Below are 57671 nucleotides of genomic sequence, written 5' to 3'. Positions count from 1 at the left end.
GTGTTACTAAACCTTTAGCGCGTAATGCAGGTTTAACTTCTGGGTTAAGCTCAACCAAAGCTTTTGCGATCGCTAGGCGAACAGCTTCTGCTTGACCTTTAACACCACCTCCGTTAACGTTTACTTTTACATCAAAGTTTGCTAATTCACCAGCTACGCTCAATGATTGTGTAGCGATATATTGCAAAGGTAATGTTGGGAAATACTCTTTGTAGTCTTTACCGTTTATGATAATGTTTCCGCTACCAGCAGTTAAGTAAATGCGGGCAACAGCAGTTTTTCTTCTTCCTGAAGTGTTAGTTGTTGACATGTCGATGCTCCTTAAAATTTAACTGGTTTTGGACTTTGTGCTTCATGTTTGTGCTCAGTACCAGCATAAACGTAAAGGTTCTTAAACAATTGACGACCTAAACGGTTTTTAGGAAGCATACCACGAACAGCTTTCTCAATGATGCGCTCAGGGAATTTAGCCATTAACTCTTTAGGAGAAACGAAACGTTGACCACCTGGGTATCCAGTGTAGCGTACGTAAACTTTGTCGCCTAATTTGTTTCCTGTCAATCTAATTTTGTCTGCATTGATAACAATAACGTTATCTCCACAGTCTACGTGTGGGGTGAATGTAGGCTTGTGCTTACCACGAATTACTTTCGCGATGTTGCTCGCCAAACGCCCCAAAATCTCTCCTTCAGCGTCAACAACGATCCACTCTTTGTTAACGGTGTTCTTGTTGGCAGAGACAGTTTTGTAACTTAACGTATTCACTTGCTTTTGTTTAAATAATTTGTAAATTTTTATTTATCTTCCCTTTATCACAAGGGTCTGCAAAGGTACATCTATTATTCTATATTTTAAAATCTATTTCACTTATTTTATTGAAAACGAGCTAAGTTTCTAACTGGATGGGCCAATCTCAATATTTTTACAACTTCCTCGAATGAATATTGTTACATTAGTTAGTATATTGCAGGAAGAATTTTTAATTATTTAGTGGAAGTAGATGAGATTGGATTTTTTAGATAAACGAGTTGTTCTAAGTTTTGTTGGATTTCTTTTTGGTACAGTCAGCCTAGTGCAGGCTCAGTCAGTGGAGAAGAAGAGCAAGCCCTATGACGCGCGGCTCAAAAATGTACAAGAAATATTAAAGCAAGGGAAAATCGGTCCTGGTGTAGATTCTTTAGATGCCATATTAGCGGATTACCCAAAAGCAGATGAGATCTATTTCACGAAGGCTATCCTTTTCGCTCAAATGCGAAATCAAGATGCCGCAATAGATGCCATAAAGGCAGCCCTAGAAATCCAACAGAAGCCTGAGTATCTAAGTTTCGCAGTCGATGCTTTTAAAAGTAAAAATGATGCGGATAGTGCACTGATCTATCTGGATAAATTGATCAACATAGATGAAAATAACACAGCTTCATTGAAACGTGAACGTATCATGTTGCTTTTTAATGGGGGATATAAAGACATAGCGCTCGAATATTTTCTTAAAACAAAAGAAATCGAAACTCCTTCCGATACGCTTGATATGGTGGGTAGTGTGCTGTTGAATGACGCTGGCGACTATAATGCTGTAATCGGTCTCCTGAAACCTTGGGCTGATAAAGGTACTAAATTGGCTCAGGTATACGGACAATTGGCACAGGCTTATAATCTTTCTAAAAACTCAAAACTTGCATTGGAATATATAAATAAGGGTATTCAAACTTCGCAGGAGGACTTCCTTTATTTTGATTTAGCCGACCTGTACCGGATAGATAAGAAAAGCAAATTATCATTTGATGCATTAAAAAAAGGATTTCAATCTAAAAAAATTGATTTCGGAGACAAAAATAGAATTATCATGACCTTGTTGGGACCTAAGAGTCCCTATTCCAATGCGCAGCTTTTGGAATTAGCCAATATTTTAGTTGAGGTGCACCCGCGCATTGCAGAAAGCCATATGGCCAAAGGGCAGGTATTGTGGCTGAACGAAGATAAAACAGCAGCACAAAGCTCGCTGGCAGTAGCAGTAAGTATGAATCCTTATCAGATCGATGCGTGGCGGATGTTGATGAGCCTGGATATGGATAAAGGAGAATTTGATCAAGCTATAGCCCATGGGGGAGAAGCCCTACATTATGTGGCCAATAATTCTACCATACTCTATTTCACAAGTATGGCCTACCTGATGAAAAAAGATACAGTGAATAGCCGTAAGTTTATGGAGGCAGCCTTGAATAATGCGCAGGACGAAACTCCTTTTTTACAAGCGAATATCTATGGAGGACTGGGTGATATCTACAATACATTAAAGATGTATAAAGAATCGGATGCTGCCTATATGGAGGCGATTAGATTGGACAGCACAAATGTGACCGCCATGAACAATTTAGCGTACTATTTATCGTTAAGAAAAGAGCGGCTGGATGAAGCGACGAAATATGCAGCAATGGCTACTAAATTGCAGCCCAACAACGGAACATTTGAAGATACCTATGCTTGGGTTTTATTTGCCGACGGTAAATATGAAGATGCGCTGGTTTGGATTCAAAAAGCGATGAAAAATACAAATCCACCGACAGCAGTCTTACTTGAGCATTATGGTGATATTTTGGTCAAATTGGGTAAGACCGGTGAAGCGCTCAAACAATGGAATCTAGCACTGGAAAAAGGTCTGGATTCTGATGAAAGTAAACAGAAAATAAAAAAGAAGATTGAGACAAAAAGCTATGTGGAATAAAATTCTTTGGGTAGGTATTCTGGTGATTCTGCTTTCTTCTTGTAGCTCCAAAAAGAAACTATTGAAAGGAGCAGATCTCAAATCAGAAAATGAACTGGTCATCAAAGATAATACACGTGAAGCAAAGAAAACCTCGCTGCGTAATCTTTTTTTGACCAATTTAAGCTATTCGACGTTTTCGGGAAAGGCGAAAATGCGTCTCGATCTGGGTAAGGATAAGTTTGACGTTACTTCTAATATCCGGATCGAAAAAGATAAAAGGATCTGGATTTCGATTTCGGCGACCCTTGGGATCGAAGTTGCTCGCGTTTTAATTACGCCGGATAGCGTACAGATTCTGAATAAGTTTCAGAATGAGTATATGGTCAAACCATTTGACTATCTCTATCGTTTCGCAAGCCCTGATCTTACTTTTTCTAACCTGCAGGATTTACTTTTGGCGAATATATCCGTTAATCTTCTGTCAGATATCGATGCGGTGAATTTGAAACAGGATCCAAATTCTGTGCAGTTGGATGGAAAACTGAATGAACTTGATTTCTTATATAAATTGAACAACAATAATCGCCCCTACCAGTTCAGGCTGTCACAGTTGTCAAAAAAACAACTATTGGAAGCGAATTATGGGGAATATGCAATGGCTTCTGGTCAGGAATTTCCGATGCTGCTAAAAATGATTATTTCAGATGGACGTCAGGAGATAAAAACAGAGATTAATTTTAACAAAGTGACATTTAATGAACCTGTTGAAATGCCTTTTTCAGTGTCATCGCGATATAAAGTAATCCGATAAGAAGTTATCTATTTCCATTAGATTTATTACTTTCGCATTTAGTTTGCTATTGTAAATGAAAAAAATGGGGTTAGGAAAGTAGCAAACACTAAATAAATAGTACTGTAAATGAACTTTAAAAAGACGATATTTGGTATAGTAGCATTCATTTTGATGATTGGTATTTCTGCTGCTCAGACGAGAGCCGAGCTGGAAAAACAGCGGGAGAAACTTACTCGTGAAATTGCTGAATTGCAGAATACTGTGAAAGAAATAGCCAAGGAAAAATCGTTGACACAGCAACAGGTAACAGCCTTAAGTAAGCAGATCAACTTACGTGAACAAAAAATAAATACAATCACTTCTGAGGTAGCAGTCATCAATAAACATATTAATGCGAATACGACGGCAGTAAATAAATTGAAGGCTGAACTGGAAAAAATGAAACGTGATTATGAAAAGATGGTCATGTTTGCTTTTCGTAATCGCAATGCCTACAATAAATTGATGTTTATTTTTGCTTCGAAGGATTTTAATCAAGGATTTAGACGCGTAAAATATTTACAGCAATTTAATGATTCAAGGAAATTAAAGGCTGCGGATATCGAGAATACGAAGAAACAGATCGAGCAAAAAATTGCGCAATTGCAAGCCGATCGAAATAAGCAGGTGGCACTGATGAAAGAGCAAGAAACGGAGAAGAGAACGATCTCTCAACAACGCTCTGTTTACTCTGGGCAATTGAGTGACCTCATTGTTACAGAACGTGGTGTGAAGAAAGATATCACGCAAAAACAAAAAGAAGAGCGTCGCATCAATGCTGCCATCAAAGAAATCATTAGAAGAGAGATTGAAGCTGAGAGAAGACGTGCAGAAGCTGCTCGTCGTGCTGCCGAAGCAGCCGCAGAACGTAATCGGAAAGCAAATGAGTCTGCAAATGCTTCGAAAGGTAAAAGCAATACGACTACAAAAAGTAGTAATACCGCACGGAAATCAGATTCTGAGGTTTTACGTAGCACACCAGAAGCGATCAAACTTTCAAATGATTTTAGGTCTAATCGTGGTAGTTTGCCTTGGCCAGTTTCGAATGCGAAAGTTATGCAAGGTTTTGGTGGTGAAAGCGTCGGTAGAAATGTGAACTGGGATCATGAGTCTGTGAAAATACAAACGTCTAGTGGTGCCGCAGTTAAAGCTGTTTTTGCAGGCGAGGTAAGTAGCGTGTTGACGATGTATGGGCAACGTATTGTGATGATTAAACACGGGGAGTACTTTACAGTATATAATAACTTAGGTAGTGTAAGTGTTTCTAAGGGACAGAAGGTAAGTACAGGTCAAACAATCGGTACGGCAGATGTGGATTCAGATACAGGTGTACCAATGGTCGACTTCTCTGTTTATCAGGGATCAACACCATTGAATCCGATGTCATGGTTGGCTAGATAAGAAATAATTACTATATTTAATAATTATCACTACATTTGTAAAGAGGGAGAATAGATTTAGTTTAAAAGAATTGAAAAACAAGAAATTATAGATATGTCAACATCATTTTTAATCATGGGTTTGGGAGCGAATGAGATTATCCTCATTGTAATAGCATTGTTACTATTATTCGGAGGTAAGAAGATTCCTGAGTTGATGCGCGGATTGGGTAAGGGGGTGAAAGAATTCAAAGAAGGTCAAAAAGAAGATTCTTCGGCTGAAAAGAAATCTGAAGTAGAAGATAACAAATAAGGATAATTTTATCCCATATAGCATAAATACGATTTTGTGAGGAACAAAATCGTATTTTGTTTTATCCTGGACCTATAGCTGAATAGGCCAAACCATTTTTATACTAAAATCCATTTCTAAGCGTTTAGATTATTGTTGATTTTTTAAGAAGGAAAATCAGACCTGGATTTAACAGTAAATTTATGATCAGAAAACAGACGTTAATTTCAATACTAGGAGGGCTATGCTACGTGCTGCCTATCATGGCTCATGAAAGCGCTGTAGAAGGCATGAGAGAGGCCACACATCGGGTTATTCAAGGAAGGATTGACAGAGAAAAGCAGGAGATTTATCAATATCTGGACAGTGTCAAATCTTCGGGAAATAATCGACAAGATGATTCCACCATTACCGAAGAAGAAATACAGCTCGTTCGCAAACTCAAAGCAATCGAACGAGAAGTGCCCTTAAATTACTCTCCACAGGTGAAAAACCTGATCTCCAAATACACCTCCAACAATTACAATCCTTATATGTGTAGAATGATGGGACTTGGACAGTATTACTTTCCAATGTTTGATCGCATCATGGATGAGGTGGGGGTGCCTAGAGAACTGAAATATCTGAGTGTGGTCGAATCGTCTTTGAATCCGCGTGATATTTCAAGTGCTGGTGCTACCGGATTATGGCAGCTTATGTATTATGAGGCAAAGACTTACAACCTGACCGTAGATAGTTATACCGATCAGCGTATGGATCCCATCGCTTCCAGCTACGCGATCGCGAAAATCTTGAAAGAAGCTTATGACGAATATGGTGACTGGCTTTTGGCAATCGCATCATATAATGGCGGAAAAGGTGCTGTTGGACGGGCGATTCAACGTTCGGGTAAAGATAAACCTACTTTTTGGGATATCGCTCCCTATCTGACACAACAAACACAAAACTATATTCCCAAATTCATTGCTATGACTTATGCGATGAAGTATGCCGAGGAAAACGATATAAATGCAGCTGATACAGAGCTCTCTCTGAGAACCCAAGCATTAGACATCAATAAACGGATCTCGTTAAATCAGATAGCAGCAGCTTTAGATGTATCTAAAGAAACCCTCCGCGCACTAAATCCTAGCTTTAAGAAGAATATTTTAAATGGTACAGAGGAAGCTCCACTAAGATTAGTTTTGCCTGTATTGGATAAGAGAATAGCTACCGAGGAGCTATATGCTGCCCTTAATACACCTATACCCACTTCAGTGATGGCTAGTTCGGGTACTAACGAACCTACCGAACTTTTAAAAGATGGAAAATATAAGGTGAAAGTCGGAGAAACATTTGCTTCAGTAGCTGAGAAATTTGAGGTTACTGTTCAGGATATAAAGTCTTGGAATAACCTACGCGGAAATAAAATCGTACCGGGGCAAAATCTATTGATCAAGAAGGAAGATAATTTTGTCAATGCGAAATTAGCGCATAATGCTGAAAAATCGGTTAAGAAGAGTCAACAACGAGCTGCTAGCCGTACAGCGTATTATGTGGTTAAAAGGGGTGATACCTTATCCCAAATTGCTGATAAAAATGGTGTATCTGTTAGCCGGTTAAAAAGTGATAATGATCTGAATGGAAGCCGGATCAAACCGGGAATGAAATTGAAAGTATCAAAGAAATAGCAACATGGTTATACTAACCATGCTGCATCTTCTTCGTTATCAAATTCCTCTAGGGTAACAGTAACATGCTCTTTTAGGATAGTAGACAATTTGGTGCCATAGTAGTCACTAAAGATTGGGAACTTGTGATGGCTCCGATCAATCAATACTGCTGTTCTCATCTTCCTTAATGGAACATTGAGAAACACACCCAAACCATAGGCCAGTGCTCGACCACTATTTAATACATCATCAACTAGGATGATTGTTTTGTCTTTTGCAATATCAACAGGTAAATCTGTACCAGCACTCAAAGACCGGCTTGTTTTCTTCATGGTAACTTTAATCAAAAGAATTTCCTTGTCTGAGATATCCTTTAATATCGCCTGCAGGCGTTGCGCAAATACATAACCCCGATCTGCAATCCCCACTAAAACAAGTGTTTCGTCTTCAAAATTGTCTTCTAGAATCTGATAGGCAATACGGATAGACTTCTGTTTTATTTGTTCTTTATTTAAGATGAGCGTTTTCTTTGAAGACATAATAGTATTTCAATGATTATAGGGTAAAAATAGGATATTAAATTGTATAAAAAAAGTCCAAAGCCGTTTAAAGCTTTGGACTTTTTTATGTCGATAACTGAACCCCTAGTTCAGTTTATTATCTTTTTCTGCTTTCAATATTTCGGCAGTAAGCGATTTATTGTCTTCTGGTAAACGTCCACCATTATAATAATAGCGTCTCCAGTAAGGTTCGTCTAAATTACTGATCATAACACCCTTGCTGGAAGAAGCATGAGCAAATTTATTATCACCAATATAAACACCCACATGCGTAATGCTTCTACTTCTGATTTTGAAGAATACCAAATCCCCCGCTTTCAACTCATTCTTCTCTACAGTCTTTACTTGCGAATACTGGTTACGACTATTGTAACCCAATGACGTGTTAAATACTTTGTCATATAATTCGTAAGAAAATTTAGAACAATCAATGCCTCGTTTTGAATCCCCACCCAAACGGTATGGAGTACCTAGCCATTCGTAAACAAATTGATAAAGTTTTGTGTTTGTTGTTGCTGAGACTGCAACACCCATAATTTGTGAGAAGTATTCTTTGGCAAGGTTATCAGGATCTGATTCAGGTTTGGAGTTTCTGTTGGTTTGTGCCTGCGACACTAGACATAAGCCGATAAATAGCATTGACGCTATAAATTTCTTTGTTTTCATTAAATCGCTTTTTTGTACAACATTTAACTTTTAAAATTCAATACTGTCATCTATTTTGGACAGCACTGTTGCGAATATAATACAATATCAGTTTAAGGTCAAATTTTTTTAAAGCTATTTAACGAAATTTTAACAATTTTAACATCTTCCTTAACGCTTTTTGGAGATATCGAAATTTAATCGGCCTGTCGAACTTTACTACAAGCAGGTGGTGGTTTCAGGCTCTCAAAAATAGCGGTGTTATGCTAGAATACTATTCTTTAAGGCTCGTTTTTGTGAAACTGAAAAAAAATATTAATTTTCTTTAGGAATGTGATAATATTTGTTCTATATTTACAATACATAAGCAAAAACAATGAACACAAACACAATTATTACAACAATTATTATTACCACCGGGATAAAACTCAGGAGGAAGTAGTTTCATTGTATATAATTGTAGACACAATATTTCGAAGCGCTTTCCTCAAAAGGGAAAGCGCTTTTTTTTGTCACATAAATCAAACTAAACAAACAGTATAGATCAGTATGAAAGTTTTAAAATTTGGAGGAACTTCAGTCGGAACAGTAGAAAGTCTCAAAGCAGTCTTAAGTATTGTTAAGAAATCCTACGACGCTAAGGAAAAGCCCCTTGTGGTATTATCCGCGATGTCGGGTGTAACAAATTTACTAACCCAATTGGCAGAAGACGCAGCTGAAGGGAAGTCCTTTTCGGATGGACTTAAATCTTTGGAAGATAAACATTTTGCAGTCGTGAAAGAACTTCTCGCAGTGAAGTTTCAAAATCCTGTTTTCACGAAACTTAAGTTATTTTTCAATGAGATCGAGGATCTTCTCCAGGGGATTTTTGCACTGAGAGAATTGAGCAATCAAAGCAAAGACTTAATTCTCAGCTATGGTGAGCGTTGCTCCAATTATATGGTTTCTAAAGTCATGGAACAGTACATACCGGAAGCTTTATTTATAGATGCCTCACACTATGTAAAGACTGATTCTAATTTCGGTAATGCCCATTTAAATGAGGCATTGACCGAGCAGCTTGTGAAATCGATGTATATCACCCATGGTGACAAACTGCTGTTTGTGACCGGCTTTATCGGTAGCAACGAGAATGGCCGCATTACCACCTTAGGACGAGGCGGATCGGACTATACAGCCGCTATCTTTGGGTCGATATTGGATGCTACGGCGATCGAAATATGGACTGATGTTAACGGAATGCTGACCGCTGATCCGAGGATCGTGAAAAAAGCATTCTCACTCCCCGTGCTTTCCTATACTGAAGCAATGGAGCTATCTTATTTTGGTGCTAAAGTCATCTACCCGCCCACCATGATCCCTGCATTTTTGAAAAAAATCCCAATTGTCATTCGTAATACTTTTGAACCTGATTTCTCAGGTACGGTGATCCAATTTGATAGTGGAAAGACCGCGCTACCAATCAAAGGAATTTCTTCTATTTCGGATATCTCTGTGATCAATCTAAGTGGATCAGGAATGATCGGCAAGTCAGGGTTTAGCGGACGTCTTTTTACACTGCTGGCTAGGGAGCAAATCAATGTTGTATTGATTACACAATCTTCTTCCGAACACAGTATCACCTTTGCAGTCAACCCATCGGATGCGAAACGCGCGATCCAGCTGATCGAAATGGAATTTGAATTAGAAATTCAGGCGAATAAATTAGTCATCCCCGCTATCGAGGAAAATCTATCTGTATTGGCCATTGTCGGTGAAAATATGAAACGTACTCCGGGAATGTCCGGTAGGTTATTTTCTGCACTTGGAAGGAATGGTATCAATGTCCGAGCAATAGCACAAGGCTCATCCGAATACAATATTTCGGTCATCATCGGCAAAGAAGATTTAGCTAAAGCACTTAATGCTGTTCATGATGCTTTTTTTGCGGAGTTGAAAAAGACTTTGCATGTGTTTAATATCGGTACAGGTAACATCGGTGCGACGCTATTTAAACAATTAGAGGATCAGCATGATTTTCTGCTCGATAAAAATGATATTGAGATCAAAGTTGTTGGAATTTCCAATAGCCGTAAAATGTTGTTCAATACCGAAGGTGTGGAACTAGATAATTGGTCAGCTGAACTCGAGAAAAATGGTTCCGAGGCAGATCTGGCTTTATTTATCGAAAAAATGAAAGCCCTGAACTTGCCAAACTGTGTTTTCATTGATAATACGGCTAGTAAATTGCCCGCAACATATTATGAAGATATCTTTAAATCCAATATCTCCATCGTAACCTGTAACAAAATCGCAAATTCTGGAAAATATGCGCAATATAAGACGCTTCGCGATACTGCACATAAACATGGAGTGGATTTCTTCTATGAAACAAATGTTGGGGCCGGATTGCCTATCGTAAGGGTTCTTAAAGACTTGATGCTCAGTGGTGACCGTATCTTAAAGATCGAGGCTATTCTTTCAGGTACTATATCTTACATCTTCAATAATTTCAAAGACGATGCTACTTTTTTCAATGTTGTAAAGCAAGCACAAGAATTGGGCTATACCGAACCGGATCCAAGGGACGATCTGGGGGGAATAGACTTTATGCGTAAAATGTTGATTTTAGCCAGAGACGCTGGTTATCCTGTTGAAGCGGAAGATGTAGATCTCGGGCCAATTCTTCCGGAAGCCTGCCTGAAAGCCGAGACTGTAGATTCCTTCTACACTGAACTACAAAAGGAGAATACCTATTTTGAAGAGATGAAAGCGCGCGCTGCCCGCGAGAACAAAGTAATCCGATATATCGGAAAACTGGAGAATGGAAAGGTTTCCATTGCGATCCAATTTGTGGATGAAAATCATCCTTTTTATGCGCTGTCTGGTAGCGATAATATTATTTCATTTACGACAGAACGGTATAAAGAGCGTCCTTTGGTTGTAAAAGGCCCAGGTGCTGGAGCGGAAGTGACTGCTGCAGGTGTTTTTGCAGATTTAGTTAACGTAGGTGCATAAAACTATTTTAGAGGAAATAACGACTGAAGTAATGGCCAATAATTTAAATGTAGAATATCTAAAAGGTAAAGTAATCGATTTAGAAAAGATGTTACCCGAAGTTCGGGTATTTGCTCCCGCAACTGTAGCGAATATGATCTGTGGTTTTGATATACTGGGCTTTGCTGTGGAGCAGCCAGGAGATGAGGTGATCATGCGACGCAAGCAGCAACCCGGCGTGACTATAAAGCAAATTACAGGAGATGACGGTAGACTCCCGCTCGATCCGAGCAAAAATACCGTTTCGGCTTGTGTTCAGTACCTGTTGCAGGCGCTAAATATTGCTTCGAAAGTAGGTGTTGAAATTGAATTGCACAAGCACATGCCAATCGGATCTGGCTTGGGATCCAGTGCCGCGAGTACGGTGGCTGGGCTCTTTGCGATTAATGTTATGCTTGGTAATCCATTGACAAAAGAAGAACTTTTACCATTTTGTGTCGAGGGGGAACGGTTGGCCTGTGGCACCGGACATGCTGATAACGTTGCACCAGCGCTTTATGGTGGTATTACGTTGATCAGAGGAAACGAACCTTTAGATGTTATTTCAATTCCTTCACCGAAGGAGTTAGTGGCAGCCGTCGTATTTCCACAAGTAGATGTCCCTACACGTGATGCCCGACAATTAATTAAAGATAAAGTGCTATTAAAAGATGCTGTAACACAATGGGGCAATATTGCTGGGTTGGTCGCAGCATTATTTATGGAAGATTATGATTTGATTGCCCGAAGTATGAAAGATATCCTAATTGAGCCTACGCGCGCGATCCTGATTCCACAGTTTTATGAAATGAAGGAAATCGCTCTACAACATGGTGCCTTGAGTTTCGGGATATCCGGTTCAGGTCCCTCGGTAGTCGCGATCACACGGGATGAGCAGATCGCAAAAAGTATTGCAGACAGAATTCAGGCTCATCTCAAAGAAAATGAAATCGACAGCTTCGGTTATGTGTCAAAGGTAAATATCGAAGGACCAAGGGTGTTAAATTAGAGATTTTACTGTACCATGCGTGTAAAAACTAAGCAAGGTGCAAAGTATCTTACTGATTGCATAAAAATCGTATAATGTGCTCTTTTTGATTAATCAGAATAAATGTACATCAAATAAGTATTAAAAGATGAAATTTTACAGTACAAATAATAAGACATTAGCTGTTTCTTTTAAAGATGCAGTGTTTAATTCGCTGCCAGCGGATAAAGGGTTGTATATGCCCGAGCAAATTCCGCAATTGGATCCATTGTTTATCAAAAATATACAACAATATTCCCTACAGGAAATTGCTTTGGAGGTTGCTTCAACTCTTTTGGGCAATGATATTCCTAAACCAGATCTAAAGAAGATTGTTGATGAAGCGATTAATTTTGAGGCACCCGTAAAATTCCTGAACAACAGTACAGCTGTTTTGGAGCTATTTCACGGGCCTTCTTATGCCTTTAAGGATTTTGGAGCCCGGTTTATGAGCCGTATCATGGGGTATTTTTCTAAAGCCGACGATAAGTTGCTGGACGTACTTGTCGCAACTTCTGGTGATACAGGAGGGGCTGTAGCCTTAGGTTTCTTAGGGGTAGAGGGAACTCGCGTTACAATATTATACCCCAAAGGCAAAGTCTCCGAGGTGCAGGAGCTTCAGTTGACTACAAATGGGCAAAATATACGCGCATTAGAGGTAGATGGTACATTTGACGACTGTCAGGCACTTGTGAAGCAGGCTTTTAATGATGGGGAACTCAATCAGACTTTGCGGTTAACATCGGCCAATTCAATTAATATTGCCCGATTGATCCCACAGACCTTTTATTACTTTTATGCTTACGCGCAACTAAGATCCCAAGGGATCAATGAAGTCGTATTTACTGTGCCAAGTGGTAATTTTGGGAATATTGGGGCAGGTTTATTGGCTTACAAAATGGGGCTTCCTGTCAAACATTTTGTGGCAGCGACAAATGTCAACGATACAGTACCACGATTCCTTTCTTCGGGACAATATGAGCCTAAACCTTCTGTTCAGACATTGAGTAATGCTATGGATGTTGGAGACCCAAGCAACTGGGTACGGATTCAGGATCTTTTTGCAGCTAATCCAGCGGAGTTAAAAGCTATGCTCTCTTCTTATACCTTTACTGACGAGGAAACAAAAGTTGGGATGGATAAGCTTGTTAAAGATGCAAATTATATCGCCTGTCCTCATACTGCCATTGCTTGGTTGGGAGCACAAGCCTATGCGAAGGAATATCCAGGTACTTACGCTTCGGTATTCTTATCGACGGCACATCCTTGTAAATTTCCGGATGCAATAGATGCTGATGTATTTGCAAAAATTGTATTGCCGGACGGTGCAGAAGCGTTGCAGGGAAAAGAAAAATTAGCGGAACCTTTGGCGGTAAACTTCGAAGCGTTCAAAAGATATCTAATCAACCATAACTAAACCCGAAGGGGGCGATCTTTTTGAACGTCCCCCTTTTTCTCTATTCGTAACTTCTCCCATAATCTCTTTTCAAATCTTTAATTCTTTGAGGGGCTTTCACTTTTTGGATAGTGTTTTTATAAACTAGCTTTTATCGATGATGGCTTAGGTATTAGCTGTTTTTGTTGCTTATGCTATTTATATCGTATGTTTCATTTGGATGTCGAAATAATAAGTTAATTTTGCAGTAATGAAATCAGTTTATTTGAATAAGGGTAAGGATAAAGCTGCCTGGCAATTGCATCCTTGGGTATTTTCTGGAGCAATTAAATCATTGTCCGATAAGATTGAAGATGGCGAAATTGTAGGGGTTTACAATGCCGAGCGTGAGTTTATTGCGTATGGATTGTTTCACAATAGTTCGCGGGTGGCCATCCGTTTACTGGAATGGAATCCACAAGCTCAGATTGATGCGGATTGGTGGCGCACCCGTATTCAAAAGGCGGTGGCAGCTAGACAACATTTGCTGCAGGAAGGCATTACCAATACCGTTCGTTTGATTTTTGCCGAGGCAGACTTTCTTCCTGGATTAATTGCGGATAAGTATGCTGATTTTATTTCTATTCAGGTCCATTCTGTAGGAGTAGAAAAAGTTAAAGATATCATTATTGCGGAGCTAAATACGCTGCTAAATCCTACTGGAATTTATGAGCGGAGTGATCTGAAATCTCGTGAGCATGAGGGCCTACCAGATACAAATGGTCTTTTGTCGGGAGAGGTACCACCTGAATTTGTGGACGTCATCGAAAATGGCCTTCATTATAAGGTAAATATCATTGATGGGCAAAAATCAGGTTTCTATTGCGACCAACGTGAGAATAGGTTATTGACAGCGCAGTATGTTATCAATAAAAAGGTATTGGATTGTTTCTGTTATTCTGGTGGATTTACACTGAACAGCTTAAAAGCTGGTGCAAGTGAAGTTGTGTCCGTAGATAGCTCTGCGTTGGCGATTGAAACTCTTGAAAAAAATGTAGCCGAAAACGGATTTGAGCCAAGTCGGCATAAAGCGATATTGTCTGACGTCAATAAGCAATTGCGTAAGTTTGTAGATGAGGGTGAAAAATTCGATTTGATCGTCTTGGATCCTCCAAAGTATGCACCTTCCCGTTCAGCTTTGGAAAGAGCGTCACGGGCTTATAAAGATTTAAATCGTCGGGGTTTAATGCTGTTGAATAGCGGTGGGTTATTGGCGACATTCTCATGTTCTGGAGCGATGGATATGGACACCTTTAAACAGGTGCTTGCCTGGGCCGCATTGGACGCAGGTAAAGAGATACAGTTTATTCGACAATTCCATCAACCCGAAGATCATCCTGTTAGGGCCTCCTTTCCAGAGGGAGAATACCTCAAAGGACTGTTGGTACGCGTATTATAAATAAATGCAGATATATAGGTTGATTTGAATAAATCGACCTTTTTAATTTAAAGCGAAATCATGATCAAAGAAAAAGAAACTAGACCTATTTTTTCTATTTTGTTTGCCGTGAGTATGGTGCACCTGCTGAATGATCTTATTCAGGCTGTAATTCCTGCTACATACCCTTTATTAAAAGAAGAGCATCACTTGAGTTTTTCTCAGGTGGGGATGATTACATTAGTATATCAGATTGCCGCTTCAATTTTTCAGCCTGTTGTCGGCTCATTTACAGACAAACATCCTGTTCCATATTCACAGATTATCGGTATGTCCTTTTCGCTTGTGGGCATGTTGTTGTTTTCCCAGGCACATAGCTATGCATGGATATTGTTCTCCGTTTTTCTCGTTGGGATCGGATCCTCAATTTTCCATCCGGAGTCCTCACGTGTGGCTTACATGGCCTCCGGTGGCAGAAGGAGTATGGCACAGTCCATTTTTCAGATCGGTGGGAATGCAGGGACAGCTCTAGCACCTATTATAGTTGCTTTTCTGGTCTTACCTCGAGGGCAGCAGGCTATTGCTTGGATGTGCTTATTTACAATTGTTGGCCAGTTTATTTCCTATTATATCGGCACTTGGTATAAGCGTCGTCTTGCAAATGTTTCGAGATCAACAAAAAGGAATATTCGTGTTCCAGATCTTCCCAATTCACGTATTGTCGCAACTGTCATTATCCTATTGTTGTTAATCGTTTCTAAATATTTCTATATCGCAAGTATTACTAATTATTTTCAGTTTTACACGATGAAAAAATTTGGCATCAATGAGGTGGAGGCACAGGTTTACTTGTTTTATTTTCTGATCGCCGTTGCGGTTGGCACCTTATTAGGGGGAGCATTTGGGGATCGTTTTGGAAGGAAATATGTGATTTGGTTCTCCGTTTTAGGCGTAGCTCCCTTCGCTTTGGCCTTACCCTATGTTGGTCTTACAATGACCGGGATACTGATTGTGATCATCGGATTAATATTGTCATCCGCTTTTCCTGCAATTATTGTATATGCACAGGAGTTATTGCCTAAGAAGTTGGGTATGGTCTCTGGTTTGTTTTATGGATTTGCATTTGGCATGGGAGGGATCGGGTCTGCCGTACTCGGATGGCAGGCAGATCATACATCCATCGAATTTATTTACCATCTGTGTTCGTATTTACCCTTAATCGGTGTCGTCGCCTATTTTCTTCCTAATCTACAGAAAACGCCCTATAAAGAGATTTAGAATATGATATATTAAAAAGCGGGAGTGTCCAAAAAGGTTGGATACTCCCGCTTTTCTTTAGTATTATTCGTATCCCCTTAAAACCTCTTTTGAAGTAATCAATTCTCAGGGGGCTTTTACTTTTTGGGCAATTTTCTCTTTTATACTATTTGATACAGTCCATCCAGGCTGCTGCCATTAATTGTGCTCCAGCTAGAGTAGGGTGCACACCATCCGCTGCCCAATAGGCTCCTGGGGCAGTCTTTTGGGCATTATCAAAGATTTTTTGATAGGGAAGGAGTATCGCGTTGAATTCTTTCGCAACATTACGTGCAGTCTCTTGATAGGCTAAAAATTTGGGGTACCAAGCATCCGTGATATGGCCTACACCTTTTATAGCAAAAGGTTCTCCAATAATCAGTTTAACATTCGGAAGTTTTTGTAGTGTCTCATGCAACAATTGCTGGTACTGCGATTTATATTCTTCAACGGTCGTTTTGGCGCCGCGGTCTATCGTTCGCCAAAAATCATTTACGCCGATCAAGATACTTAATACTGTTGGTTTGAATGCCAATGTATCCTCCGCCCAACGTTTTTGAAGGTCGGGAACACGATTGCCACTAATCCCAGTATTATAGACCTTCAGTTTCTTTGCGGCATATTTATTCAATAATTCGCTTGTGGCCAACAAGGCATAACCCTGACCTAGGGCTTTGGTGTCATTGGGATTTCTGTTATTCCTATCGCGGCCTACATCCGTAATGGAATCCCCCTGAAATAGGATGACATCTCCGTCATTCAAACTTATTTTTGAAGATTTGAAACTATCTTCATGGGCATAAGCTTCGTTGCCCAATAAATTGGCTCCAGTCAAAAGACCGGCGCCAATGATACTTTTTTTGATAAATGATCTGCGGTTTGTGCTCATTATTAGGTTTTTGTTATGCTTAAAGTTACATACTTTAAGCATACTTTTCCAAACCTTTTATAATGATGTTACAGGCTTTTTCAATTTCAGCTTCCGTAATGGTCAATGGTGGAGCCACGCGAAGTGCTGTTTCACAGTGAAGATACCAGTCAATCATAACACCATGCTCTGCACAGTATTTACTGACGTTATAAACCTGCTCAAAGTTGTCCAATTGTAAGCACATCATAAGGCCTTGGCCCCGGATTTCTTTAATTGCTGGATGACTGAGCTTTTCCCTAAATAAGTTGGCCTTATGGGCTACCTGTTCAACCAGTTTTTCGGATTTGATCACTGCGAGCGATGCACGTGCGGCAGCACAGCTCACAGGATGTCCTCCGAATGTGGTGATATGACCCAACATTGGATTGTCTTTAATGACATCCATTACTTCTTTAGCGGCAACAAAGGCGCCCAATGGCATACCGCCACCAATGCCTTTGGCCAACATCAGTATATCAGGTACAATACCGAAATGTTCGAAGGCAAACAGTTTTCCTGTACGACCAAAACCAGTCTGGATTTCATCGAAAATTAAAAGAGTGCCAGTTTCGTCACAACGTTTTCTTACCGCTTGCATATAGGCTATATCTGGGACCCTGACACCAGCCTCTCCTTGAATAGCCTCTAGGATCACAGCGGCTGTTTCAGTTGTAATTTTCGTTAAGTCTTGCGGGTCATTAAACGTAATAAAGTCTATTTCTGGAAGGAGTGGGGCATAAGCCTGACGATAATCATCGTTTCCAATAAGGCTAAGTGCACCCTGTGTACTTCCATGGTAGGCCTTTTTTGCAGCGATAATCTGTCTCCGTCCAGTATATTTCTTGGCTATTTTCATAGACCCTTCGACAGCTTCCGCACCACTGTTGGTCAGGTATACTGATTGAAAATTTGTAGGTAATTCCGCAAGTAATTCTGTTGCAAACTGGACTTGAGGGGCTTGTACAAATTCACCATAAACAGTGACATGCAAATACTGATCGAGCTGAGCCTTTATTGCTTCGAGTACCTTGGGATGACGATGTCCGATATTACTCACATTAAAACCGGAGACAAGATCCATATATTCTTCCCCATTTGGCCCATAAAGATAGACCCCCTCGGCCTTAACCACTTCAACCAACCTAGGTGAGCTAGAGGTTTGAGCAGTGTTCATCAAAAATAATTCTCTATTGCTTAGCATGATTTTACAAATGTCCGAAAATAAAAAAGAAGTCTTCAAGACTTCTTTTTTATTTTTGAGATTATTTCCGCCTATTTTGTAAAGATTTGTAGAGATGCTCCCTGAACTCCTGTTCTACTTCAAAAAACTGTGAAGCTCGGGCGTTGCCTATCACCTTGGCAAATTTTGCGCGGTACTCCTTTTTTATCTGTACTTCTTTGGCATCATATTGCAATACATCCCTCGATCCACCTCTAAAACTGTTTTTAGGGGCTCCATTCAGTTTCTCTTTCCGGATATCCCATAATGTTTGGCTATATTCATTATAGAGTGGAAAGAATTGCTGTGCTTCTTTGGGTGTTAAATCTAGTTCCTTAGTAATATAAGCTATCTTTTCATTTTCAATAGCTTGAAATCGATTTTTGTCTTGCGCAAAGCCCAAGGCAATAGAAAATATACTAAAGAACAATGTTATCCATATGTTTTTTTTGTTGAACATCATTATAAGGTATAGTTTAGATAATCTTCTATCTCTTGTTTAGATATGTTAGTACCAAATCCTTTCGTTGGAAGATTTGTTTCATCCGTATATTGGGACATATATATTATGTCATCACCTGAAGCCGATGCCGAAAGGTAATTAATAATTTCCTGCTTGGGTATTTCAGATAAATGTTGACTGAGCTGTTCTTCGGCTACATTATCTTGTACAATCGTATTTTGCTGCTGGAATTGATAGCCCCAATATCCACCTAGACCTAACATGGCTGTGAACGAAGCTGCTACTGCATATCGGGTATACCATTTTTTTGGTTTTCCTAAGCGACGGATCGGAGTTGAATCTCTTTCTTCTTTTATGTCCTGAATAGCCCCTATAATTTTGTCCGAAAGCGTATCAAAATAATGTGGTGGCAGGCCAAAACCTGTGACAGGAACCGTATCTTTTAATTTTTCTTCTGCAACACGAGCGAAAATAGCATCTTCAAGATCTGCATGATAATTTACAGGAAGAGCGAAACCATCCGTTGAGATAGCTTCCTTCAATTCTGCTTCTGCAATACGAGAAAAAATAGCATCTTCAAGATCTGCATGATAATTTACAGGAAGAGCGAAACCATCCGTTGAGATAACTTCCTTCAATTCTGCTTCTGCAATACGAGAGAAAATAGCATCTTCAAGATCCGCATGATAATCTACAGGAACAGCAAAGCCATCCGATTTGATTTTTTCTTTTAAGTTTTCTTCCGAAATTCGATGAAAAATGTCTCCTGTCAATTTATCCGAATACTGTTCAGGAATAGCGAAGCCATCTACAGTGACTTGAGCTTTGAGAGAGTCTGCTGCTATTTTGCTCAACACAACATCAGGGAGCGAATCAAAGTATCCTTCAGGAACCTCAAATACAGATTCATCTTTGCATTCTATCCATTTGACTTGCGCTATTATTTTAGATTCTAAATCACTGAAATAATTTTCAGGCACGCCAAAAGGATTTCCACGCAATGATTCTGGAAGATGATTAGATTCCAGCCCATCATGATATGTGCTATTTTCCTTCATAGTATTTGTTAGAACCGAATTTCGCTAAAAGGTTTAATCGTGGTTGTTAAAAAAAGCCTCTATTTTTTTTACTGCCAAATGATAAGATGCTTTTAATGCACCAACACTTGTGCCTAATACATTAGAAATCTCTTCATACTTCATATCTTCAAAATATTTCATATTGAAAACTAATTTCTGTTTCTCTGGCAATGTTAATAAAGCCTGTTGCAATTTCATTTGAGCTTTGTCGCCATTAAAGTAATTGCCATCCGCAAGTGTTTCTGCTAAGTAAGCAGTCGTGTCGTCATCCAACGACACGTTCTGCTTTTGCTTTTTTTTATTTAAGAATGTAATACATTCGTTTGTTGCAATTCGATATAGCCAAGTATACAATTGTGAGTCTTCACGGAAGTTCCCGAGATTCTTCCATACTTTGACGAAAATATCCTGAACGACATCATCTGCATCATCATGATCGATTACCATTCTTCGCACATGCCAATAAATCTTTTGTTGATACTTTTTCAACAATAAACGGAAAGCTTCTTCTCGCGTACCTTCTTCGGCGAATTTTGCTATAATTAAAGCGTCATCCATATATTGACCTGTGTAGTTTTGTTATTTTCTTTTGATTACTTTTTGAGCCGCAGCAACGATAGCGTCAGCGTTCAAACCGTATTTTTCCATGAGTTGTGCTGGAGTACCTGATTCGCCAAAACTATCGTTTACCGCTACATATTCTTGCGGACTAGGCAATTCTTTGGCTAATACCTGTGCAACGCTGTCGCCCAATCCTCCAAGACGGTTGTGCTCCTCAGCAGTCACGACACATTTCGTTTTAGCAACTGATTTCAAGATCGCTTCTTCGTCCAACGGTTTGATCGTATGGATATTGATGATTTCGGCGTTGATACCCAATTCTGCTAATTTTTCACCCGCTTGGATGGCTTCCCATACCAAGTGGCCCGTAGCGATGATGGTTACATCTGTACCTTCATTCAATAAGATTGCCTTTCCGATGACAAATTCTTGATCAGCTGGAGTAAAGTTAGGAACTACCGGACGACCAAAACGTAAATAAACCGGACCTTCAAATTTCGCTGCCGCAATAGTTGCGGCTTTTGTTTGGTTGAAGTCACAAGGGTTAATTACAGTCATTCCAGGTAACATTTTCATCAATCCGATATCTTCCAAAATTTGGTGTGTAGCACCATCTTCACCCAAGGTTAATCCTGCATGAGAAGCAGCAATTTTTACATTTTTACCCGAGTACGCGACAGATTGACGGATTTGGTCATAAACACGACCTGTAGAGAAGTTGGCAAATGTACCTGTGAAAGGAACTTTACCACCAATAGTAAGTCCTGCCGCGATGCCCATCATGTTTGCTTCAGCAATACCGATTTGGAAAAAGCGTTCTGGGAATTCTTTGATAAAATCGTTCATTTTCAATGAACCGATTAAATCAGCACATAATGCTACTACATTTTCATTTTGTTTTCCAGCTTCCAATAAGCCAGCTCCGAAACCTGAACGTGTATCTTTTGACTCTGTGTAAGTATATTTTTTCATTTCTAGTAATCTCCTAAAGTTTCAGTAAGTTGATTCAATGCCGACGCCAATTGTTCGTCATTTGGAGCAACACCGTGCCATTTATGAGAACCCATCATGAAATCAACACCTTTTCCCATCTCTGTGTGCAATAAGATAACCACTGGTTTACCTTTTCCGGTACGTGATTTTGCTTCTTCTAAGCCCGCAACTACTGAAGCCATATCATTTCCTTTAGTCACTTCCATCACATCCCAGCCAAAAGCTTCCCATTTTGCACGAAGATCGCCTAATGACAGCACCTGATCTGTCGATCCGTCTATCTGTGCATTATTATAATCAACAGTCGCAATCAAGTTGTCAATCTTGTTGTGTGGCGCATACATTGCAGCTTCCCAAACCTGGCCTTCCTGCAATTCACCATCACCCATTAATACATAAACTAGATTATTGTCTTTATTCAATCTTTTTGCCTGTGCGGCACCGATAGCAACGGATAATCCCTGACCCAAAGATCCTGACGCAATACGGATGCCTGGAAGACCTTCGTGTGTCGTTGGGTGACCCTGTAGTCTGGAATTGATTTTTCTGAATGTCGCCAATTCGCTTACTTCAAAATAACCCGCATGTGCCAATGTACTGTAAAATACAGGTGAAATGTGTCCGTTTGACAAGAAGAATAAATCCTCTCCTTTTCCATCCATATCAAAGGAAGGATTACGTTTCATTGCATTGAAATAAAGCGCCACAAAGTAATCTGTACAACCTAAAGAACCACCTGGGTGTCCTGATTGACAAGCGTGTACCATACGTACGATATCACGTCTTACTTGTGATGCAATTTGTTCTAGTTTGTTAATATCTGCACTCATTTTTTTTGTTGGTTTCACAATTGGTCGTAAAGTTAACTATTTTTAAGCTAGATGCTTGTTAAAAAGTGAATTTCTTTATTTAGTATGGCGTATGTGACGATTTCAGCGCTATTTTTTCGAATAAGTCCCTGGTTTGTGAATGGACGCCATTGCAATTTTAGACCTTTTAATGTTGACTTTTTTTGTACCTTGCTTTTAATTATAAAACCCACAATTTTCAAGACGATGCCTAATCAATCTAAACGTTTTCTGTTTGTTGCGACATTTTCCGTAATACACTTCTATTCTTTTGCTCAGGATAAATCCGTTTACCATAAAGATTGGATTGACTTCAACAAAAATGGTAAAAAGGATATTTATGAAGATCCCAAACAATCCATAGTAAGTCGGGTGGAAGATCTGTTGAGTCAGATGACAACGCAGGAAAAGGCCAATCAGACCGTTACACTCTATGGTTATGGGAGAGTATTGAAAGATGAACAGCCTACCGCAGCTTGGGACAACGACATTTGGAAACATGGATTGGCTAATATAGACGAAATGTTAAATAGTCTTGCCTATAATAAGTCCGCAAAAAGTTCTTTTTCTTATCCATTCAGCCGCCATGCTGTTGCATTGAATAATGTACAAAAGTGGTTTATCGAACATACCCGGTTGGGCATTCCAGTTGATTTTACCAATGAGGGAATACACGGTCTCAACCATGATCGGGCGACGCCATTACCGGCTCCGATTAATATTGGAAGCACCTGGAATACTAGATTGGTGAGAGATGCCGGTGAAATAGTGGGGAGAGAAGCGAAATATTTAGGATATACCAATGTCTATGCCCCGATTCTGGATGTCTCCCGAGATCCAAGATGGGGACGTGTTGTGGAAACTTATGGTGAAAATCCCTTTCATATCGCAGAAATGGGTAAACAGGCTGTATTGGGTATTCAGCAAAATGGTGTTGCGTCAACGTTGAAACATTATGCCGTCTATTCTGTACCTAAAGGAGGGCGAGATGGAAATGCGCGGACAGATCCGCATGTTGGTTTTCGTGAAATGCATGAACTTCATTTATACCCATTTAAACGGGTTGTCAAAGAGGCCAAACCAATGGGTATCATGAGTAGCTACAATGACTATGATGGTGTACCAGTCTCGTCAAGTAAATATTTTCTGCAAGATTTGCTACGGAAGGATTACGGGTTTGAAGGATATATCGTTTCGGATAGTGAGGCGTTGGAGTTTATCAGCAGTAAACATCATGTTGCTGCAGACTATAAAGATGCAATACGGCAAGCTTTAGAGGGTGGACTCAATGTCCGGACGAATTTCGATCCACCGAGTACGTACCTGACACCATTGATGGAACTTATCAACCAAGGCGGGCTTGATATGAACGTATTGGATCAATGTGTTCGAGAGGTATTGACTGTTAAGTTTAAATTAGGATTATTTGATCATCCGCTTGTCGATAACACAACATTGGCTGACAAGAAAATCCATACACAGGCAGATGAAGATATTTCCCTACAAGTGAATAGAGAATCCATTGTTTTGCTTAAGAATGAGCAGCAGTTATTACCTATAGATGTCAGTAAGTATAAGCGGATTTTGGTGACAGGCCCTATGGCCGAAGCAACGAATTATACAACAAGTCGCTATGGTCCATCCAATAACCCAATTACAACCATTAAGGATGGTATTATCGAATATGCTAAAGGGAAAGCAGTTCAAGTAAACTACACAAAAGGGGTGGATGTTGTCGATAAGAACTGGCCCGAAAGTGAGATTATTCCAACAGACCTTTCTAAAGAGGAAATCGAAAACATGACTGCAGGTGTACGCCTAGGGAACGAGTCTGATTTGATTATTGCTGTCATGGGAGAGTCGGAACGTGAAGTTGGAGAAAGCCGGTCTCGCTCAGATCTCAATCTACCGGGTAAACAACGTGATTACCTAATGAAGTTAAAAGAAACAGGAAAGCCTATCGTTCTGGTACTCGTTAATGGACGTCCATTGTCTGTCAATTGGGAAAATAAACACTTGCCTGCCATTGTAGAAACTTGGTTTCTAAGTGGTCAATCTGGACATGTTGTAGCAGATATGTTATTTGGTGAGTATAATCCGAGCGGAAAGCTTTCGATTTCATTTCCTAAATCTGTTGGACAGATCGAAATGAATTTCCCGACCAAGCCTGCGGCACAAGCGGGGCAACCCGGTGTTGGTCCCAATGGCTGGGGAAATAGTCGGGTTGTTGGATTTCTTTACCCTTTTGGTTATGGCTTAAGTTATACCGATTTTCAATTTTCAAATTTGCGTCTGAATAAAAAGCAGATTCGACCAACAGACTCGCTGACAGTTACCGTGGATGTACAGAATATCGGAAAAAGAAAAGGAGCAGAGGTCGTTCAACTTTATGTCAAGGATGTTGTTTCATCTGTAACAACTTACGAGATGGATCTGCGCGGTTTCGAAAAAATCGAATTAAATCCCGGTGAGAAAAAGTCTGTCCAGTTTTCAATTTTACCGGCTCACCTTGAGTTGTTGGATCAATACAATAGATGGACTGTAGAGCCTGGGGAATTTGAAATCTTTATTGGAAATTCATCCGCTAACCTACCATTGAAAGATTCATTTGATGTGACTAAAGAGTAATGCTCATAGCGTCTGTTTGTGCAAAAGATATATCCCTTATGGGGCATACTAAATACAAATAGCTATAAAAAGAAAAAGGATTCAGCAAAATTTCATATTGCTGAATCCTTTTAAAAATTCTTATCGTATCTCTATGATTACATTGCTTCGGCAACAACTTCTGTCACACCTGGAACCATGCGTTTCAATAAACCTTCGATACCAGCTTTTAATGTGATCGTTGATGAAGGGCAGCCACTACAAGAGCCTTTTAGCTCAACAGTTACAATACCTTCGTTGAAAGATTTGTAATGAATAGCACCACCATCTTGTTCAACAGCAGGTCTTACATAATCATGTAATACTTGTTGTATTTTCACTTCTGTTTCTGTTCCCTCGAAGTTTACTTCCGTATCATGATGTACAGCTTTCACCGCAAGCTCAGATTCTACAGCACCTTTTACGAAGTCTTTCAATAAAGCTTCGATATCTTCCCATTCCGCATCTTCTGTTTTGGTAATGGTAACAAAATTGCTTGCAAAAAATACACCGTTTACGAAATTGAATTTGAACAATTCCAGCGCGAAAGGTGAATCTTGTGCAGCTTCTTTATTTGGGAAATCCACACTACCATTGATCAATAACTTATTGACCAAAAACTTCATAGTTGAAGGATTGGGAGTAGATTCTGTATATACGTTGATAGTAGCCATTTAAATTTTATTTTTATTCCAAACAAAGATAGATCAAAACAAGCGTTGTTAAGGTCATCTATAAGTCAAAGCTTATAAAGTGACACCTGTGTAATTAGAAGGGCTGATTGCCTTCAATTCCGCTTTTACCTCTTCAGATATGTTGAGATTATCTACAAACGTTGCAATGGTCTCTTTGGTCACATGCGTATTGGTACGTGTTAGATCTTTTAATGCTTCGTAAGGTTTTGGATAGCCTTCTCTGCGTAAGATCGTTTGTAACGCTTCGGCAACAACCGCCCAATTATTTTCAAGATCATTTGCAAGCGCCTGTTCATTTAAGATCAACTTACGTAAACCTCGCAATGTCGATTTGAAAGCAATTAGGGTATGTGCAAATGGAACCCCAATATTACGTAATACGGTCGAATCTGTAAGATCCCTCTGAAGACGTGAAATAGGTAATTTAGCTGCTAAATGTTCGAATATCGCATTGGCAATACCTAAATTTCCTTCTGCATTTTCAAAATCAATAGGATTGACTTTGTGTGGCATTGCAGAAGATCCGATCTGACCAGCAGTGATTTTCTGCTTAAAGTATTCCATGGAGATATAAGTCCATACATCACGGCATAGGTCAATGATAATGTTATTGATTCGTTTTAATGCATCACAGCTTGCAGCAAAGTTGTCATAATGTTCAATTTGGGTCGTAGTTTGGGAACGATCCAATCCTAGAATATTATTAACGAAGTTATTACCGAAGGCAACCCAGTTGGTCTCTGGATAGGCCACGTGATGGGCATTGAAATTACCTGTTGCCCCACCAAACTTAGCTGAATAAGGTACGGTATGTAAAAGTTGTAACTGACGTTCAATACGCTCGATAAAGACATAGAGTTCTTTACCTAGACGAGTCGGAGATGCTGGTTGTCCGTGTGTACGGGCAAGCATTGGAATGTCCGACCAAGAGGTTGCCAAAGACTTAAGCTCATGCAGCAATTCTTCAATGATCGGTGTATAGCTTTCTTTGATTGCCTCTTTCCATGAAAGAGGAATAGCGGTGTTGTTGATGTCCTGAGAAGTCAGACCAAAGTGAATAAATTCAAGATGATCTTGTAGTCCTAGTTTTTCAAATTGATCTTTTAAAAAATATTCAACGGCTTTAACATCATGATTGGTAACTTTTTCGGTGTTTTTGATCCAGATTGCATCTTCTTCGGAAAAGTTACGGTAGATATCTCGCAATTTTTCGTTCAATGTATTGTCAAAATGCTGCAATTGAGCTATACCCGATTCACTTAATGCAATAAAATATTCAACTTCAACACGAACTCGATATTTTATTAAAGCAAATTCGGAGAAAAAAGCCGAAAGTTCATTGGTGTTATTGTAATAGCGTCCGTCAATAGGCGTGACTGCTGTTAAGGATGATAAAGCCATAGATTGAATGATTTTTGGCAAAGGTAAAAAAATGCTTGGAGCTTAGCAATTTAATTGGGTGAGATATAAAAAAATGCCTCCCTATTGAGGAGGCATTTCTATACTGGTTGAAATTCTGTTTCGAAGAATTATTTTTGAGCAGCTGAATCAACTTTTTGAGCAGCTGAATCAATTTTGTTAGCAGCTGAATCCAAAGTGTTAGCAGCTGAATCAACTAAAGCAGATGCAGAATCAACTGCATCAGTTGATTTTTTACCAGTTTCACCACATGAAGCGAAGGCTACAGTTAAAGCCAATCCTAAGAAACCTAATTTGAATGCGTTTTTCATTTTATTAAAATTAAAAGTAATTTCTAAATCTTGTTATTTAAGACTTAATACGGGGAAATTGAAAAGGTAACCCTGCTGCCCAATTTTTTTTAAAAAAAGAGAGGCTTCTCTTACGAAAAGCCTCTCCAAATACGTTATTCAGTTTCTAAAATTATTTTTTAGTAGCAGCTGAATCAACTTTAGTAGCAGCAGAATCAACTTTTTGAGCAGCAGAATCAACTTTATTAGCAGCTGAATCCAAAGTGTTAGCAGCAGAATCAACTAAAGCAGATGCTGAATCAGTAGCACCTTCAGCTTTTTTCTCTGTGTTGTTACAAGATGCGAAAGCTACAGTTAAAGCTAAACCTAAGAAACCGAATTTTAATGCGTTTTTCATTTTCTAATTTTCTAATTTAAATTGAAATATTTTCTTTTTCATCTCTTAATACACGGAACCCCAAAAGGTAACCCAAAAAAAATATATTTTTTTTAATTATGTATAATATGTTTTAAATCAGCTGTTTATTTTGTTTGCTTGCTGCCATTGTATTGAGCGAGATAGTTCATTTAATAGAAGAAATTAAAAAATAGGTGCAAACGATTTGATAGATAAAACTGTTTAGATAGCTATAGTATGGGGGAAACAGGCTTGAATAAATTGGCGTATCGGGGGTACACAAACAATTTTCAAATATTTTTATTATTTTAAGAGGAAACCCTGTAAAAAAGAAATTGCGATTATGTTTGATAAAGTTAAGAATATAATGGATTTGGCAAAATCAATTGACTTTGGCAAATTGGAGGAAATCTCCAAAAAAGTGGACCTAGGTGCTGTCATGGACGCGGTCTCAAAAATGGATGATAAACAGCTTCATGGTTTAATGAAAATGCTAAACCCAGGGAAAGAAAAAAAGGAATTACCGCCTATCAATGGGGATTTCTATGATATGGATAGCAAATTGAATGGATCAGATCGCGAACTCCAGTTGAAGGTGCGTGAGTTTATGGAGGTCGAAGTGAAGCCTATCGTCAATAAATATTGGTTAAGAGATGAATTCCCTTTTGAAATAGTACCCAAGCTAGCTGCTTTGAATATATGCGGATATACCTATGAGGGCTACGGATGTATGGGAGGAAGTTCGCTGATGGAAGGTATCATTGCTGCAGAGATTGCTCGGGTAGATGCATCCGTTGCTACTTTTTTTGGTGTACAGAGTGGTTTGGCCATGGGGTCGATTTATATCTGTGGATCGGAGGAACAAAAACAAGAATGGTTGCCAAGGATGCAGCAGATGGAGGTGATCGGTGCTTTTGGTCTAACCGAACCGGAAGTTGGTTCCGGAGCAGCAGGCGGATTGACAACCACCTGTAAGAAGGCTGATGAAGGCTGGATTTTAAATGGTCAGAAGAAATGGATCGGAAACTCCACCTTTTCTGATATTACAATTGTCTGGGCCAGGGATCTTGATGATGGAGAAGTAAAAGGTTTTATTGTGCGTAAAGATAATCCTGGATTTTCGGTCGAAAAGATCAAAGATAAAATGGCTTTACGGATTGTGCAAAATGGATTGATTACATTAGACAACTGTATCATTCCCGAAACAGATCGTTTGCAAAACGCGAATTCTTTCAAAGATACAGGTAAAGTCCTTCAAATGACACGCGCAGGTGTTGCATGGATGGCTGTGGGCTGCGCACGAGGAGCCTATGAAAATGCCTTGGATTATACACGCAAAAGAAAACAGTTCGGCAAGCCTATTGCATCTTTTCAGTTGATTCAAAACCATTTGGTTGAAATGCTTTCGAATCTAACAGCAATGCAAACGCTAGTTTTTCGATTATCTGAACTGCAAGATGCTGGACAACTACGGGATGAACATGCTTCACTGGCAAAAGTGTTTTGTTCTTTACGGACAAGAGATATTGTGTCCAAGGCGAGGGAAGTCATGGGGGGAAATGGTATCTTGCTGGAGTATAATGTCGCCAGATTCCTTGCAGATGCTGAGGCGATTTATTCTTATGAAGGCACCAAGGAAATCAATTCGTTGATCGTTGGAAGAAGTATTACAGGATTTAGTGCCTTTGTCTAAAGCTTTTTTCCGAAATTCATTTAGTACGGACTATTGATAAAAAAGGATAGGATTTTGGTATCACTAAAATCCTATCCTTTTTTGTTTTACTTGCGCTGAAATCTCATCATGGCAATATCGCCCATGATAAAAGTGAGTGTATTCCCATTGACATCATAGCTGTTCACTTTTTCTAATGTGGAAAAGAACGTTGCTTCACCATTGCCTTCACAAGCCATTTTCGTAGACATGATAGGGCCGAAGCTAATTTGTTGATCGTTTGTCTTAAATGTAGCATTGTAATTGTTGCAACTGCTATTACCATTCACTTTTCCATCCTGTATGTTGAATGTTATCGTTGGTTTGCGGTTGGGATACAGACCATCAAAAGCAATACGTGGTCCAGAGATGTAATCGAGTTCCCAAGTTCCGCTTAAATTTTGCTTTTCCTCCATTAACTTAAATTTTGCCAAAGGAGCCATCTTTGCTTTATTTAAACTTAGAATACCATTATTTAGGCTGTAGTTGTCTGCTGTGATTAATGCCTTAGATAATGCTTGCTCAATCGACATGTCAGGGCAAGCCATCATCGTTGACATCCCTTGTGCAAACTTAATTTTTCCATTGGTTGAAAAAATAAGTTCGCCACCTATTCCGTTGCAACCCCCATTGGCGCTATAACTTTTTTCTTCCAGTTTGAGAAAAGGAACCCGACCGTTGACCTGTCCGGAGACAGCCTTTCCACCGATTTCAATTAATTGCCATTTTTTTCCAACAATGGTAGCGGATGCATTATCCGAATCCCGTTTGCCTGAATTATTTTTTAGTGCTGAACAGCTCGCCAAAGCAAGGGCGGCCATCATCAATACCACAATGTTTCTAAATCTCATCTTTTAAATTTTTATATAAAACATCATTTCTAACGTTTGGTTTTACAAAGTGCTACAAAAGGCTATTAACAAAAGAAGGCTTCCCATTGGGAAGCCTTCTTTATCAGTTATATAAATAATACTATTTATTTTTGTTTTGTTGAGCTTGTTGTTGAGCACGCATCATTTCTTCCATTTTAGACTGGAAGCTTGATTTTTTCTCAACTTTTGGATTCTTTTTATTTTCTTCCAGTTTAGCTAAGATTTTATCATCATTTACCATCGTACGAATAACTAATTGCGTCAAAAATGTAAACAACGCACTTAGGAAGTAGTAATAGTTCAGACCAGCAGGGAAACTGTTTAGGACAAAGAAGAAAATCAAAGGCATAATATAACCCATGTATTTCATTTGACCCGTTGCGCCCGAAGTCGCATTGTTATACCAAGTGGTCAACAACGTTGTTAGCGTCATCAAAATACACATCAAAGAGATGTGGTTGAATGATCCAAAAATAGGTGCAAATGTAAACAAGGTGTCATAGGTAGACATATCCTTCATAAACAAGAAGCTCTGTCCTCTCAATTCAAATAAATTTGGAAAGAAATAGAAGAAAGCAATTGTAAATGGCATTTGCAGCACAAGAGGTAGACAGCCTCCAAGTGGATTCACTCCGACCTGTTTATACAACTTCATCTGCTCCTGTTGCATCAACATCTGATTGTCTTCACCGACTTTCGCTTTGATCTCATCCAACTGCGGTTTCAATACCCGCATTTTAGCCATAGATACGTATGACTTGTAAGTCATTGGCGAAAGAACCAGTTTTAACAATAATGTAAGTAACAAGATGACAATACCATAGCTCATATGGAAACCATCCAAGAAGTTAAATGCAGGCACGGTGATCCATTGATTGATCCAGCGCATAGGCCCCCAGCCCATATTGATGATGGATTGGTAATCATTGCCTTCTGCTTTCAGTACATTGTATTGGTTTGGCCCGAAAAAGAAATTCAACGAATAATTGTTGTCTTTATGGTTGTCAAAAGCCAATTCAGCATTGGTGTTGTAAAATTTCACCACATCACCTTCCGTTGCATGCTTTACATCGATTTTCGCATTAACGAATCCATTTTTAGCATTTAGGATATTTGAAAAATAATGTTGTTTGAAAGCAATCCATTGCACTTTCTTTTCCAGTGCTTCGTCATCGTCCTTCGATTCAGATAAATGGTCTACTTTATTATCTTCTTGGTAATAAAGGGTAGATTTTTGTCTTTCAGATTCAATATTCTGCTCTTTTTGTCTTAGAACAGTATTCCAGTTCAATGTCAATGTTTTTTGACTCTGTGGGATCAGGTTTTGAATACCTTTTGTATTAACATCTAGAGCTACGTTGTAACCTTTTCCAGCGATAGAATATACATATTCAATATATTGATCGGCACTGTAATTCAATTTGAATTTTACCGATTGTTTACCTTCACCCGAAACTTGGATATCAGAAGATTCTGTGTTAAAGAATAAATCGTTGGTGGAGATGTTTTGTCCCGCAGCATTGAATTGGAAACCAAACTTATTATCCTCACCTTCGAAAAGCATCAAAGGTTTTCCATTGAAATTCTTTTCACCTTTTAATTCGACCGATTTCACTTTACCACCTTTTGTGCTGATTTTGGCAATGATAGCATCATTTTCAAGGGTAATGATTTTTTCAGTTCCAAATTTTGACGCACCAAAGGGTTTTTTCAGTTCAGCTGAATCTGCAATCACTGCTGTTTGCGCTGTTTTAGCTTTCGCGATAGAGTCACTTGTTACAGGCAGTCCTTTTGCTGTCTGGGCTTTTGCCTCTTGTCGCGCTTGTTCTTGTTTGATTTCTGATTCTGAAGGCTTCATCAGGTAAAATGAACCAGTGATGATGGCAAACATCAGGACCAAACCAATTAGGGTATTTCTATCCATCTTTAATAACTAAACTTAATTAATTTTATCCTTCTAATACTACTTTGATTTCTTGTTGGCCAAAGCAGCGGCTACAAAGCTAACAAAAAGTGGGTGAGGATTTGCAACAGTTGACTTTAATTCTGGATGAAATTGTCCCGCAACGAAAAAAGGATGGTTTTTCAATTCGACAATTTCAACTAATCCCGTCTCCGGGTTGAATCCCGAAGCGATCATTCCTGCTGCTTCATATTGTTTTAAATAGTCATTGTTAAATTCATAACGGTGACGGTGTCTTTCGGAAATTTTTGTTTTTCCATAAATCGCAAAAGCTTTTGTTCCTTTTTTAATTTCGCAATCGTAAGCACCTAAACGCATGGTACCACCCATATTAGTGATATTTTTTTGCTCCTCCATCAGATTGATGACCGGGTTGCTGGTATTCGCATCCATTTCGAAACTATTGGCATCTTTCAATCCCAATACATTTCTTCCGAATTCAATGACGGAGCACTGCATACCCAAACAGATACCAAAGAAAGGAATATTGTTTTCGCGCACATATTTGATTGCATTTAATTTTCCCTCCAGACCACGTTCGCCGAATCCAGGGGCAACCAACACGCCATCCATGCCTTTTAGCTTTTCAGCAACATTTTCTTTTGTAACACTTTCAGCAGCAATATAGCTTACCTTTACTTTGCATTCGTTTGTTGCACCAGCATGTATAAAGCCTTCAGTAATGGATTTATATGCATCTGGAAGTTCAACATATTTTCCAACCAAAGCGATGCAAACCTCATTTGTTGGGTTTTTGAGCTTGCCGAGGAAGTTTTTCCAGTTTTCTAGATCCGGTTCGTTTTTGTTGGAAAGTTTTAGTTTCGTTAACGCCGTTTTATCCAGGTTCTCTTTCAACATAAGTAAAGGAACATCATAGATTGTCGAGGCATCGATAGATTCAACAACAGCATTGATGTTAACGTTACAGAACTGTGCTAATTTTTTACGGATTTCCTGTGATAATTTGTGTTCTGTACGGCATACAAGGATATCAGGCTGTACACCATATTCCAGCAATGTTTTGACAGAGTGCTGTGTAGGTTTAGTTTTAAGTTCACCAGCTGCGGCCAAATAAGGAACCAAAGTTAAGTGGATAACCAATGAGTTATTTGCCCCCAGTTCCCAACGCAACTGCCTTACAGCCTCAACGAATGGAAGAGATTCGATATCGCCTACAGTTCCGCCAAGTTCGGTGATAATAATATCATATTCATTCGATTCACCTAGAAGCTGCATACGGCGTTTGATCTCATCGGTGATATGTGGAATTACCTGAACTGTTTTTCCTAAATATGCACCTTCACGCTCTTGTTGAATAACGTGTTGGTAGATACGACCGGTTGTTACATTATTCGCTTGTGAGGTAGGGACGTTCAAGAAACGCTCGTAGTGGCCAAGATCAAGGTCAGTTTCCGCTCCATCTTCAGTAACATAACATTCGCCATGCTCATACGGATTCAATGTTCCTGGGTCAATGTTAATGTAAGGATCGAATTTTTGAATGGTCACTTTGTAGCCACGTGCCTGGAGAAGTTTAGCAAGGGAGGCTGCAATAATACCTTTCCCTAACGACGAAGTAACGCCGCCCGTAACAAAAATATATTTAGTCATAACAATTAAAGGATTTTCAATTTTATGTGGTCAAAACGACCAATAATAGTTGCTCTATGTACGGGATACAAAGATAGCAAATTTTTATTCAATATTATAATTGAAGATCGACTGAATAAATAAATTAAAAATAGATGTTGCCCTGATTATCGATTGTAACCTTTAAATTGGACTGCGATTTTGACTTAATCTCAATGCGATAGAACTTATTGGCATTGGAAAAGACAAGGTGATAATGCTTGCTGATATGAATGATTTCAGGATATAATTTGCTCAACTCATCAAGAGATATTGCATAGCGCTTATTCGCATTCCCGTAAATCTGTTGCAGGTAAAAAATATTCCAAGCTGTTTTTTCTAAGTCTAAAAATTGGTCATCTATGGAATGTTTACTATCCTGATCTACAAATTTGATATGTCCCCATCGTTCGGGATAATGCATATTGATAAGACCGATGGGCGACCATACCCAGTTTTCTTCCGCGAGTGTCTTGCCAGTATTATCCTTTCTTTTGATATAACCTTTTCCATTGACATCATAGTGCCATTGTACGCGGGAGAAATTTATCTTCCACACTTCATTTGCCTTGATTTGATTTCCTTCACCAAAGTATTTTAGACTTTTGACCGGAATCTTCATTTCGACGGTCCAAAAATTATCTTTATCGGTTGGGTTATTTATTGTTCCAGCATGGTAGACAGCACTCTGGATATCTTTGGTGTCCCAGTTTAAATTAGCTTTTCCACCGAAACGATAAGGTTTGGTCATCAGAAGGTCCATGATGGTGTTCAGTGCATTGACTTCGATTTCAATATATTCCGGAGATTGGAGATTGGGTTTTAAAAATACCTCAAAATCATTGTCATGATAAATAATGGTGTCTTTCTGTCTGAGATAGCCATTGATATGAGGTTCTTCCAGTTTAGCAAAGAGGTAGAGGTTTTCATTGTCCCAAAGCATTTTAATACGCGTGTCAAATGGTGGGGTAGGTTTACTCGTGCCTTCGATATCTTTGAATGCGTTTGTCCATGGTGCTTTTTCCCAGGATATTTCGTCATCTTTACCGTCAATTTTAATAGGAGTTTGAGCTTTTTGGACATAGTAAGTCTCGGGCTTAGACTGTAATTGGAGAAAATCACTTACATTTCGCTGTGCAAAAGTGGTCATCGTCTGTAAAGTAAGAGCAAGTATAAAAAAAACAGTTTTCATCAAAATATTGTATGTCTATTAGCCGCCAAGAAATTTCTATGAGTGCAATCCTTACACTGTTTATCTAAAGTTTTAGCCTCCCGCTGATTTTTACACAGGGGAGATTGGCAGCGCTAAAAGTAAGTAAAATGTTTTAGCTAGACAAAGAGGTGTGATTCTTTTTGAGAAGTGAGGTTCAATTGTCTTAATTTTATTACACGGGTTCTGATATTCCTATTCAAGTGATCGGGGAGGGAGCATATTTGTTTCAGGAAAAGCAGTGTTTGAGGGGATAGGAAATAAAAAAAGGCTTTGAAATTCATCAAAGCCTTTTTTTATGCCGAGGTAGTCGTAATTAGATTCTTTTCGATTTAATACGAGCAGCTTTACCAGTAAGGCCACGTAAATAGAATAATTTAGCGCGACGAACTTTACCGTAGCTGTTTACTACAATTTTTTCAATGTTTGGTGAGTTTACAGGGAAAATACGTTCAACACCTACACCGTTAGAGATTTTACGAACGGTAAAAGTAGCGTTAGCACCTTCGCTGTTTAATTGGATTACTACACCTTGGTACACCTGCACACGCTCTTTATTTCCTTCGCGAATTTTATAATGAACGCTGATGGTATCTCCGGCTTTGAAAGCGGGAATTTCATTTCTTACTACCGCTTGTTCTTCTACAAATTTTACTAAATCCATGATTTCGAGTAATTATTAACGATTTATATCCTGTAAAAATCGGAATGCAATATTACGACTTATTTTTTGAATATGAAAATACTTTTTGAAAAAACTATCGACCGACAGTCAAATCGGATGCAAAGATATGAAAATGAAATGGATAATCTAAAGTTATTTTAAATATTCCTATTTAATACCAATTGGCCGCGTTTTTGACCTCGATAATGGGGATTTAAAATGTAATTGATAAAAATATTGTGCAATTAATCAGTGATTTAGTGTGAAAAATGAATTTAGGTCTTGACAAATTGAAAAATTGATTCGATATTTGTGCCACACAAAACAAAGGTGATACCTTTTCGGGGTGTAGCGTAGCCCGGTATCGCGCCACATTTGGGATGTGGAGGTCGTAGGTTCGAATCCTGCCACCCCGACTAAAAAGCTCTAACGAAAGTTAGGGCTTTTTTTGTTTCCAGGCAGGATGAGAGCCTGTGACCTCCTTCTCCCTATTTCTCTTCTTGGCTCCATTATTGTATCAATTCTTTTGCCGATAGCGAGCAAAGGAGTGGGGTATCGTGGAAACGAGACGGATTTTTTCCCGGTAATTTACCTAATGTGGCCGGAATTTTTTAGTTTTGGCTATCTAATTAGTGAAAGATTAAACTATTGTCTCCTCGGCAAAGGAAAGGTTGGAAAAACTCAGAAATACGAACAAACAATGATATTGAAAGAAAGAATCGGCGACAATTACCTGAAATACCTGTTTACCGGGGTACTTTCAGCTTTGCTGGTTACGGGGTATACGCAGGAAGTGGAAAAACAGCAGAAAGAAAAGGGACAACAGAATCAAAAAGGTATTGAAGGGCAAGTTCAAACAATGGATTCCATCGATGTTGTACGCGACTACCGACCGATGCTGGCCGATGCCGTCAAGGTGCGCCGGAGCCCGAATATGAAGCTTATCGACCGCGACGCGATCGAGACGGAGCTGCGCCAGATCGCCACCAGCACCTATTTGGCACAACAAAAATACAAACAGGCATATTACCATGAGTTGATGAAACGTCATCCGGACGCTTCGCAAAGCAATATCGACAATTACCGCATTAGCTATCTGGCCTATGGGGCCGGCGAATACAAAAGAGCGAGCGGTATGATGGAATCAATGAAACCTTCGGATGCCTTTTATCAAGGAGCGATCATGACCTTGGGCCATATAGCCCTGGAAACGGGCGACAAGCAGGCGGCACGAAATGCCTTTGTCAAAGCGACGAAACTGGATCTCGATCGACAAGTGAAAGCCGATGCGCTATTTAACTACGCCAAAGTCCTTCTTGCCATGGACTCCACCCAAGCCGCACAAAAAGTCCTCGAGAAATATATCGCCCAGGAAGATAAACCTGCTGATCCGGGGGCAAAAAAACAGGAAAGTCCGGAATCACTATCAGCTGAAATCTTGCGTGGGACGACCAACTTTCATGCTGGGGTCAGCCTACTGGAGTCGCTGAAGAAGCGAGGTCGGGAGGTCGATGCGATCTATCAAAAGGTAACCTATTACCGCGGACTGGAATTTTATAACGAGCGTGCTTTCGAAAATAGCATTTCCATGTTTATGCGTTCGGAAAAATTCCCGATCAATGCAGAAATGGCAGCCCTGGCTACCTATTGGAAAGCGGAGGCGATGTATGAAGTGCGCAAATTCGGGGAGGCCGTGGAAAATTTCTCCCATTTTCTGAGCTTATCCGCTGCAAGAGACAACGAGGTCTATAATTATGCTAATTATGGGCTGGCTTATGCTGCTTACCGAAATAACCGTTTCGCGCTGGCGGCCGATTATTTTGAGCGCTTTCTGAAGGCTGGAGGAAGTACGGTGGATGAAAATATACGGTATGACGTGATCGCACGTCTGGGCGATTCGTATCTGTGCCTGCGCGATTACGGCCGGGCCAATAGCTACTATGACAAACTGATCAACGGCAAAGCGCCTAATCAGGACTATGCCTACTTCCAGCGCGGTGTGATCTTTGGCCTACAGGGCGACAATGAAACCAAGCTTAGCACCTTGCGGTCCGTTCTGAAACAATTTCCATCTTCCAACTATGCCGATGACGCGGCCTTTGAGATCCCTTACACCTATTTCACGATGGGCGATTATGAGAACGCGCTCAAAGGACTGCAAGGGATGATTGAGAAGTATCCGCGGAGCAGCTATGTCCCGCGTGCGCTGATGACTATTGGACTCGTGCAGTACAATAATGACGAACCCGAGCCGGCCAAAGCCACCTTCCAACAGGTGGTGGAGAAATATGCTCGAACTGCGGAGGCCGAACAGGCAATGCGTTTCATTGAAAACATCTACCTCGACCAGGGCGATGCCACAAGCTATATCCGCTATGCGATCGGTTCCAATGTCGGTAATTTGAGCCCTGCAGAGCAGGATGACCAGGCTTTCCAAGCAGCACAATCCCTCTTTGCTAGAGGAGAATACGGAGCAGCTGTGGAAGCGATCAACGCCTATTTTGATAAATTTCCGAAACCCAAACAAGAAAAATATGCACGTTACATCCGTGGGGTGAGTTCGTACAAGACCGGGCATCCGCAGGAAGCGCTGCACGATCTGAATATCATCCTGAACGACTGGACGAGTAAGTATACGGAGAATACCTTGCTGACGGTGGCTGCACTGTATCTGGAACTAAAGGAATACAACGAGGCTATTGTGCACCTCAAAAAATTGGAGCTAAATTCCGAATACAAGAAAAACTATGGCTACGCAGTAACCAACCTGATGATCTGTTATTTCGAACTCGGCGATATGGAGCAGATGGCCAAATATGTACAGTTTATAAAGGATTACGATGGTGCAACAGAGGAGGAAATTGCTAAGGCACACTTATATAGTGGCAGGGCCTTTCTGAAAGAAAAGAATATAGCGTCGGCCATGAAAGAACTCAATCTGGCTGCTCTGAAGAGCCAAACGGCGGTAGGTGCAGAGGCACGATACCGTGTGGGACAACTGCAGTATGATAACAAGGAATACGATAAAGCCCAAGAAACAGCTTTTGATGTGATCAACAACAGGGAGACCCAGGAATATTGGGTGGCCAAGAGCTTCGTATTGCTTGCAGATACCTATGCGCGTAAAGGCAATGCTTTCCAGGCGAAGAGTACGTTGAAAAGTGTGATTGAAAATTATGAAAAAGACGATGATATCGTCCCATCAGCAAAAGAGCGTTTACAGAAATTGAACAATAAGTAATAGCAATTTTTTGACGATTGAAAAAGGGCCGTATCAAAATAGCTATTTTGATACGGCCCTTTTTGTTTAATCCTAACAGTCAATAAAATTGAAGATCAAGACATTATAGCAGTTTTATTTCGAGAAAAAAGCATATACTGACTTTAGGTAGCAAATGCCAGAAGGACGAGCTTCCCATTAGGGGAAGCTAATTTCGTTCTATTTCCTGCATGACTAACGACGGTTCAGATAAATATTTTCTTAATTTCCTGATCGGTAAGTAGGTGAACAAAATCGATAATACACCTGCGAGCAGCGCATCTAAAATAGCCATTGCAGTCGCATTTAACTTGTAATGTGTAGATAGATTATGTTGTGCCAGTAGGAGACATAGGAATACCAATATACCCGTTACGAAGCCATGGATAATACACAGCTTCGTAATAAATTTATTCCTGTTCAGTTCACTGTCTACTGTTAATGCGATCGACTCCTGTTCTATGGCTGCGATCACCCGCTTGATAATATCCATTGTAAGAACAACAGGCAAAAATATCGCCATCGGTAGTGTCAGTCGAGCCAAACTTTGTGGGCCAGCAAAAAAGTGCGTATATCCCAGCTCCTGAAAGCTGGCGTAGGCAACCAGGAAATTGAAGAATACATTTGGCAGGATATAATAAATTGCGCGCTTCCTTAAAAAGCGCTTGAGCGTTGTTTTTTTTATTTTCTTTGATTCCGTAAACTTCGTCATGTGGAGTGCTATAGGGACAAGGTCATGATTGCGATCGCCTTATCTTTTATTTTAATCGCTTCTTCTTTTGGTAAAAAATCTTCATTGGACATAAACGTAAAATCCATTTGTTGATTGAACGTCGTTGCAACCAAGGTATTTGAATTCAACCAGGGGAAAGCCACTGTTGGACTGTATATGGTCTCCAGAGTGAAGTTGTTGTACTCGTTTGGAATCTGGAGCTTACCCATATTGGATAGCGTGATGTCATGTCCTCCTGGGCTCGATTTTAACATAGAAATCATGCGCCCCACTAGCGGGTGCATCTGTTCCCCCATCCAGAGTAGCTCACGGGCTTGCATCTTTTCTATTTTTTGTGTGAGCGCCGTTTTGATATCTTTTGCAGTATCCACGACATTATCATTCCCCTTTTTTAGAGAAAGCTCCACCGTTGGTGCAAAAGCAAACATGTGGTCTTGTTTGATTTCTGGAATAAAGTGCCGGATATCAACAGGACTGATCACTTTATTTTTTGCAGCTTTACCTTGCACCTCCCGAAAAGCTTGCATAAATGCCGTGCATAGGAGTGCATGAACAGAAATGCTTTGGTCTTTACAGCTCTGGGTTATGGCAGCCGTTGTTTCTGCATCCAGTTTCCAGTGTATCGCATAGTTTTTTCCTAAATTTCTTTTTCTGCTCTTTCGTTGCAGGAAAAAGAAAAATCTTGCCAATAGCAAATAGAACTTGGCTTTGCGTGATTTTTTTTGAAGCTCAAAGCCCTGCGGCAGGAATTCATTAACCGATTCAAAGAGCTGGTAGGGCTCGAGTTCCCTATCGGGGTTATCCAATAGGCAAAGTAGCTCCCGCATCAATGTGACAATACTGGTTCCATCACAGACACAATGTGGCAATACCCAAAGCAGTTCCGAAACGGAATTACCTTTGATCCATACCAATTGGGCTAGCGGCTTATTATCCGCTTTAAAAGGGCGATACCATTCCCGTTCCGACTCCGTCAGCCAATCCATATCCGTTTGACGTTGGATAATATGGAGTGGAATAGATTCCATATCCTCTTTGACAGCAAACCGGGGCTGTTGCGCATCCTCTATGCAGATAGCCGATCGGAGCAATGGATGTTTTTGCTGAATTTTGGTGAGGGCATTCCGAAGATGTTCTTCGGCGATCTCCCCGTTGATCTTTGCAGCAAATACACAGTTTAAGGGTGTTTCGGTATCAACATACATGATCCGTTCCACCATCATTAGTTTTCTCTCGATCATGATGCTACCTGGTAATCTAATTGTTGTTTGATCTGATGGATGATCTCATCGCGGATGGCCAATGCTTCCGCCTGTGGTAAATAACCCTCACTTCCCATAAAGGAGAAATCCATTTGTCCACGAAAGGTAGAGGTGACCATGGTGGTTGTATTGCCCAAAGGACCAATGACCGAAGGACTGAAGATTGTTTCTAGGCTGAATGCCCGATATTGGTCCGGGATCTGTATGCGTCCCAGATTGGAGAACATACAGTCATTGGATGACTTGCCCCGTTTTAAGAGTCTGGTAAAGTTCTTTAGCGCATCGTGGGCAGATTCCATGACCATCATGGTGATATAAGGATTGAGCTTCGCTGTTTTGCGTTCCACTTCATCCTGCATCAACCTGAGGTTATCCAAAAAGCTCATTTTCTGGTTTGAAGACATGACAATCATTAATCCGAAAGCAAAAATATGGTCATCTTTTATCTGTGGTGCAAAACGCCTGATATCTACTGGACAGGAAACTTTATTGAATGCCGACGAGCCACGTACTTTCCGGAATGCCTCCAATACCGTTGCCCCCAGAAATGTATTGACGGTGACATCCAATGACTTGCAATGAGAAATAAGTTGCTTGCTGGTGGCTTGGTCAAACTTCCAATGAATTAAATAGTCCGTCTGCCGATCGACCGCTTTTCTGCCGACCGGAATACATTTAATAGCTAAAGCTGCTAATCGGCCAATTGTTTTTGCCTTAAATCGCTTCTTACCACTCTTTAAGATATGTTCGGGTACGACATCTTCAATACCAAGGATCGGATTTTCCAGTCCGATTTCTGCGGCCGGATTGTCCAGTACTTTTAGAAATTCATACAATAATGCCATGGCCGAGCCACCATCACATAAGCAATGATGGAAAACAAATAGCATATCTGAGACTTCTTCTCCCTTAATCCAGACAAATCGGATTAAAGGTTTCGTCTGATAATCGAAGGTCGAATGCCATTCTTTTTTGGATTCCTCTTGCCAGTCGACTTCACTTTTTCGGTTTACTAACCGTATCGGAATCGATACGGTTAGTTCCGGAACTTGAAACCAAGGTGTATTTTTCTCATCATGTTGGATAAGTGCCCGCAGCCAGGGATGTTTTTCCTGTAATCGGCTCAAGGCGTATTTGATATCTTCTTCGCTGAAAACACCACGTAGCCGAAAGGGAATGACGGCGTTGAAGGGTTCAGTTCCATCCCCCAACAGCATGCGCTCACCAAATAATAGTTTTCTTTTCATCGCCTACACCTGTGCCAATGTCAAACATTCTCGTTTCACAAAATCTTCCAATAGCGCTACCGCATGGTCGTTACCGCCAGCCGTTAGAAAGGTCTTCTGTACCTCCTTGGCGGCATTTCGATAGATGGGGTTTTCCAACAATTCAAACACGGTGTCCCGCAGCGCATCTATGCGCATACGTTTGTATCGGATGCTAAGCCCGCAACCCGCCTGCTCAATCAGTTTGGCTGTATGAAAATGATCATAGGCGATTGGTGTGATCAGCATGGGTAAACCATTTGTAAAAGTGTCGTTCACCGTATTGAAGCCCCCGTGGCAAATGACCATATCCATGTGTGGCATCAAAGCGGATTGGGGAACAAAGCCACTCACAATAAAATTGGAAGGCCATTCTTCAAATATTTCCGGCGGAGTAGCGGCAATAATTGTCACCGGCTGATCGGCAAAGGCCTCGATCAGTTTGCCGAAAAATGCTTTTCGAATATCTACGAGTAGAGTACCTAAGGATACAAATATTTTTGGAGTAGTGCTGGCGGTCAAACGTTCCCAGTCAAAAGGGGTATTGTTTGGACGACCTTTGACCGGTCCGACAAATTTCATGTGTGGTGGTACCGTTTCAAAACCAGCAAAGGCTTGTGATGTAAATATCAGGTTGAGCTGATGAGAATGTATAAAGATTCCTTCATCATAAATTCCCACGACCTTTTGAAGGTCTTTGATCAGATTTTGCTGCCACTCAAATATCTTAGGAGCACTCTTCTCCGTGTCGCCCATGACATCCGGTGGAACGGGCGTTGTTGTCACACAAGGGATCTGATGTTTATGCGCGAATAGTGCGCCTCCAAAGGTGATACAGTCGTTTACGATCACATCAGGTTGCCAATGGCTGAGAAGACGTTCCAATCCCGGCATCATCATTTTTGCGATCGGGACATAGGTTTCTTCCAACGCCAGTTTCATGACTTCGGGGCCCGAACAGGAGGGACCATCATCCTGACGTTTCAATAGCTGTTGGAGTTCCTCCTGAAAAGGTACTAGATCCGCTTCAGGATAGATATAACTTCCACCTTTAGGGATATGATGATCAGCTAATGGCGTTATGCCAAACCACCGGACTTCATGCCCACGGGCAAGTAGGCTTGCACCTACACTTAATGTTGGGCTGATGTGTCCAAAAAATGGTGGAACAACAAAGAGAAACTTAGCCGGTACATCCGCTCTTGAAGCGATAGGAGCGGCAGTTTGTTCCAAGAGGTCTGCAGCGGTTTTCGTGCCACCCGCATCGACAAAAGATTGACGTACGGTATGTGCAGCTTCACGATAGGTTGGATTATTCAAGATGGTATGGACACTATCTTTTAAATGATGTGCTTTAAAGCGATTGAAATTCAGTCGTTCACCGGCGCCGGTACGCACTACGCGACCCGCGACATGCGACTGGTCGTAAGCGATCGGGATGACTACAAGTGGCAGACCCTGTGAAAGAGTTTCGGAAACCGTATTATGGCCACCGTGGCATACAACAGCATCCAGATATGGTAGCAGATCCAATTGTGGGATTTGTTGATAAATCATGAAGTTTTCAGGCCAGGCATCAAATAGCTGCGGATCTGAAACAACGACGACAGTCAGCTCTTCTCCCGCAAATGCATCGATAACCTTTTGGAAAAATGCTTTCTTATGGTCGTGATCAAAGGTAGTACCAATACTGACCAGGATTTTTTTTCGATTACTAGCATGTAGTTTATCCCAGTCAAATGCAGCCGATACCCGACGTTCAGCCAGGACAGGTCCTGTGAACTGATAGTTTGAGCTGAGATCCATCTCACCAAAGAAATAACGGGATGTTAAGACAAGCGTAAGCAAATCCGAGCAATCCAAAGATTTATTTCCCGTTACCCCGAGTTCCTGTTGCAAAGCAATGATCTGCTTTTCTTCCCATTCGTGTACCTTTGGAAGTTCACTGACAATTTTAATTGCTGCTGGAGCCGTGACAGTGGTCGCATAGCGGAGTCCCAGTTTTTTTGCAGCGATGGATGCCGCAAATAATTGATGGTCACCAATCACCAGATCCGGTGCAAATGTTTCTAATAAGGTAAGGATACCTTTATAGCAATGTCTATTTAAAGGGATAAGTACATCTTCATAAAGAAACTTGATGCTATCAATACCATAGACGATCTTTTTTGAAATGATATCGAGGTACTGTTCACTTTCTTTTTTTTCTTCATCCGTCTGGTCATATTGAATAAGCAAAAGCCTTCCGCCCGTTGGAAGTTTATCAGTTAAGTTTTTGTCAAGACTGACCCAGGCCACCTCATGTCCTCTTTCCAATAGTTCAGCACCAATGCTCAACGTCGGATTGACATGACCTGTCAGTGGGGGGACAACAAACACAAATTTAGCCATGGTTTTGTAATAAGGGGTTAGATAAAAAATCAACGATAGTTTCAGCTATCTGTGTAGGTTCTTGTATGGGAATATTGTGATCTCCCGGAATTAGTTCAAGTTGAGCACCAGATATTTTTGTTTGCAGCCATTCCCCCGTTGGTTTACAGTTTGATGTTTCTCCATATAACAGTAAGGTGGACGGTGGCAATGCTGTTGCATCCATTTCATGGAGGAAATATTTTTCCTTAATCATATCAGCTTTGATGCTCGTCTGGTTGAATAAAAACTCGTAAAGGCGATGATTTTTTTCAAATTGTCGCTTACCCATTTTCATTTTTGTTGTATCGGTAAAATTGGCAATATAATGTTCCAAAAATTCCTTACTATACTCATCGATGATGTTACGTGCTTTCTCATCCTGTGGATCCGGAGCCTCCATAACGACGAGTCGTTCCACACGGGTTGGGATCTGCAATGCCGTTTTAAGCGCAATTAGTCCACCAAAACTGTAACCCAGCAGATGGACGTTTTGAAGTTGTAGACTATCCAACAAAGCAATCAGATCCGATGACATATTTTCAAGATCATAGCCTTCCGATACAAGTTCACTCATGCCATGACTTTTGAGATCATACATGACCACGTGGAAATGCTGCGCTAGGATCGGAGCAATATTAAAATAGTAAATAGAGAGGTTGCTGAACATGCCGTGGATCAGTACCACGGTATGTTCAGCACCTTTATTTAGTTCTTGTATGTGAACCTTTCTGTTGTTGACCGTAATTATTGGCATTCGTAGATATAATTGATGATCATACGGAGGTCAAGATTGATCAGTTGATCCAGGTCCATCGAAGATAACCAGCCTGTGAAATCAATCTGGTCACCAAAATGTGCTTTGATTTTCTCTGAAAAAGAAACAATTTCTATGCTGTCCATTTCAAGATCCTTTGTAAAGGAACTTTCTGGTGTGATATCCATCTCTTCTACAAATTCTTCGCCGATAACTTCTGTTATAAAGCCTTTTAATAAAGAGAATAATTCTTCGTGATTCAATTTTGATGTCGTGTTTACAGTGTCCATCCGATAATATAATTTTGGTGTTTGATCGTTTTTATTTCTATTTGATTGATCCAGAGATGATCTCCCTGGATGCGTTCTACTTCATATCTTTTTGGGTTGCCCTGTAGGCCAGTCCCCAGAAATTTTCCGTAAGCTTCTTTCGCTACCCAAAAGCGGGTTGTCCATTCGGTCTGTTCCCTGTCTTTTAGCAATTCCATTTCAGCATCGGTAAAGACCAGTGGGTAAAAACCTGCACTGCGCTCCTCGATGAGTTCCATGTCAATGCCTACAGGGTGGCCTTGGCGGGCGATAGCCACGGCATCTTTTCCCTTGTGGGCCAGTGAGACATGAATATCTTTAGTCGCATCGCCCAGTAGATAAGGTTTACCGACTTCATCCGAGCGGATCTCAAACGTAATGGGATAGCAGGGATGGTTTTTCTGATGGTTCAACAGCTGGCGTACAGCATCTTTTACCGCAACACGGCTTACCATCCAACTTTTTCTGCGGTTGGGCAACAATTGTTGGTAGTGCTGTTTTTCCGTTTGGTTGAAATAGCGTTTCAGGATAAAGTCCCAGGAAGCTACACGGGTATAGGCTTGGTGGAAAAAGAAAACAGCTGGTGCGATTTCCGCTGAGAGACGGTTGTGCAATGGCGACATGGAAACATTCCATAATGCTTCGTCGATTTCCAATCGTCTATTTTGCCAGCCCCTGATCGAGCACCATGCTTTCCCGTTTCGTTGGAGCGTTATATTTGCGATAGCAAATTCATCGTTCAGATCAGTCAACATACAGGTGCACTCGAATAGGCCATCTTGGTCACGCATATCGTCGAAAAACTCGATTTCTTTGATTTTAACAGGAAATGCAATGCGATCTTTTGTCAATGTAAGCTGAAGCCACAAACCGAACAATTGTCCCGCATTATCCAATAGCGAGCCCTTTCCACCATTGCCCTTGATCTTGCCAATGATACCTTTTTTACCTACAGCGGTTACCTCCATAATCCCTTGATAGGCTGTTCCATGGAACATATGCTTATCATAGATTTCTTCGGAAGTACGCGGGATGGGCAGGGGCTCACCTATGGAAAGATCAAACTCTGGTGCGACGGGATATGCCGTAGACAGCGCTACCTCTGCATTTGCAAAATTCTCGATATCCAGATAGGCAAGTTGAGCGGAACGCCATTCGCCATTGACCATTTTCTCAAAAGGTTTGGCTACATTCATCCATTGGAACACACTCACGTGCATGATCTTATGGATCTTGGTAGCAGGTTGTTCTGCCTGAGCGATTTCGGCCAGCAATTCAAAAATCATGGTCATCGGGATCACCGGTTCCATGTCCGCTACTTCTGGCCATCCCTGTGGTTGTCGCAGCAGACTATGATCGATCAGGTAGGGATGGCTGTCCAAATTAACCTGCAGCATTTTTGAAAAATGTCTGTCTACAGGTTTTTCTACAACAAGAGGTTTGGCGACAGTTACTGCACTGCTAGGAGCAGGTCGGTTCTGAAAGAGTGTCAATACTTCTTCCTGCATCCGGATCATATCGGCGATATTCTCCTGAAATGCCTGTACCAATGGATGATTGCTCTTTACAGCTGTTCCCGAGGTCAGTTGTGGCTGTACAGTATCAAAAGATTTTCCTAAGCTCTTGACCGCGTCGAAATTACGGACGATAGGCGAACCGAGCTGTAACTTCATGCCTTTGTTTGTCGCCTTTTTTATATGGTTTTGTACCGCCAGAAAATCCAGTGCCACTGTTTTCCCTTCTACAAATAAAGCCGCAACGACACGTTGTAGCTGAGCAAGCGCCGAACGTGTTACCACACTGGATGCTAGGGTGCTGAAAGCTTTTCCCTTTAAGGTATCGTCAATAAAGCCGATCAGTCCACCAGTACCCACTTGGATAAAGAACCGGACTCCCTCGTCATAAAGCTTTTCCGTTAGCTCGCGGAAACGGACCGGTTGTACAAGGTGTTCGGCACTCAATTGGCGGATGGCCTGTTGATCCGATGGGTAGGGCATTAGCGTGGTGGCCGACCACAAAGGGATCTTGGTTGGCTGAAATTGTACTTTTTCCATTCCTGCTAGGATCAGATCGAGCTTGTCTGCCACAAAAGGTGAGTGAAAACCCGACTGGAATGGCAGGATCTGATGAAATATCTGTTTCGCTTTCAACTGAGGTACAAGCTCTTCTAGAGCGGTATTGCTGCCGCATAGAATGACCTGATGTGGACAGTTGTCATTGGAAACATAAATATTGGGAATGTTGGTAATCAAAGGTGTAATTTCCTTCAGCCCGGTTCCGATGGCAATAAATTTGGAATCCTTGAGTTCAAAAGTCTTTGGGTGAAGGACATCAATAAGATCCTTGACCGAACTTGCTTCAGCTAGTTCCGAAGAATAGCCCGCCAGCCATTCACCTAAACTATGCCCAGCATTCATGTCCGGATATACCCCCAGTTTTTTTAGTGAATTGTCCAAAATGCTGCAAGAATTGAAAATAGCCAATGCATCATTCAGCAGTCCTTCACCTTCGGTTTGTATAGGTGCTGTCAGTCCAAAATAACGGCTGACCGACTCTACCTCTCCCTTGGCTAAGCCATCTAAACCAGGGAAGACGAAGGCAACCTTGCCACCCTCTTGTAATAATGGGGTAGAGGTATACCAGATATCCTGCTTGTTGCGCCAGGCTTTATCTTTAGAGACGATTTTGATTGCCTTTTCAATCCTTTCTGGGGTGGGATCAAATAGGGCGAGACGATAATTGCCTTCACCCACTGTTGTGTCGTTATGCTGTAAGGCAGAAATTAATTCCGCATGTGTTGGTCGGGCAAGTAACAATACGGGATCTTTTTTAGGCATATCATAGCCTGTTAAAACTACGTGCGCGTTAATACCGCCGAAACCAAAAGCATTTACCGCGGCCACTTTGGGCAGACCTGTCTTTGACCAGCTTTTTGCTTCCTGTACTGGAGCAAATCGCGTTGTCAGCATATCAGCGGTCGGGTTTTCGCAATAAAGGGTTGGTGGTAGTGTATCGTGATGTAGCGCCAAACAGGTTTTTATCAGGCCCGCTATTCCTGCCGCAGGCATGGCATGACCAATATTGGATTTGACCGAACCGATCCCAGCAACTGGCGCAGCCTCTTCTTTACCGAAAAACTGCGACAGTGTCTGTAGTTCAGTTTTATCTCCAAGAGGTGTCCCTGTACCGTGTGCTTCCAGATAGCCGATCTGTTTTTCGTCCAGTTCAGCATTTATCCAAGCCTGTTGTAAAGCTTTTAATTGTCCTTTCACCGATGGACTCATGACACTTGTGCCATGACCATCGCTACTTACGCCCACACCTTTGATGACAGCATAGATTTTATCCTGGTCATGTACAGCATCTTCGAGTCGCTTTAATACAACAAAACCACAGCCTTCACCGATTAGTAAGCCATCGGCATCCATGCTGAAAGGTTTGATCTGCTGGTTGTGAGAAAGGGCACCCAATTGCGCAAAGATGCTCCAGAAAGCAGCATTTTGCCCTGTATGTACACCTCCAGCAATCATGATATCACTACGGCCACGCTGCAGTTCCTGTACAGCATGGTCTACAGCGATCAGGGCGCTGGCACAAGCAGCATCTACAGTAAAAGCCACACCGCCAAGATTGAAGCGGTTGGCAACAAGCGAAGCCACAAGATTAGGGATTAAGCCCATAGCCGTATCAGCGGCAAAGCGCCCCTTGCGTTCCTGGAATGCTTGCTTTACCTTTTCGATATCAGCGGCTGGCACCTGCGGTAAAAGTTCCTGTAAAAGGGAGGAAATCTGTTCGCCAGTACGTACGATTTCTATGGCACGGGTAGCCCCTGGGCCAGTATAATTTCCTTTCCCGATGACAATTCCCGCTTTTTCCAGTGATACCTGTTTTTGAAATACGCCGGCATCTTCCAGTGCTTTCTGTACCAGATCAAGCGTTAACAGGTGATCCGGCTCAGTTCCCTCAACAGCAAGTGGTAAAATGCCAAATGCTGTTGGATCGAACACATAGTCTGGGATAAACCCACCGCGTTTGCAATAAAAGCGATCTACAGTCCCCGGACCATCACTAAAATGGATAGGGTCAATGCGATCGGCTGGAGCAAATTCAGTGGAGTCTACCTTATTGATGATATTTTGCCAGAACATATTGGCATCCTGTGCCCCCGGAAAGACACAAGATAAACCAACGATGGCAACATTTGTTTTCTTCATAATCAATGGATATGACGGTTTACCAATTGTTGCCTGACATAATTAACACTTGGCTTTCCGTACCATACCTGATCTCGTTAAGGAAAATTTCTTTTCCTTCATCCAAAGGAATAAGAGAGATGCCACGGCGTTCATATTCTGTTTCCAACGTCTGTGAAACCATGCCAGCACCTTTCCAAGGTCCCCAGTTGATCGAAATAACCTTTCCTTTCAAGCGTTTATTCAGTACATTGGCATAGTCATCCAATACACTGTTTGCTGCTGCATAATCTGTCTGACCTTTGTTGCCATAAACAGATGCTATACTTGAAAATAAGACAACGAACTGGCAGTCTGAACGTAGTTGTTCCGCCAATACGCGTAATGGTTTTACTTTGGTATCAAAGACACGTCCAAAAGAACTGGTCGTTTTTTGTTTGAACAGTTTATCTTCCAACAAACCTGCACCATGGATAACACCATCGAGCTGTCCATATTGTTCATAAATCTGGTGGAGCAAGGCCGTTAATCCAGCCTCATCACAGAGATCCAATGATTCATAAACGACAGTATTTCCTAAGCGTTCCATATCGCGGATAGTCCGTAGGATCTGATTGTTCTTATAGATACGGAGGGTCTCTTTCTCAATTTGTGCTGGTGCATGGAATAGCCCTGATTGAATAAGATGAGCTCTGATCTGTTCCTTGGAGGTCATTGTTTCCAGTTCTTTCGAAATCGGGATGTCTTTTCTTGGATCTGCAGACCTGCCCACAAGGATGTAAGTACAAGGGTAGGAGGCCGACATGTGTTTTACCAATTCAGAGGTGATACCCTGTCCACCACCAAGTACAAGTACAACAGATTTTTGATCCAGTTGGATTTGCACTTCTTCGTTGCCTGTCGACAGTGGTGAAGGGATGATATCGACTGTATGACGTTGATCATTCTTGTAGATAACCTCTACGGTTTTATCGGTTGTCAAGATTTCTTTTAGTGCGATTTCAGCGATCTGATCTGTTTCCTGTGGTGTGCTTAAACTGATCAATCGACAGCTGGTCTGTTCAAACTCACGAGCTAGACTTTTAAACAGTCCAGGGTAACCCTGGTAATGGCGTAAGGCATGTGTATCATTTGTTTTTTCGACATGTGCCGGAATATCGGAGATTAAATAAACCCATTTGGCCCTGTCCAGATCCATTTTTTTGATTAGATCAACTTGATCTATAATATTATGTTGTACTGGTGCTGAAAATATGTCGGAGATAATTAGCCCGTCGAAGACAGCAAGATCATTTTCCGGATTGACCAGTTCAGCGATAGCACCATGTTTTTCGAGCATGGTTTTGATGGCCATCGTCTGTTGCCCATGATCAGGAGCAATGGCAAAACGTTTGCCCTGTAGAATTTCTGTATCTTGTGCTGAGGTCGCATCTGCTGGTGTCAGGTCAAAACGAAGTCTAGACAAAAGGCTCTGTTCAGGAGCTGTATCGCTAACTTCACTGATCCATGAAGCAAGACCGTTAAGAGTTTTTATCGCTGCTAAGGTTTCCATTAGATCTTCGGCATGTTCGAGATCCTCACCAAAGCCAATTTTGGTCTTCAGTTCAGCAATGATTTCCATCCGTTTGATAGAGTCTATGCTCAAATCCGCTTCCAGGTCCAAATCCAATCCTAACATTTCTTTGGGATAACCGGTTTTTTCACTGACGATATCCAGTATTGCTGTTTGTAATTCCGCAAGGGAGAGTGCAGACTGATTTGATGTTGTGGGTGTCGATACTGCTGTCTGTGCGCTTGTTGCGGGCACTGCTGTTGCACCGCTGAATTCTGTTAACCAGGAAACCAGGCCATTTAAAGTTTTTATGGCAGCCAATTGTTCCATGATTGTATCTTCATTTGAATGATCGAACTTTAGTGTTCCGAGCTCTGTACGCAATGTTCCGATAATTTCGACCCGCTTGATTGAATCAATGCTGAGATCGGCTTCCAGATCCATTTCCATACCCAACATCTCGTGTGGATAACCGGTCTTGTCGCTTACTACCTGTAACAATAAAGTTTTAATGTCTTTAGTTGCTGTTTGTACGGCTGTTGCGACAGCGGAATTTTCGCTGAGTGTGGGTTGAACGACAATCGGGGTTGAACGATCTGCAGTCACATTTGGTGTAGGACTTGAATAGACCGGCATAGGTGCTACTTGTGGGTTTTGCCCCAAAAAGGAAAGCATGACATCACGTTGCGCCTGGATCAGCATTTTCATGCTGTTTAAATATTCTTGCAGCATACGCTCAGCAGCAGGTTGTGCTTCTGTTGTTGCAGCTATAGGGTTGTTAAGGTTACTCATTTTAATGGGGCTTACTATTGGCAATGCGCCATTGACAGGTAGTGTTCCTGTCGTTGGATGTGCAGCTTGTCCATTGACACGCCAGATAGTAGGGTTTTTCTTATATAAGTTTGGTTGATCTAGCTGGATTGGTTGAATCTGACGGCCTTCAAAAAGTTTATCAATAGCGAAATTGCGACCAGTTCCCAAATATTGCGCAAGCATACAGAGCAGGTGCGTCAATTTGTTGCGGTTGCTATCCTCTATGTACAGGGTCAGTTGATCTTGCTCCAGACAAGATTTGGTCAGGCCCGTCAGTACTTTACCTGGACCTACCTCAATAAATATCCGTGCGCCATCTGAATACATGGCCTGAAGTTCCTCAACAAAGCGGACAGGCTGAACCAAATGATCAGTCAGTCTTGCTTTTATTTCGGATACCGAAGTAGGATATAAGCTTGTTGTTGTGTTTGACCAGACCGGTAGTTGCATTTCTTGGAAAGGAACATCCTTCAATACATTCGCATAAAGCTCTTTTGATCTAGCGACTAAAGGACTATGGAAAGCACAGGCAACCTCCAGCTTTTTAGCAGAGACCCGTTCCTGTTTTAACAGTTCCATGAGTTTCCCGATAGCTACTGTGCTACCAGCAACAACACATTGTGTCGGTGAATTGTAATTCACCGGATAACAGCCTTCCACACGATTGAGGAGTGCCTTCAACTGTTCCGCATTTGCGTTAACAGCAACCATGGTGCCGGGATCTCCATCTTCTACCGAATCCAGGATGGATTGAGCACGCTTGCTGCTCAGTTCGACTAATTGTTCTTCGTCAAATACACCGGCGAAACACAATGCCGGTAATTCACCATAGCTATGGCCTGCTAGCATATCTGGGACGATACCCAGTGACTGGAGGAATTTAGCTAAGGCTAAATCAACAATACCCAAAAGCGGTTGTGCTAGACGTGTATCTTTGATGGTTTCCTTTTGTTGTTTTAAAGAATCGGCATCAAACGTAGTTGAAGGAAAGACCACTTTTTCCAGTTCAGGATACTGGGCGATCAGCTTTCGCATTGCTGGGAATACCACAAAGAGATCACGAGCCATATTGATACGTTGACTACCTTGTCCTGGAAATAAGAATGCTGTTTTACCTTCGCGTTTATTGACTATAAAGGTGTCTTTGCTTTCAATGCCAGATAACACCAATTCGATTTTCATCATCAGGTCTTCGGCTGTATCGGCAACAATGCTGAGCTGGATTTCTTTTTCAGAAGCAACAGCTAAGCTGTAGGCGATATCTTTTAGCGGGAGGCTATCGTTGATATCTAACAGTGCTTTTACCTGACCCAATTGACCCTTAGCTTCGTCGTAGCTTTCGCCACGGAAAACGAACAGTTCTGATGGCCAGGATTGCAATGCGATTGTGCTATCTTCCTGTGGATGATTTGCAATAACAGCATGGAAATTTGTTCCGCCAAAACCAAAGGCGCTGATACCAGCATAACGTCTTTTTTCTCCCCATAAACCAGTTTCAGCATGGAAAGCAAAAGGACTTGTTTGCGCATTATAATATGCATTTGGCTGTTGGAGGTGAAGTGTTGGTGGTTTTACACCATGAAATACAGCCAGGGAAGCTTTGATCAGACCCGCCAATCCTGCAGCACATTTTGTGTGGCCGATCTGGGTTTTGACCGAACCTAAATGCGTTTGTGCTGGTAAGGCACCTGAACGGCTGAATAAATTAGTCAACGCACTCAGTTCTGTTTTATCACCAACAACTGTTCCTGTGCCATGCGCTTCAACCAGACCAACTGATGCTGCGCTGATACCCGCTTGGTTATAGGCACGTTCCAGTGCGCGTACCTGACCGATTTTTCGGGGAGCGGTGAGGCCTAGGGCTTTACCATCACTGGATCCGCCAACGCCTTTGATAACTGAGTAGATGCGGTCGCCATCGCCTACAGCATCTTCGTAGCGTTTGAGTACCAATATTGCTACCCCCTCGCCAAGGGCAATCCCATCCGCGTCACTGTCAAATGTGGCACATCGTCCTTTACGTGAGAGTGCATGTGTGCTGGAAAACATCAGGTAATCATTGATCCCATTATGGAGATCCACTCCACCCGCAAGTACCATATCCGATTTACCGAGAATAAGTTCCTGACAGGCTAGATCAATCGCTGCAAGGGATGAGGCGCAAGCAGCATCCACTGTGAAATTTCGGCCACCAAGATCCAGTCTGTTTGTGATCCGACCAGCGATAACATTTGCCAAAATACCGGGAAAGGAATCTTCTGTGGTATGAGGCAATGCTTCCTTCACTTCTTCATGAAGTTCTCCGAATACCTGTTTGTAATATCCTCTAAAGCTATAGCTGTTGGCAAGGTCGTTGCCACCTTCTGCACCGATAATAACGGAAATGTTTTCGCGGTTGATTTGTTTTTCGCCATAACCAGCATCTTCCATGGCACGCTTCGCTACCAATAGCGTCAGTAGTTGTGTTGGTTCAATGGCTGCGAGCGATTGCGGTGGAATACCGAAAGCTAAGGGGTCAAAATCAATTTTCGGAATAAAGCCACCCCATTTTGAGTGCGATACGTCTGGCCCATCTGCGTCTGGTTTGTAGTAAATAGCCTTGTTCCAGCGTTCTTCAGGAACTTCGGTAACGCTATCTTTTCCAAGGATAATATTGCGCCAAAATTCTTCCAGATTTTTGGCTCCCGGAAAAATACACTCCATTCCAACAATGGCTACATCCAACGGTTTTTCGTTGGAAAGTGGTTCTTCCGGTAATATTGCTTCATGGATATACTGCTGATTGTCGATGCCGACATGTTGATGCAGAGCATCCAGGGAGATCACCTTGTTCTGCATAGTTGCAATCTGGCCGATCATATACATGCCCAGGTCCAGTTGTTCGTTTTTAGGGATATTGACCAGTTGATCTCCTTGGCGGTCTACACCTTTAGCTGCAATGCGCAGACGGCCGACGTTTAATTTTTCGAGTTTTTCCCAGACTTCTTTCTTATCCACACCTGCAGTCAATAGCTTGGACTTTTCTCGATTGAAGTGTTGTGCAAAAGCCGTATTTAAGCAACGGGTTTCATGCCCTGGTGCTGTCTCCAGCAGGACAGTATCCCTGGCTTGCATGGCTTGCAGCTGAAATTCTTCCTGAATTGCACCTGTACTTACAGCCTCTTGCGTATAAAGATATGCTGTTCCCATCAATACACCGACTTTTACGCCTCGGGCCGCTAAGGGAGCTGCCATGATAGAAACAAATGCTGTTGAGAAAGCATTGTGTATGCCACCGGCAAAGAAAACACTGATCTGTTCTGGATGATCCTCTTTTAAGATGCGTTCGATCTGTTTTTCCCAGAGCACAGTGCTCGAAAGAGGTCCTACGTGGCCACCGCATTCGCGACCTTCGAAAATAAAATTTTTGGCACCCTCCTTTAGAAACATGTCGAGCAGGGCAGGAGATGGTACGTGTAGAAACGTTGTTATGCCTGCTTTTTCAAATACCTTAGCCTGTGCAGGTCGACCACCGGCAATCAGTACAACGGGAGGTTTGGCTTCCAGGATATAGGCTGTCTGTTCTTCACGCAATTCCTGTGGTGCAAAGCCTAAGATACCCACTCCCCAGGTTTTGTTTCCGGCGAGTTGTTTGGTTTCTATAACCAAGGTTTTGGCCTGTTCACCACGGAGCAGTGACAGGGCAACAAAGGGAAGTGCCCCAGCTTCCGCTACGGCATTAGCAAAAGCAGGGACATCGCTGACACGGGTCATGGGACCCTGTGCGATCGGATAACGTAGGCCTAGTTGTTTCGCTAATACATTGTCACGGTCAATCGGCTGTAACGCTTTCGCCTGCTTTAAATGGCCGTACATGGCTTCCTTAAATCCGAAAATAAGCTTTTTCAGTGTTCTGAAATCTTCATAAAGATCAATGGCCAAGGAAATGTCTTGCCCCATCGGGATATAACTTGTAGCAGGATTCAGGTCGGTAAAATACGTTCTGAGTTCGGTCGTGTCAACTTCATCCGATAACGTCGGCGAGTTTGGTCGCACCAGCACGCGATGGTCGGCAATGATCTTGGTTTCCGTCCCGTTTAATTTTCCACAGAGCGTTTTGAAGTCCTGGGGAACCGAACATTCCGGAAACAGTGCAAGTTGGCTGTCCAACACAATTCCAGTGGCACCGAGGGATTTTGCGGCAGCAGCGGTATGCAGACCTATGCCGCCCTGTACCCATATAGGTATGGACTGGATTTCTTTGATAATCCGTTGGAAGAGTACAAACGTGGATTCGTATCCAACGAGACCTCCAGCTTCATTTCCTTTTATGATAATTCCTTTTGCGTTAAGCTGTTCCGCTTGTATGGCTTCTTCCAGACTGCTTACCTGATAAATTATGGACAGGTGCGGAGCTGTGGGAGCTGGGGTGCCAAAAGGAAGAATGACAGTGCTTACTTTCTCCGGAATTTCAAGGGATAGAAGTTTATCATTTGGAAAATAAATTCCATAAGTAAATATAGCAGTCTGATCAAGTTGATTCAGTGCTTCCTGAGCGCTGGGTAAGTCGTGTCCCAAACTTAATACGGGAAATGCACCCGCTTGATGGAGTTTAGGCATGAGATTGACGTCAGGCTTTTCAAAAGGCGTTAATCCAATAATGGTTAAATTTTTCATGCATTGATGATCTTGAAAATATAATAGCAGGAGATCCCATAACAAATATCAAAATCTTAGTGGTTTTGATAGGAGGGTTGTTATGGTAGAATAAAAGTAGTTAATTTCTATTATATTTTTAATAATAAAGGTAATTTGATAATGATTTTTTAACAAACAAGTAGTAAATGCTTGAGTATTATTAACCAAAAGGCTACAAATTTATTGAAATTCAACCTGAGGTCGCTTTTTTGTGCTGTGTTTTGAGAAAAATAAATATTTATTTTATGTTTGAATAACTAAAGGGATAATTTTATCTCATAAAGCTTTTTGAGTTATGTTTTATAACAATAGGTTGTCATTTTTGATTTTTACATTATGTTATGCACGATCCTTTTTTGGCCTCCGTAAAGCGAATAAAGCTTTTTGGAATGTAATTATCCTGCTTCGCATATTGATTTTATATTTAACTTAAAAGTTAAATATAAATAATCGTTAATATCTTTCAATAGATCAGCTGGTTACTTTTATTTTACATTTATGCTTGCAAAGAATTCCTAATAAGCGTATATTTGTGCCACACAAAACAAAGGTGATACCTTTTCGGGGTGTAGCGTAGCCCGGTATCGCGCCACATTTGGGATGTGGAGGTCGTAGGTTCGAATCCTGCCACCCCGACTGAAAAGCTCTAACGAAAGTTA

General features: G+C 41.2%; 41 protein-coding genes and 2 tRNA genes (1 of these 43 running past the window's edge). 15 read left to right on the top strand and 28 right to left on the bottom strand.

Annotated elements, in window-relative coordinates; genetic code table 11:
* Positions 1-310, bottom strand: partial view of a 30S ribosomal protein S9 gene (rpsI, locus tag AC07UV_RS22790; RefSeq protein WP_077437656.1) — the 5' portion only. Its footprint begins 77 nt before the window's first position; the window shows 310 of its 387 coding nt (coding positions 1-310); its start codon is at positions 308-310; its stop codon lies beyond the left edge, outside the window.
* An 11-nt stretch (positions 311-321) separates the two neighbouring features.
* Positions 322-765 carry a 50S ribosomal protein L13 gene (gene rplM, locus AC07UV_RS22785; RefSeq protein ID WP_120262245.1) on the bottom strand — a complete coding sequence of 148 codons (444 nt, stop codon included), beginning with the start codon at positions 763-765 and terminating at the stop codon, positions 322-324.
* 235 nt (positions 766-1000) lie between these two features.
* On the opposite strand from rplM, the gene AC07UV_RS22780 reads away from it, so the two are divergent.
* The 5 genes from AC07UV_RS22780 (at position 1001) to AC07UV_RS22760 (ending at position 6877) form a co-directional block, all read left to right on the top strand.
* The gene (locus tag AC07UV_RS22780) at positions 1001-2722 is read left to right on the top strand and encodes a tetratricopeptide repeat protein (RefSeq protein ID WP_495185412.1); all 1722 of its coding nucleotides are present in this window, start codon (positions 1001-1003) and stop codon (positions 2720-2722) included.
* Positions 2712-3515, top strand: coding sequence for a lipoprotein insertase outer membrane protein LolB1 (lolB1, locus tag AC07UV_RS22775; protein WP_495185411.1), 804 nt, complete (start codon positions 2712-2714; stop codon positions 3513-3515). Before AC07UV_RS22780 ends, lolB1 begins: the two co-directional genes overlap by 11 nt.
* A gap of 108 nt (positions 3516-3623) precedes the next feature.
* Positions 3624-4937, top strand: a complete 1314-nt coding sequence (locus tag AC07UV_RS22770; RefSeq protein ID WP_282252435.1) for a murein hydrolase activator EnvC family protein — start codon at positions 3624-3626, stop codon at positions 4935-4937.
* A gap of 93 nt (positions 4938-5030) precedes the next feature.
* Positions 5031-5228, top strand: a complete 198-nt coding sequence (tatA, locus tag AC07UV_RS22765) for a twin-arginine translocase TatA/TatE family subunit (RefSeq protein WP_208642640.1) — start codon at positions 5031-5033, stop codon at positions 5226-5228.
* A gap of 182 nt (positions 5229-5410) precedes the next feature.
* Entirely contained in the window at positions 5411-6877 is a 1467-nt protein-coding gene (locus AC07UV_RS22760; RefSeq protein ID WP_495185410.1) for a LysM peptidoglycan-binding domain-containing protein, read from the top strand.
* Positions 6878-6885: 8 nt separating this feature from the next.
* Here the strand turns inward: AC07UV_RS22760 and AC07UV_RS22755 are convergent, their stop codons facing one another.
* A complete protein-coding gene (locus AC07UV_RS22755; protein WP_120262251.1) occupies positions 6886-7398 on the bottom strand; it encodes a phosphoribosyltransferase family protein in 513 nt (170 codons plus the stop codon).
* 105 nt (positions 7399-7503) lie between these two features.
* Complete coding sequence (locus tag AC07UV_RS22750) at positions 7504-8085, bottom strand: C40 family peptidase (RefSeq protein WP_120262252.1); 582 nt, start codon at positions 8083-8085, stop codon at positions 7504-7506.
* A 528-nt stretch (positions 8086-8613) separates the two neighbouring features.
* Between AC07UV_RS22750 and thrA the strand changes: the two genes are divergently transcribed.
* The 5 genes from thrA to AC07UV_RS22725 all read left to right on the top strand — a co-directional run bounded on the left by thrA (position 8614) and on the right by AC07UV_RS22725 (position 16197).
* Positions 8614-11061: a bifunctional aspartate kinase/homoserine dehydrogenase I gene (thrA, locus tag AC07UV_RS22745; protein WP_282252438.1), complete on the top strand. Its 2448-nt coding sequence runs from the start codon at positions 8614-8616 to the stop codon at positions 11059-11061.
* An 88-nt stretch (positions 11062-11149) separates the two neighbouring features.
* Complete coding sequence (locus tag AC07UV_RS22740) at positions 11150-12088, top strand: homoserine kinase (protein ID WP_282256163.1); 939 nt, start codon at positions 11150-11152, stop codon at positions 12086-12088.
* Between the two features lie 127 nt (positions 12089-12215).
* Entirely contained in the window at positions 12216-13523 is a 1308-nt protein-coding gene (gene thrC / locus AC07UV_RS22735; RefSeq protein WP_495185409.1) for a threonine synthase, read from the top strand.
* 229 nt (positions 13524-13752) lie between these two features.
* Complete coding sequence (locus AC07UV_RS22730; protein ID WP_495185408.1) at positions 13753-14940, top strand: class I SAM-dependent rRNA methyltransferase; 1188 nt, start codon at positions 13753-13755, stop codon at positions 14938-14940.
* 60 nt (positions 14941-15000) lie between these two features.
* A complete protein-coding gene (locus AC07UV_RS22725; protein ID WP_262903043.1) occupies positions 15001-16197 on the top strand; it encodes an MFS transporter in 1197 nt (398 codons plus the stop codon).
* 145 nt (positions 16198-16342) lie between these two features.
* Here the strand turns inward: AC07UV_RS22725 and AC07UV_RS22720 are convergent, their stop codons facing one another.
* From AC07UV_RS22720 to AC07UV_RS22690, 7 genes are all read right to left on the bottom strand, one after another.
* Entirely contained in the window at positions 16343-17104 is a 762-nt protein-coding gene (locus tag AC07UV_RS22720; protein ID WP_495185407.1) for an SGNH/GDSL hydrolase family protein, read from the bottom strand.
* Positions 17105-17138: 34 nt separating this feature from the next.
* The gene (locus AC07UV_RS22715; protein WP_495185406.1) at positions 17139-18326 is read right to left on the bottom strand and encodes an aspartate aminotransferase family protein; all 1188 of its coding nucleotides are present in this window, start codon (positions 18324-18326) and stop codon (positions 17139-17141) included.
* 61 nt (positions 18327-18387) lie between these two features.
* Positions 18388-18807, bottom strand: coding sequence for a hypothetical protein (locus AC07UV_RS22710; protein WP_259184299.1), 420 nt, complete (start codon positions 18805-18807; stop codon positions 18388-18390).
* On the bottom strand, positions 18807-19865 hold the full coding sequence (locus AC07UV_RS22705; protein WP_495185405.1) for a hypothetical protein: 1059 nt from the start codon (positions 19863-19865) through the stop codon (positions 18807-18809). The genes AC07UV_RS22710 and AC07UV_RS22705 overlap by 1 nt, the downstream gene beginning before the upstream one ends.
* 33 nt (positions 19866-19898) lie before the next feature.
* A complete protein-coding gene (locus tag AC07UV_RS22700; RefSeq protein WP_495185404.1) occupies positions 19899-20444 on the bottom strand; it encodes an RNA polymerase sigma factor in 546 nt (181 codons plus the stop codon).
* A 21-nt stretch (positions 20445-20465) separates the two neighbouring features.
* Complete coding sequence (locus AC07UV_RS22695) at positions 20466-21419, bottom strand: transketolase family protein (protein WP_495185403.1); 954 nt, start codon at positions 21417-21419, stop codon at positions 20466-20468.
* A gap of 2 nt (positions 21420-21421) precedes the next feature.
* A complete protein-coding gene (locus AC07UV_RS22690) occupies positions 21422-22270 on the bottom strand; it encodes a transketolase (protein ID WP_104385684.1) in 849 nt (282 codons plus the stop codon).
* A gap of 225 nt (positions 22271-22495) precedes the next feature.
* On the opposite strand from AC07UV_RS22690, the gene AC07UV_RS22685 reads away from it, so the two are divergent.
* Positions 22496-24916, top strand: a complete 2421-nt coding sequence (locus tag AC07UV_RS22685) for a glycoside hydrolase family 3 N-terminal domain-containing protein (protein ID WP_495185402.1) — start codon at positions 22496-22498, stop codon at positions 24914-24916.
* Between the two features lie 137 nt (positions 24917-25053).
* On the opposite strand, the gene AC07UV_RS22680 is transcribed toward AC07UV_RS22685, so the two are convergent.
* The 4 genes from AC07UV_RS22680 to AC07UV_RS22665 all read right to left on the bottom strand — a co-directional run bounded on the left by AC07UV_RS22680 (position 25054) and on the right by AC07UV_RS22665 (position 27735).
* Positions 25054-25608 carry a NifU family protein gene (locus tag AC07UV_RS22680; RefSeq protein WP_120262262.1) on the bottom strand — a complete coding sequence of 185 codons (555 nt, stop codon included), beginning with the start codon at positions 25606-25608 and terminating at the stop codon, positions 25054-25056.
* Positions 25609-25680: 72 nt separating this feature from the next.
* Positions 25681-27030: an adenylosuccinate lyase gene (gene purB, locus AC07UV_RS22675; RefSeq protein WP_495185401.1), complete on the bottom strand. Its 1350-nt coding sequence runs from the start codon at positions 27028-27030 to the stop codon at positions 25681-25683.
* A gap of 128 nt (positions 27031-27158) precedes the next feature.
* Positions 27159-27359, bottom strand: coding sequence for a PG1828 family lipoprotein (locus AC07UV_RS22670; protein ID WP_495185400.1), 201 nt, complete (start codon positions 27357-27359; stop codon positions 27159-27161).
* Between the two features lie 151 nt (positions 27360-27510).
* The gene (locus AC07UV_RS22665; RefSeq protein WP_282252454.1) at positions 27511-27735 is read right to left on the bottom strand and encodes a PG1828 family lipoprotein; all 225 of its coding nucleotides are present in this window, start codon (positions 27733-27735) and stop codon (positions 27511-27513) included.
* 343 nt (positions 27736-28078) lie between these two features.
* Between AC07UV_RS22665 and AC07UV_RS22660 the strand changes: the two genes are divergently transcribed.
* A complete protein-coding gene (locus tag AC07UV_RS22660) occupies positions 28079-29428 on the top strand; it encodes an acyl-CoA dehydrogenase family protein (RefSeq protein WP_495185399.1) in 1350 nt (449 codons plus the stop codon).
* Between the two features lie 86 nt (positions 29429-29514).
* On the opposite strand, the gene AC07UV_RS22655 is transcribed toward AC07UV_RS22660, so the two are convergent.
* The 5 genes from AC07UV_RS22655 to rplS form a co-directional block, all read right to left on the bottom strand.
* Positions 29515-30297 carry an META domain-containing protein gene (locus AC07UV_RS22655; protein WP_495185398.1) on the bottom strand — a complete coding sequence of 261 codons (783 nt, stop codon included), beginning with the start codon at positions 30295-30297 and terminating at the stop codon, positions 29515-29517.
* A 121-nt stretch (positions 30298-30418) separates the two neighbouring features.
* Positions 30419-32242: a membrane protein insertase YidC gene (gene yidC / locus AC07UV_RS22650; RefSeq protein WP_495185397.1), complete on the bottom strand. Its 1824-nt coding sequence runs from the start codon at positions 32240-32242 to the stop codon at positions 30419-30421.
* A 39-nt stretch (positions 32243-32281) separates the two neighbouring features.
* On the bottom strand, positions 32282-33892 hold the full coding sequence (gene pyrG / locus AC07UV_RS22645) for a CTP synthase (RefSeq protein WP_282252459.1): 1611 nt from the start codon (positions 33890-33892) through the stop codon (positions 32282-32284).
* Positions 33893-34016: 124 nt separating this feature from the next.
* Positions 34017-35102, bottom strand: a complete 1086-nt coding sequence (locus AC07UV_RS22640; RefSeq protein WP_495185396.1) for a carbohydrate-binding family 9-like protein — start codon at positions 35100-35102, stop codon at positions 34017-34019.
* 334 nt (positions 35103-35436) lie between these two features.
* Positions 35437-35784: a 50S ribosomal protein L19 gene (gene rplS / locus AC07UV_RS22635; protein ID WP_077437627.1), complete on the bottom strand. Its 348-nt coding sequence runs from the start codon at positions 35782-35784 to the stop codon at positions 35437-35439.
* A gap of 342 nt (positions 35785-36126) precedes the next feature.
* On the opposite strand from rplS, the gene AC07UV_RS22630 reads away from it, so the two are divergent.
* A tRNA-Pro gene (locus tag AC07UV_RS22630) sits at positions 36127-36200 on the top strand.
* A gap of 47 nt (positions 36201-36247) precedes the next feature.
* Positions 36248-39025, top strand: a complete 2778-nt coding sequence (locus AC07UV_RS22625; protein WP_495185395.1) for a tetratricopeptide repeat protein — start codon at positions 36248-36250, stop codon at positions 39023-39025.
* Between the two features lie 187 nt (positions 39026-39212).
* Here AC07UV_RS22625 and AC07UV_RS22620 read toward each other — a convergent pair whose 3' ends face one another.
* Genes AC07UV_RS22620 through AC07UV_RS22585 form a run of 8 tightly spaced genes read right to left on the bottom strand, consistent with a single transcriptional unit; the run spans position 39213 to position 56991 of the window.
* Positions 39213-39755 (bottom strand): hypothetical protein, encoded by a 543-nt coding sequence (locus tag AC07UV_RS22620; protein WP_282252464.1) that lies wholly within the window; start codon positions 39753-39755, stop codon positions 39213-39215.
* Between the two features lie 8 nt (positions 39756-39763).
* Positions 39764-41017 carry a condensation domain-containing protein gene (locus tag AC07UV_RS22615; protein WP_495185394.1) on the bottom strand — a complete coding sequence of 418 codons (1254 nt, stop codon included), beginning with the start codon at positions 41015-41017 and terminating at the stop codon, positions 39764-39766.
* Entirely contained in the window at positions 41014-42285 is a 1272-nt protein-coding gene (locus tag AC07UV_RS22610; protein WP_495185393.1) for a condensation domain-containing protein, read from the bottom strand. The genes AC07UV_RS22615 and AC07UV_RS22610 overlap by 4 nt, the downstream gene beginning before the upstream one ends.
* Positions 42286-42288: 3 nt before the next feature.
* Positions 42289-44694 carry a glycosyltransferase gene (locus AC07UV_RS22605; protein WP_495185392.1) on the bottom strand — a complete coding sequence of 802 codons (2406 nt, stop codon included), beginning with the start codon at positions 44692-44694 and terminating at the stop codon, positions 42289-42291.
* Complete coding sequence (locus tag AC07UV_RS22600; protein WP_495185391.1) at positions 44687-45469, bottom strand: alpha/beta fold hydrolase; 783 nt, start codon at positions 45467-45469, stop codon at positions 44687-44689. Before AC07UV_RS22600 ends, AC07UV_RS22605 begins: the two co-directional genes overlap by 8 nt.
* Positions 45460-45759, bottom strand: coding sequence for an acyl carrier protein (locus AC07UV_RS22595; protein ID WP_104385668.1), 300 nt, complete (start codon positions 45757-45759; stop codon positions 45460-45462). Before AC07UV_RS22595 ends, AC07UV_RS22600 begins: the two co-directional genes overlap by 10 nt.
* Entirely contained in the window at positions 45747-49991 is a 4245-nt protein-coding gene (locus tag AC07UV_RS22590) for a type I polyketide synthase (protein ID WP_495185390.1), read from the bottom strand. The genes AC07UV_RS22595 and AC07UV_RS22590 overlap by 13 nt, the downstream gene beginning before the upstream one ends.
* 19 nt (positions 49992-50010) lie before the next feature.
* The gene (locus AC07UV_RS22585) at positions 50011-56991 is read right to left on the bottom strand and encodes an SDR family NAD(P)-dependent oxidoreductase (RefSeq protein ID WP_495185389.1); all 6981 of its coding nucleotides are present in this window, start codon (positions 56989-56991) and stop codon (positions 50011-50013) included.
* Between the two features lie 583 nt (positions 56992-57574).
* Here AC07UV_RS22585 and AC07UV_RS22580 point away from each other — a divergent pair.
* Positions 57575-57648, top strand: a tRNA-Pro gene (locus AC07UV_RS22580).
* Positions 57649-57671: the final 23 nt, after the last annotated feature.

The sequence above is a fragment of the Sphingobacterium sp. GW821-FHT03E03 genome (genome assembly GCF_059420745.1).
Note: the sequence above shows the minus strand (reverse complement) of the source record. Positions and strands in the feature narration are given on the sequence as shown.

Bases quoted from the DNA above. Each gene is read 5' to 3' on its own strand.
- AC07UV_RS22780 (WP_495185412.1), top strand. From the start codon at position 1,001: ATGAGATTGGATTTTTTAGATAAACGAGTTGTTCTAAGTTTTGTTGGA.
- lolB1 (WP_495185411.1), top strand. From the start codon at position 2,712: ATGTGGAATAAAATTCTTTGGGTAGGTATTCTGGTGATTCTGCTTTCT.
- AC07UV_RS22770 (WP_282252435.1), top strand. From the start codon at position 3,624: ATGAACTTTAAAAAGACGATATTTGGTATAGTAGCATTCATTTTGATG.
- tatA (WP_208642640.1), top strand. From the start codon at position 5,031: ATGTCAACATCATTTTTAATCATGGGTTTGGGAGCGAATGAGATTATC.
- AC07UV_RS22760 (WP_495185410.1), top strand. From the start codon at position 5,411: ATGATCAGAAAACAGACGTTAATTTCAATACTAGGAGGGCTATGCTAC.
- AC07UV_RS22755 (WP_120262251.1), bottom strand. From the start codon at position 7,398: ATGTCTTCAAAGAAAACGCTCATCTTAAATAAAGAACAAATAAAACAG.
- AC07UV_RS22750 (WP_120262252.1), bottom strand. From the start codon at position 8,085: ATGAAAACAAAGAAATTTATAGCGTCAATGCTATTTATCGGCTTATGT.
- thrA (WP_282252438.1), top strand. From the start codon at position 8,614: ATGAAAGTTTTAAAATTTGGAGGAACTTCAGTCGGAACAGTAGAAAGT.
- AC07UV_RS22740 (WP_282256163.1), top strand. From the start codon at position 11,150: ATGTTACCCGAAGTTCGGGTATTTGCTCCCGCAACTGTAGCGAATATG.
- thrC (WP_495185409.1), top strand. From the start codon at position 12,216: ATGAAATTTTACAGTACAAATAATAAGACATTAGCTGTTTCTTTTAAA.
- AC07UV_RS22730 (WP_495185408.1), top strand. From the start codon at position 13,753: ATGAAATCAGTTTATTTGAATAAGGGTAAGGATAAAGCTGCCTGGCAA.
- AC07UV_RS22725 (WP_262903043.1), top strand. From the start codon at position 15,001: ATGATCAAAGAAAAAGAAACTAGACCTATTTTTTCTATTTTGTTTGCC.
- AC07UV_RS22720 (WP_495185407.1), bottom strand. From the start codon at position 17,104: ATGAGCACAAACCGCAGATCATTTATCAAAAAAAGTATCATTGGCGCC.
- AC07UV_RS22715 (WP_495185406.1), bottom strand. From the start codon at position 18,326: ATGCTAAGCAATAGAGAATTATTTTTGATGAACACTGCTCAAACCTCT.
- AC07UV_RS22710 (WP_259184299.1), bottom strand. From the start codon at position 18,807: ATGATGTTCAACAAAAAAAACATATGGATAACATTGTTCTTTAGTATA.
- AC07UV_RS22705 (WP_495185405.1), bottom strand. From the start codon at position 19,865: ATGAAGGAAAATAGCACATATCATGATGGGCTGGAATCTAATCATCTT.
- AC07UV_RS22700 (WP_495185404.1), bottom strand. From the start codon at position 20,444: ATGGATGACGCTTTAATTATAGCAAAATTCGCCGAAGAAGGTACGCGA.
- AC07UV_RS22695 (WP_495185403.1), bottom strand. From the start codon at position 21,419: ATGAAAAAATATACTTACACAGAGTCAAAAGATACACGTTCAGGTTTC.
- AC07UV_RS22690 (WP_104385684.1), bottom strand. From the start codon at position 22,270: ATGAGTGCAGATATTAACAAACTAGAACAAATTGCATCACAAGTAAGA.
- AC07UV_RS22685 (WP_495185402.1), top strand. From the start codon at position 22,496: ATGCCTAATCAATCTAAACGTTTTCTGTTTGTTGCGACATTTTCCGTA.
- AC07UV_RS22680 (WP_120262262.1), bottom strand. From the start codon at position 25,608: ATGGCTACTATCAACGTATATACAGAATCTACTCCCAATCCTTCAACT.
- purB (WP_495185401.1), bottom strand. From the start codon at position 27,030: ATGGCTTTATCATCCTTAACAGCAGTCACGCCTATTGACGGACGCTAT.
- AC07UV_RS22670 (WP_495185400.1), bottom strand. From the start codon at position 27,359: ATGAAAAACGCATTCAAATTAGGTTTCTTAGGATTGGCTTTAACTGTA.
- AC07UV_RS22665 (WP_282252454.1), bottom strand. From the start codon at position 27,735: ATGAAAAACGCATTAAAATTCGGTTTCTTAGGTTTAGCTTTAACTGTA.
- AC07UV_RS22660 (WP_495185399.1), top strand. From the start codon at position 28,079: ATGTTTGATAAAGTTAAGAATATAATGGATTTGGCAAAATCAATTGAC.
- AC07UV_RS22655 (WP_495185398.1), bottom strand. From the start codon at position 30,297: ATGAGATTTAGAAACATTGTGGTATTGATGATGGCCGCCCTTGCTTTG.
- yidC (WP_495185397.1), bottom strand. From the start codon at position 32,242: ATGGATAGAAATACCCTAATTGGTTTGGTCCTGATGTTTGCCATCATC.
- pyrG (WP_282252459.1), bottom strand. From the start codon at position 33,892: ATGACTAAATATATTTTTGTTACGGGCGGCGTTACTTCGTCGTTAGGG.
- AC07UV_RS22640 (WP_495185396.1), bottom strand. From the start codon at position 35,102: ATGAAAACTGTTTTTTTTATACTTGCTCTTACTTTACAGACGATGACC.
- rplS (WP_077437627.1), bottom strand. From the start codon at position 35,784: ATGGATTTAGTAAAATTTGTAGAAGAACAAGCGGTAGTAAGAAATGAA.
- AC07UV_RS22625 (WP_495185395.1), top strand. From the start codon at position 36,248: ATGAGAGCCTGTGACCTCCTTCTCCCTATTTCTCTTCTTGGCTCCATT.
- AC07UV_RS22620 (WP_282252464.1), bottom strand. From the start codon at position 39,755: ATGACGAAGTTTACGGAATCAAAGAAAATAAAAAAAACAACGCTCAAG.
- AC07UV_RS22615 (WP_495185394.1), bottom strand. From the start codon at position 41,017: ATGATCGAGAGAAAACTAATGATGGTGGAACGGATCATGTATGTTGAT.
- AC07UV_RS22610 (WP_495185393.1), bottom strand. From the start codon at position 42,285: ATGAAAAGAAAACTATTATTTGGTGAGCGCATGCTGTTGGGGGATGGA.
- AC07UV_RS22605 (WP_495185392.1), bottom strand. From the start codon at position 44,694: ATGGCTAAATTTGTGTTTGTTGTCCCCCCACTGACAGGTCATGTCAAT.
- AC07UV_RS22600 (WP_495185391.1), bottom strand. From the start codon at position 45,469: ATGCCAATAATTACGGTCAACAACAGAAAGGTTCACATACAAGAACTA.
- AC07UV_RS22595 (WP_104385668.1), bottom strand. From the start codon at position 45,759: ATGGACACTGTAAACACGACATCAAAATTGAATCACGAAGAATTATTC.
- AC07UV_RS22590 (WP_495185390.1), bottom strand. From the start codon at position 49,991: ATGAAGAAAACAAATGTTGCCATCGTTGGTTTATCTTGTGTCTTTCCG.
- AC07UV_RS22585 (WP_495185389.1), bottom strand. From the start codon at position 56,991: ATGAAAAATTTAACCATTATTGGATTAACGCCTTTTGAAAAGCCTGAC.